At 63.5% G+C, this 55936-nt stretch carries 55 protein-coding genes and 1 pseudogene (2 of these 56 running past the window's edge); 26 read left to right on the top strand and 30 right to left on the bottom strand.

The genetic code is table 11. The features are described 5' to 3' along the window. From AC1DXN_RS23105 to AC1DXN_RS23095, 3 genes are all read left to right on the top strand, one after another. Positions 1 to 205, top strand: the end of a protein-coding gene (locus tag AC1DXN_RS23105) for a ribokinase (protein WP_477271355.1). Its footprint begins 704 nt before the window's first position; the window shows 205 of its 909 coding nt (coding positions 705-909); its start codon lies beyond the left edge, outside the window; the stop codon is at positions 203 to 205. A gap of 5 nt (positions 206 to 210) precedes the next feature. Further along, positions 211 to 1659 (top strand): amidase, encoded by a 1449-nt coding sequence (locus tag AC1DXN_RS23100; RefSeq protein WP_477271503.1) that lies wholly within the window; start codon positions 211 to 213, stop codon positions 1657 to 1659. Positions 1660 to 1769: 110 nt separating this feature from the next. Next, positions 1770 to 2384, top strand: a complete 615-nt coding sequence (locus AC1DXN_RS23095) for a LysE family translocator (RefSeq protein ID WP_477249190.1) — start codon at positions 1770 to 1772, stop codon at positions 2382 to 2384. A gap of 158 nt (positions 2385 to 2542) precedes the next feature. Here AC1DXN_RS23095 and AC1DXN_RS23090 read toward each other — a convergent pair whose 3' ends face one another. After that, complete coding sequence (locus tag AC1DXN_RS23090) at positions 2543 to 3484, bottom strand: nucleoside hydrolase (protein WP_477271353.1); 942 nt, start codon at positions 3482 to 3484, stop codon at positions 2543 to 2545. 144 nt (positions 3485 to 3628) lie between these two features. Here AC1DXN_RS23090 and AC1DXN_RS23085 point away from each other — a divergent pair, with 144 nt between their 5' ends. Beyond that, positions 3629 to 4054 carry an Hsp20 family protein gene (locus AC1DXN_RS23085; protein WP_352935401.1) on the top strand — a complete coding sequence of 142 codons (426 nt, stop codon included), beginning with the start codon at positions 3629 to 3631 and terminating at the stop codon, positions 4052 to 4054. 76 nt (positions 4055 to 4130) lie between these two features. Continuing rightward, positions 4131 to 4388 carry a BQ00720 family protein gene (locus AC1DXN_RS23080; RefSeq protein ID WP_477249194.1) on the top strand — a complete coding sequence of 86 codons (258 nt, stop codon included), beginning with the start codon at positions 4131 to 4133 and terminating at the stop codon, positions 4386 to 4388. Positions 4389 to 4529: 141 nt separating this feature from the next. Here the strand turns inward: AC1DXN_RS23080 and ptsN are convergent, their stop codons facing one another. From ptsN to lptC, 6 genes are all read right to left on the bottom strand, one after another. Next, the gene (gene ptsN / locus AC1DXN_RS23075; RefSeq protein WP_477249196.1) at positions 4530 to 4994 is read right to left on the bottom strand and encodes a PTS IIA-like nitrogen regulatory protein PtsN; all 465 of its coding nucleotides are present in this window, start codon (positions 4992 to 4994) and stop codon (positions 4530 to 4532) included. Between the two features lie 103 nt (positions 4995 to 5097). After that, on the bottom strand, positions 5098 to 5682 hold the full coding sequence (gene hpf / locus AC1DXN_RS23070; protein WP_477271351.1) for a ribosome hibernation-promoting factor, HPF/YfiA family: 585 nt from the start codon (positions 5680 to 5682) through the stop codon (positions 5098 to 5100). A 268-nt stretch (positions 5683 to 5950) separates the two neighbouring features. Then, positions 5951 to 7477: an RNA polymerase factor sigma-54 gene (gene rpoN / locus AC1DXN_RS23065; RefSeq protein WP_477271349.1), complete on the bottom strand. Its 1527-nt coding sequence runs from the start codon at positions 7475 to 7477 to the stop codon at positions 5951 to 5953. Between the two features lie 199 nt (positions 7478 to 7676). Next, on the bottom strand, positions 7677 to 8495 hold the full coding sequence (gene lptB, locus AC1DXN_RS23060) for an LPS export ABC transporter ATP-binding protein (protein WP_477249201.1): 819 nt from the start codon (positions 8493 to 8495) through the stop codon (positions 7677 to 7679). Next, positions 8495 to 9076, bottom strand: coding sequence for an LptA/OstA family protein (locus tag AC1DXN_RS23055; RefSeq protein WP_477271348.1), 582 nt, complete (start codon positions 9074 to 9076; stop codon positions 8495 to 8497). Before AC1DXN_RS23055 ends, lptB begins: the two co-directional genes overlap by 1 nt. Continuing rightward, positions 9063 to 9776 (bottom strand): LPS export ABC transporter periplasmic protein LptC, encoded by a 714-nt coding sequence (lptC, locus tag AC1DXN_RS23050; protein ID WP_477271346.1) that lies wholly within the window; start codon positions 9774 to 9776, stop codon positions 9063 to 9065. Before lptC ends, AC1DXN_RS23055 begins: the two co-directional genes overlap by 14 nt. Before the next feature lie 304 nt (positions 9777 to 10080). Between lptC and sppA the strand changes: the two genes are divergently transcribed. The 4 genes from sppA to lhpI all read left to right on the top strand — a co-directional run bounded on the left by sppA (position 10081) and on the right by lhpI (position 12823). Next, a complete protein-coding gene (sppA, locus tag AC1DXN_RS23045) occupies positions 10081 to 11037 on the top strand; it encodes a signal peptide peptidase SppA (protein WP_477271344.1) in 957 nt (318 codons plus the stop codon). Between the two features lie 82 nt (positions 11038 to 11119). Beyond that, positions 11120 to 11404, top strand: a complete 285-nt coding sequence (locus AC1DXN_RS23040; protein ID WP_006200394.1) for an integration host factor subunit beta — start codon at positions 11120 to 11122, stop codon at positions 11402 to 11404. Between the two features lie 62 nt (positions 11405 to 11466). Beyond that, the gene (locus tag AC1DXN_RS23035; protein WP_477271342.1) at positions 11467 to 11823 is read left to right on the top strand and encodes a DUF1049 domain-containing protein; all 357 of its coding nucleotides are present in this window, start codon (positions 11467 to 11469) and stop codon (positions 11821 to 11823) included. 34 nt (positions 11824 to 11857) lie between these two features. Further along, positions 11858 to 12823, top strand: a complete 966-nt coding sequence (gene lhpI, locus AC1DXN_RS23030; RefSeq protein ID WP_477271340.1) for a bifunctional Delta(1)-pyrroline-2-carboxylate/Delta(1)-piperideine-2-carboxylate reductase — start codon at positions 11858 to 11860, stop codon at positions 12821 to 12823. On the opposite strand, the gene AC1DXN_RS23025 is transcribed toward lhpI, so the two are convergent. From AC1DXN_RS23025 to AC1DXN_RS23015, 3 genes are all read right to left on the bottom strand, one after another. Then, positions 12813 to 13253, bottom strand: a complete 441-nt coding sequence (locus tag AC1DXN_RS23025; protein ID WP_477271338.1) for an EVE domain-containing protein — start codon at positions 13251 to 13253, stop codon at positions 12813 to 12815. The genes lhpI and AC1DXN_RS23025 overlap by 11 nt on opposite strands. Then, entirely contained in the window at positions 13250 to 13645 is a 396-nt protein-coding gene (locus tag AC1DXN_RS23020; RefSeq protein WP_477271336.1) for a VOC family protein, read from the bottom strand. Before AC1DXN_RS23020 ends, AC1DXN_RS23025 begins: the two co-directional genes overlap by 4 nt. 141 nt (positions 13646 to 13786) lie before the next feature. Next, on the bottom strand, positions 13787 to 14473 hold the full coding sequence (locus AC1DXN_RS23015; RefSeq protein WP_477271334.1) for a helix-turn-helix transcriptional regulator: 687 nt from the start codon (positions 14471 to 14473) through the stop codon (positions 13787 to 13789). A gap of 141 nt (positions 14474 to 14614) precedes the next feature. Here AC1DXN_RS23015 and AC1DXN_RS23010 point away from each other — a divergent pair, with 141 nt between their 5' ends. From AC1DXN_RS23010 to olsB, 6 genes are all read left to right on the top strand, one after another. After that, positions 14615 to 15676, top strand: a complete 1062-nt coding sequence (locus tag AC1DXN_RS23010; protein WP_477271332.1) for an RsmD family RNA methyltransferase — start codon at positions 14615 to 14617, stop codon at positions 15674 to 15676. Next, complete coding sequence (locus AC1DXN_RS23005) at positions 15676 to 16533, top strand: TrmH family RNA methyltransferase (protein WP_477249216.1); 858 nt, start codon at positions 15676 to 15678, stop codon at positions 16531 to 16533. Before AC1DXN_RS23010 ends, AC1DXN_RS23005 begins: the two co-directional genes overlap by 1 nt. Further along, positions 16530 to 17018: a signal peptidase II gene (gene lspA / locus AC1DXN_RS23000; RefSeq protein ID WP_477271330.1), complete on the top strand. Its 489-nt coding sequence runs from the start codon at positions 16530 to 16532 to the stop codon at positions 17016 to 17018. The genes AC1DXN_RS23005 and lspA overlap by 4 nt, the downstream gene beginning before the upstream one ends. Before the next feature lie 79 nt (positions 17019 to 17097). Further along, positions 17098 to 18087, top strand: coding sequence for an acrylyl-CoA reductase (NADPH) (acuI, locus tag AC1DXN_RS22995; RefSeq protein WP_477249219.1), 990 nt, complete (start codon positions 17098 to 17100; stop codon positions 18085 to 18087). A gap of 119 nt (positions 18088 to 18206) precedes the next feature. After that, complete coding sequence (locus AC1DXN_RS22990; protein WP_477271328.1) at positions 18207 to 20495, top strand: response regulator; 2289 nt, start codon at positions 18207 to 18209, stop codon at positions 20493 to 20495. A gap of 286 nt (positions 20496 to 20781) precedes the next feature. Then, the gene (gene olsB, locus AC1DXN_RS22985; RefSeq protein ID WP_477271326.1) at positions 20782 to 21663 is read left to right on the top strand and encodes a l-ornithine N(alpha)-acyltransferase; all 882 of its coding nucleotides are present in this window, start codon (positions 20782 to 20784) and stop codon (positions 21661 to 21663) included. Between the two features lie 108 nt (positions 21664 to 21771). On the opposite strand, the gene AC1DXN_RS22980 is transcribed toward olsB, so the two are convergent. After that, a complete protein-coding gene (locus tag AC1DXN_RS22980; RefSeq protein WP_477271324.1) occupies positions 21772 to 22404 on the bottom strand; it encodes a trimeric intracellular cation channel family protein in 633 nt (210 codons plus the stop codon). Between the two features lie 163 nt (positions 22405 to 22567). Next, positions 22568 to 23203 carry a nucleotide exchange factor GrpE gene (gene grpE / locus AC1DXN_RS22975; RefSeq protein WP_477249225.1) on the bottom strand — a complete coding sequence of 212 codons (636 nt, stop codon included), beginning with the start codon at positions 23201 to 23203 and terminating at the stop codon, positions 22568 to 22570. Between the two features lie 237 nt (positions 23204 to 23440). Between grpE and AC1DXN_RS22970 the strand changes: the two genes are divergently transcribed. The 3 genes from AC1DXN_RS22970 to AC1DXN_RS22960 all read left to right on the top strand — a co-directional run bounded on the left by AC1DXN_RS22970 (position 23441) and on the right by AC1DXN_RS22960 (position 25775). Further along, positions 23441 to 23644 (top strand): hypothetical protein, encoded by a 204-nt coding sequence (locus tag AC1DXN_RS22970; RefSeq protein WP_477249227.1) that lies wholly within the window; start codon positions 23441 to 23443, stop codon positions 23642 to 23644. A gap of 94 nt (positions 23645 to 23738) precedes the next feature. Further along, the gene (locus AC1DXN_RS22965; RefSeq protein WP_477249229.1) at positions 23739 to 24761 is read left to right on the top strand and encodes a fatty acid desaturase; all 1023 of its coding nucleotides are present in this window, start codon (positions 23739 to 23741) and stop codon (positions 24759 to 24761) included. Positions 24762 to 24824: 63 nt separating this feature from the next. Next, entirely contained in the window at positions 24825 to 25775 is a 951-nt protein-coding gene (locus AC1DXN_RS22960) for a phosphoribosylaminoimidazolesuccinocarboxamide synthase (RefSeq protein WP_477271322.1), read from the top strand. 95 nt (positions 25776 to 25870) lie between these two features. Here AC1DXN_RS22960 and AC1DXN_RS22955 read toward each other — a convergent pair whose 3' ends face one another. From AC1DXN_RS22955 to cysG, 7 genes and pseudogenes are all read right to left on the bottom strand, one after another. Next, on the bottom strand, positions 25871 to 26488 hold the full coding sequence (locus tag AC1DXN_RS22955; RefSeq protein ID WP_477249232.1) for a DJ-1/PfpI family protein: 618 nt from the start codon (positions 26486 to 26488) through the stop codon (positions 25871 to 25873). A gap of 196 nt (positions 26489 to 26684) precedes the next feature. Further along, a pseudogene (locus tag AC1DXN_RS22950) lies at positions 26685 to 28278 on the bottom strand (GMC family oxidoreductase). Between the two features lie 95 nt (positions 28279 to 28373). Further along, positions 28374 to 28907: a DUF934 domain-containing protein gene (locus AC1DXN_RS22945; protein WP_477271320.1), complete on the bottom strand. Its 534-nt coding sequence runs from the start codon at positions 28905 to 28907 to the stop codon at positions 28374 to 28376. Between the two features lie 112 nt (positions 28908 to 29019). Further along, the gene (locus tag AC1DXN_RS22940) at positions 29020 to 29784 is read right to left on the bottom strand and encodes a phosphoadenylyl-sulfate reductase (protein ID WP_477249238.1); all 765 of its coding nucleotides are present in this window, start codon (positions 29782 to 29784) and stop codon (positions 29020 to 29022) included. After that, a complete protein-coding gene (locus AC1DXN_RS22935) occupies positions 29759 to 31429 on the bottom strand; it encodes a nitrite/sulfite reductase (protein ID WP_477271318.1) in 1671 nt (556 codons plus the stop codon). Before AC1DXN_RS22935 ends, AC1DXN_RS22940 begins: the two co-directional genes overlap by 26 nt. A gap of 46 nt (positions 31430 to 31475) precedes the next feature. Next, the gene (locus AC1DXN_RS22930; RefSeq protein WP_477271316.1) at positions 31476 to 31781 is read right to left on the bottom strand and encodes a DUF2849 domain-containing protein; all 306 of its coding nucleotides are present in this window, start codon (positions 31779 to 31781) and stop codon (positions 31476 to 31478) included. Continuing rightward, the gene (gene cysG / locus AC1DXN_RS22925) at positions 31778 to 33229 is read right to left on the bottom strand and encodes a siroheme synthase CysG (RefSeq protein ID WP_477271315.1); all 1452 of its coding nucleotides are present in this window, start codon (positions 33227 to 33229) and stop codon (positions 31778 to 31780) included. The genes AC1DXN_RS22930 and cysG overlap by 4 nt, the downstream gene beginning before the upstream one ends. A 415-nt stretch (positions 33230 to 33644) precedes the next feature. Between cysG and AC1DXN_RS22920 the strand changes: the two genes are divergently transcribed. Beyond that, positions 33645 to 34094 carry a baeRF12 domain-containing protein gene (locus AC1DXN_RS22920; RefSeq protein ID WP_477271313.1) on the top strand — a complete coding sequence of 150 codons (450 nt, stop codon included), beginning with the start codon at positions 33645 to 33647 and terminating at the stop codon, positions 34092 to 34094. Positions 34095 to 34234: 140 nt separating this feature from the next. On the opposite strand, the gene AC1DXN_RS22915 is transcribed toward AC1DXN_RS22920, so the two are convergent. Continuing rightward, positions 34235 to 35044 carry an AraC family transcriptional regulator gene (locus AC1DXN_RS22915; protein WP_477271311.1) on the bottom strand — a complete coding sequence of 270 codons (810 nt, stop codon included), beginning with the start codon at positions 35042 to 35044 and terminating at the stop codon, positions 34235 to 34237. A gap of 105 nt (positions 35045 to 35149) precedes the next feature. Here AC1DXN_RS22915 and AC1DXN_RS22910 point away from each other — a divergent pair, with 105 nt between their 5' ends. After that, complete coding sequence (locus tag AC1DXN_RS22910; RefSeq protein ID WP_477271309.1) at positions 35150 to 36070, top strand: zinc-binding dehydrogenase; 921 nt, start codon at positions 35150 to 35152, stop codon at positions 36068 to 36070. Positions 36071 to 36096: 26 nt separating this feature from the next. Here the strand turns inward: AC1DXN_RS22910 and AC1DXN_RS22905 are convergent, their stop codons facing one another. The 9 genes from AC1DXN_RS22905 to AC1DXN_RS22865 form a co-directional block, all read right to left on the bottom strand. Beyond that, positions 36097 to 36849, bottom strand: coding sequence for an SDR family NAD(P)-dependent oxidoreductase (locus tag AC1DXN_RS22905; protein WP_477271307.1), 753 nt, complete (start codon positions 36847 to 36849; stop codon positions 36097 to 36099). A gap of 56 nt (positions 36850 to 36905) precedes the next feature. Further along, positions 36906 to 39185, bottom strand: a complete 2280-nt coding sequence (locus AC1DXN_RS22900; protein WP_477271305.1) for a transglycosylase domain-containing protein — start codon at positions 39183 to 39185, stop codon at positions 36906 to 36908. 374 nt (positions 39186 to 39559) lie between these two features. Further along, on the bottom strand, positions 39560 to 39940 hold the full coding sequence (locus AC1DXN_RS22895; protein WP_477271303.1) for a hypothetical protein: 381 nt from the start codon (positions 39938 to 39940) through the stop codon (positions 39560 to 39562). 327 nt (positions 39941 to 40267) lie between these two features. Continuing rightward, the gene (locus AC1DXN_RS22890; RefSeq protein WP_477271301.1) at positions 40268 to 41140 is read right to left on the bottom strand and encodes a hypothetical protein; all 873 of its coding nucleotides are present in this window, start codon (positions 41138 to 41140) and stop codon (positions 40268 to 40270) included. Between the two features lie 66 nt (positions 41141 to 41206). After that, positions 41207 to 41353, bottom strand: coding sequence for a hypothetical protein (locus AC1DXN_RS22885; RefSeq protein WP_477271299.1), 147 nt, complete (start codon positions 41351 to 41353; stop codon positions 41207 to 41209). Positions 41354 to 41378: 25 nt separating this feature from the next. Beyond that, positions 41379 to 41633, bottom strand: a complete 255-nt coding sequence (locus tag AC1DXN_RS22880; RefSeq protein ID WP_477271297.1) for a GlsB/YeaQ/YmgE family stress response membrane protein — start codon at positions 41631 to 41633, stop codon at positions 41379 to 41381. 194 nt (positions 41634 to 41827) lie between these two features. Beyond that, positions 41828 to 42031, bottom strand: coding sequence for a hypothetical protein (locus AC1DXN_RS22875; protein WP_477421670.1), 204 nt, complete (start codon positions 42029 to 42031; stop codon positions 41828 to 41830). Positions 42032 to 42093: 62 nt separating this feature from the next. Further along, the gene (locus AC1DXN_RS22870; protein ID WP_477271293.1) at positions 42094 to 42714 is read right to left on the bottom strand and encodes a ribonuclease D; all 621 of its coding nucleotides are present in this window, start codon (positions 42712 to 42714) and stop codon (positions 42094 to 42096) included. Between the two features lie 78 nt (positions 42715 to 42792). Further along, on the bottom strand, positions 42793 to 44178 hold the full coding sequence (locus tag AC1DXN_RS22865; RefSeq protein ID WP_477271291.1) for a M20/M25/M40 family metallo-hydrolase: 1386 nt from the start codon (positions 44176 to 44178) through the stop codon (positions 42793 to 42795). Positions 44179 to 44590: 412 nt separating this feature from the next. Between AC1DXN_RS22865 and polA the strand changes: the two genes are divergently transcribed. Beyond that, positions 44591 to 47551 carry a DNA polymerase I gene (gene polA / locus AC1DXN_RS22860; protein ID WP_477271289.1) on the top strand — a complete coding sequence of 987 codons (2961 nt, stop codon included), beginning with the start codon at positions 44591 to 44593 and terminating at the stop codon, positions 47549 to 47551. Positions 47552 to 47557: 6 nt separating this feature from the next. Here polA and AC1DXN_RS22855 read toward each other — a convergent pair whose 3' ends face one another. After that, positions 47558 to 47962, bottom strand: a complete 405-nt coding sequence (locus AC1DXN_RS22855) for a Fur family transcriptional regulator (protein WP_023675234.1) — start codon at positions 47960 to 47962, stop codon at positions 47558 to 47560. 243 nt (positions 47963 to 48205) lie between these two features. Between AC1DXN_RS22855 and AC1DXN_RS22850 the strand changes: the two genes are divergently transcribed. The 5 genes from AC1DXN_RS22850 to amrB all read left to right on the top strand — a co-directional run. Beyond that, complete coding sequence (locus tag AC1DXN_RS22850; RefSeq protein WP_477421668.1) at positions 48206 to 50425, top strand: caspase family protein; 2220 nt, start codon at positions 48206 to 48208, stop codon at positions 50423 to 50425. Between the two features lie 91 nt (positions 50426 to 50516). Continuing rightward, positions 50517 to 50906, top strand: a complete 390-nt coding sequence (locus AC1DXN_RS22845; protein ID WP_477271285.1) for a hypothetical protein — start codon at positions 50517 to 50519, stop codon at positions 50904 to 50906. Beyond that, complete coding sequence (locus tag AC1DXN_RS22840) at positions 50903 to 51613, top strand: DUF4760 domain-containing protein (protein WP_477271283.1); 711 nt, start codon at positions 50903 to 50905, stop codon at positions 51611 to 51613. Before AC1DXN_RS22845 ends, AC1DXN_RS22840 begins: the two co-directional genes overlap by 4 nt. A gap of 75 nt (positions 51614 to 51688) precedes the next feature. Then, positions 51689 to 54652 (top strand): caspase family protein, encoded by a 2964-nt coding sequence (locus AC1DXN_RS22835; protein WP_477271281.1) that lies wholly within the window; start codon positions 51689 to 51691, stop codon positions 54650 to 54652. Further along, positions 54649 to 55936, top strand: partial view of an AmmeMemoRadiSam system protein B gene (gene amrB, locus AC1DXN_RS22830; protein WP_477271279.1) — the 5' portion only. Its footprint extends 398 nt past the window's final position; 1288 of the gene's 1686 nt are visible here — the first part of the coding sequence; its start codon is at positions 54649 to 54651; its stop codon lies beyond the right edge, outside the window. The genes AC1DXN_RS22835 and amrB overlap by 4 nt, the downstream gene beginning before the upstream one ends.

Genomic DNA, 55936 nt, shown 5'->3' with positions numbered 1-55936 from the left:
GAAAATCACCCCGGTCGATACGGTCGGCGCCGGCGATACGTTTTGCGGCTATTTCGCCGCCGGCCTGTCATCCGGCCTGCCGCTCGAACAGGCGCTCGCCCGCGCCGCGGCCGCCGGTTCGCTTGCCTGCCTGAAACCCGGCGCCCAGCCGGCGATCCCGCTGGCGGCGGACGTCGATGCCGCTTTGCAGGCTGCCAAAGCGTGATCGCCATGCGTCCGGCCACCAAACACGCCGTGCCGCCCGCCGGCGATATCTGTCGCCTGTCGGCGGTGGCGCTCGCCGACGCGATCAGGCACCGCCGCCTGTCGGTGCGCGAGGTGGTCGCGGCGTTCCTCGACCGGATCGAAGCCGTGAACCCGCTGGTCAACGCCATCGTCTCGCTGCGCGACCGCGGCGACATTTTGCGCGAGGCCGACAAGGCTGACGCCCATCTGGCGAATGGAGGAGATGCCGGCCCCCTGTTCGGCCTGCCGATCGCGATAAAAGACCTCGCCATGACCAAGGGGCTGAGGACCAGTTTCGGCTCGCCGATCTTCGCCGATTTCGTGCCGCAGGAGGATGATTTCTTCGTCGAGCGCATCCGCAAGGCCGGCGCCATCATCATCGGCAAGACCAACGTTCCCGAATTCGGCCTCGGTTCCAACACCTACAACACCGTGTTCGGCCCGACGCTCAACGCTTTCGATCCGGCATTGACCGCCGGCGGCTCGAGCGGCGGTGCGGCTGTCGCGCTGGCGCTCGACATGGTTCCTGTCGCCGATGGCAGCGATTTTGGCGGCTCGCTGCGCAATCCGGCTGCCTGGAACAATGTCTACGGTTTTCGCCCCTCGCAGGGACTTGTTCCCGGCGGACCGGATCTTGAGGTCTTTCATGCCCAGATGGGCATCGACGGGCCGATGGGCCGCAACATCAGTGACATGGCGCTGCTGCTCGATGTGCAGGCGGGCTACCATCCGCAAGCGCCGCTGTCCTGGGAAAAGCCAGGCTCGTTCGTCGAAGGGCTCACGACGCTGGCAAGCGGCGGCCGCGTCGCCTGGCTTGGCGACCTCGGCGGTCATCTTCCGGTCGAGCCAGGCATCCTCGATCTGTGCGAGGCAGCACTCGTCCGGTTCGCGGAAGCGTCCTTCCTGACCGAACCGCTGCTGCCGGATTTCGATTTCGAAGCGCTGTGGCAGGCCTTCGTGACACTGCGCCAGGCGACCAGCGGCTCGGCGCTGAAGATCCACTATGACGACCCGCACAAGCGCACCCTGCTCAAGCCGGAGGCCGTCTGGGAGGTCGAGAACGCCATGCGGCTGACAGCGCCGCAGATCCGCGCAGCCTCGGTTGTGCGCACCTCTTGGCATAAAATGCTGCTGTCGCTGTTCGAGCGCTTCGACCTCATCGCGCTGCCGACCGCGCAGGTGTTTCCTTTCGACGTCGCCACGCACTGGCCAAGGGAAGTGGCAGGACGCGCCATGGACAGCTACCACCGCTGGATGCAGGTCTCGGCCTTTGCCACGCTGGGCGGCTGTCCGGCGGTCAACGTGCCGGTCGGTTTCGACGACCAGGGCCGGCCGATGGGCATGCAACTGATCGGGCGGCCGCGTGGCGATCTTGCCGTGCTGAGAGCAGCTGCGGCCTACGAAGCGACGCTGCCATGGCAGGCCGGCGCCTGAACAGGCCAGTATTGTCGGCGACATGTCCCGCCGGCTTGCACCGGCATCGCCGTCATGTTTTGATCGTGGCTCGCCGCATCGAAGAGCGGCACTCTGTCGAGGAATCCCCCATGTCGCTGGAACTCTACGCTGCCTACCTTCTCGCTTGCCTTGTGATCATCCTGGTGCCGGGACCGACGGTCACTTTGATCATCGCCAACAGCATCCGCCATGGCTCGCGCGCCGGCCTCGCCAACGTCGCCGGCACGCAGGCCGGGCTTGCCATCATGATCGCTATTGTCGGCATCGGCCTCAACACGCTGATCACCGGCATGGGCCACTGGTTCGAATGGGTGCGCCTGATCGGCGCCGCCTACCTGATCTGGATGGGCGTGCAGATGTTCCGCTCCAAGGGCACGCTGAATGCCGACGGATCGGCCAGGAAGCCGCGCGGCGGCTTCTTCCTGCAAGGCCTGCTGGTGGCGCTCAGCAACCCCAAGACGCTGGTCTTCTTCGGCGCCTTCTTCCCGCAGTTCATCGCCCCTCAGGGCAATTACACGCTGCAGATCGTGGTCATGGGCCTCACCGCCATGATCTTCGCCGCCGTCTCGGATTCGACCTATGCGCTCGCCTCCGCCCGCGCCGGCCGCCTGCTGTCGGCCAGCCGCATCAAGCTGATGTCCAGGATCAGCGGCAGCTTCCTGGTCGGCGGCGGCCTCTGGCTGGCCTTTTCAAAGGCGAAGTAAGCACCTCTTCCCTCACCCCGTTTACGTGGAGAGGGTGGTCGCGCAGCGACCGGGTGAGGGGCAGCGCCGGGGTTGCAGGCAAAAATATCAGCGTTTGCGCCGCCCCTCATCCCCCTGCGGGACCTTCTCCCCGTAAATGGGGAGAAGGAAAAGCGTCCCTAAAGCCGCCCCAACCTTTCCACCAACAGGGCGAAAAAGGCGTCATGGTCGATGTCGCGCATCACCATGGCGTTCTTCGGCCGCTTGGCGACGCCCCACCAGTCGATCACGGTCATGCCCATGGTAAGCTCCGAGGCTGTTTCCACCGTGACATTGCAGTTGCGGCCCTGGAACAGCTCCGGCTTCAGCAGATAGGCGATGACGCACGGGTCGTGCAGCGGCCCGCCATCGGTGCCGTATTTCTCCTCGTCGAAGCGTTCGAAGAATTCGAGCATGTCGGCGGTGGCATTGCCGACCCTGGTGCCGAGCGTGCGAAAGGCCTGCGTGCGCTTGGCCGTGGTCAGCGCCTTGTGGGTGACGTCGAGCGGCATCATGACGATCGGAATGCCGGATTTGAACACGATATCGGCGGCATGCGGGTCGACATAAATGTTGAATTCGGCGGTCGGGGTGACGTTGCCGCCTTCGAAGAAACCACCGCCCATCAGCACGATTTCCTTGATGCGCGGCGCGATCTTGGGCTCGCGGATCAGCGCCAGCGCAATGTTGGTGAGTGGCCCGAGGGCACATAGTGTGATCGTGCCGCTCGGTTCTTTCATCAGCGTCTCGACGATGAAATCGACCGCGTACTGGTCCTGCAGCTTCATTGTTGGTTCGGCCAGCTGCGGTCCGTTGAGGCCGGTCTTGCCATGCACTTCCTCGGCGGTGACGAGCTGACGTGCCAGCGGCCGGATGGCGCCGGCATAGACCTTGATGTCAGGCCGGCCTGCCAGTTCGCAGATCTTGCGCGCGTTCTTCTCGGTGAGCTTCAGCGGCACGTTGCCGGCAACAGCAGTGATGCCGACGATCTCCAGCTCAGTGCTGCCGAGTGCCAGCAATATGGCGACGGCATCGTCCTGGCCGGGATCCGTGTCGATGATGATCCTGTGGGTATGGGGCATTTCATTTCCTTGTCTGGGGAGTCTTTTTGGGCGGGGTTTTTTGACGGCTTGAACTTGGCCGCGGCGCGGACCATATCAAGACCATCGGGAAAAATGCCATCCGGGTTTTTCCACTTTATGTCGCTCCAAAGAGGACAGTGTAACATGAGCCGAATGACGCCCTTTTCCAGCCCGCTTCTCCTGGGCTTCGACGCCATGGAAAAGACCCTTGAGCGTCTGGCAAAATCGGGTGACAGCTATCCTCCTTACAACATCGAGCGCCTCAGCGGTGCCGACGGCAAGGCCGAAAGGCTGCGTATCACACTCGCTGTCGCCGGTTTCGCGGAAAGCGATCTCGATGTCACCACGGAGGAGAACCAGTTGGTCGTGCGCGGCCGTCAGAACGACGACACCGAGCGCGAATTCCTTCACCGCGGCATCGCCGCGCGCCAGTTCCAGCGCTGTTTCGTGCTGGCCGACGGCATGCGGGTGATCGCGGCGGAGCTGAAGAACGGTCTTTTGTCGATCGACCTCGATCGGCCGGAGTCCGAACGGCTGGTACGGAAAATAAATATATCGGTGAAAGACTGATCTTTACCGATGGCTCTCATGCGGGATGGCCTGTTGCCCCGGAAAAGGGCGGCGTCTCGCGCCAAGGAGGCTTGAAATGCCCAGAACTCACGAAAATATCGCCATGACCAGCGGCGAATTCGCCCATCTCGGCGAAGGCTCGGTCGCCTATCTCCGGAAAGTGTCGAGCGACGATTTGCTCGGTCGCTTCCCCGGCCTTGGTGAAATCGAACCCGGCATGGAGCTGTGGGCGCTGTTTGCCGCCAACGGCCAGCCGATCCTGCTTTCCGACGCGCGCGACCGCGCTTTGGCCGGCGCCATGGAAAACGATCTGACCACCGTCGCGATCCACTAAACCATGATCCCGAAAAGTGGGACCCGGTTTTCGGGAAAGATCATGGTCGAACAGGGCGAATAGGTTGGCTGAAACGGATAGGGCCGCTCAAGGCGGCCCCCGACAAACTTAATCCAAAAGCAGACTTAATCCGAAAAAACCTCAGGCTGCGTGCGAGGCCTGTGTATCTGAAAGCAGCGCGTGGATTGCCACGGCGTCGCGCGTGCCCCTGACCTTGGCCACCGTGTCGGCATCGCGCAACACCCGCGCGATGCGTGACAAGGCCTTGAGGTGGTCGGCACCCGCCCCTTCCGGGGCCAGCAGCAGGAACACAAGGTCGACCGGCTGGTCGTCCAGCGCCTCGAAATCGACCGGCGTCTCCAGCCGGGCAAACACCCCTGCAATACGCTTCACCCCGGCCAGCTTGCCGTGCGGAATGGCGATGCCGTTGCCGACGCCGGTGGAGCCCAGCCGTTCGCGCTGCAGGATCGTGTCGAACACCTCCCGCTCCGGAATACCCGAAATTGCCGCCGCCCTTTCGGAGAGCAATTGCAGCAGCTGCTTCTTCGAGTTCGCCTTCAACGCCGGCATGATCGCCGGAACGTTGATAAGATCGCTCAGATCCATGCTTGAAATTCCCTTGTTCGCCTGCCGTCGCCAGTCCTCGCCCCTCGCGCGGCTGGCTTCTATCTCTGTGCGACTATTGTCGTCACCTGCGCGACCATTGTCGTCACGCCTGTGCGACTTTGGTCGTGGACGGGTCGATCCAGCCGATATTTCCGTCTGGCCGGCGATAGACGATGTTGAGATGATCGTTTCCGGCGTTGCGGAAAACGAAGACCGGGGTGTCCTTGGTGTCGAGCTCGATCACGGCTGACGCCACCGACATGGTCTGCAGCGTCATGGTTGATTCGGCAACGATGGCCGGCGCGAAATTCTCCGGAAAGTCCTCGTCGTCATCGGCGAGCGGCGCCATCACCGTGTAGGCGATGTCGGTCGGCTCGCCATTGGAGGCCCCCGAATTGTGCGATTTCAGCCGGCGCTTGTAGCGTCGAAGGCGGGTTTCGAGTCGGTCGGCGGCGGCCTCGAAGGCAAGCGTCGGATCCTGGGCATCGCCCGTTGCCTGCAGCGAGGCGCCGGAATCCAGCCTGATCATGCAATCGGCCGAATAACGCGACCCCGATTTGATGACGGTGACATGCCCCGAGAAACCCCGATCGAAATATTTTCCGATCGCCTCGCCGACACGGTCGGTGATGCGCGTACGAAACGCATCGCCGATATCCATATGTTTTCCCGATATGCGCAGCTTCATCTGAAAACTGACCTTCCTTGCTCAGGCTTCAAACTGGCCAGAGTTTATACTCGTGGTCCGTGCGCACAAGCTTTGCGGCGTCACTCGCGCCGATTTTAAATCCGAACTTTCCGATTGATCACAAGCCGCCTCTTGGCCGTCCCGTGGCCTACGTCGTGACGGACCATCCGCATGCGGGCAATACAGCCCGTCTCATGCGGGCGGGCTTCTAGCCACTTCATTGCAGCTTGTCAATGAAGTGCGAAAACTGTGGAAATTCAGCCAGCGTTCAACGCCCGGCGCTGGCCAGCGCGCGTTTTTCGCGCCGCCGCTGCACCGAGGACGGAATGTTCATGCCCTCCCGGTACTTGGCGACCGTGCGCCGGGCGATATCGACGCCCTTTTCCCGCAACATATCCACAATCGCGTCGTCGGAAAGCACGTCGACGGGTTTCTCCTCGTCGATCAGCTGTTTGATGCGATCGCGCACCGCTTCCGACGAATGCGCATCGCCGCCGCCCGACGCAGCGATCGAGGCGGTGAAGAAATAGCGCAGTTCGAACACACCGCGCGGCGTCAGCATGTATTTGTTGGCCGTGACCCGGCTGACCGTCGACTCGTGCATGCCGATGGCGTCGGCCACCGTGCGCAGGTTGAGCGGCCTGAGGTGACGCACGCCATGCATGAGAAACGCATCCTGCTGGCGCACGATTTCCGAGGCGACCTTGAGGATGGTCTTGGCCCGCTGGTCGAGGCTGCGCGTCAGCCAGTTGGCATTTTGCAGGCACTCGGCCAGAAAATCCCGTTCCGTCTGGTTTTTTGCCTGCGGCGAAACCTGGGCGAAATAAATGTGGTCGACCAGCACGCGCGGCAGCGTTTCGGCGTTAAGTTCCACCGTCCAGCTGCCATCGTTTGCCGCCCGCACTTCGACATCGGCGACGATGGCGTCGCTGGTGCCGCCCGAAAACGCAGTGCCGGGTCGCGGATCGAGCGCCCGGATTTCGGCCAGCATGTCGAGAAGATCCTCCTCGTCGACGCCGCAAATCCGTTTCAGCGTCTGAAAATCGCGGCGCGCCAGCAGTTCCAGATTGGCGATCAGCGCTTTCATCGCCGGATCGAACCGATCGCGCACGACCAGCTGCAGCGACAGGCACTCGGCGAGGTCGCGAGCAAACAGGCCGACAGGCTCGAATGTCTGGCAGACCGCCAGCACCTTGGCCACCGTGGCAGCATCGGTGCCGAGACGGGCCGCGATCTCCTCCATATCGGCGCGCATGTAGCCGGCCTCGTCGAGGCCATCGGCCAACTCGCCGGCAATCAGCCGCTCCGCCGGATCGGCAAAGGCTAGGGCAATCTGCTCGCCGACATGCTCGCGCATGGTGATGGCGGCGGCAGCCATGTCGCCAACGTCGAAGCCTTCGCCCGAGGACGCGGAACTGTTGCCGGCGGCCGATTTCCATTGCGCCGTCAGGTCAGGCCCAAGCCGCTCGCTCGTGCCAGGATCGTCCTGAAACAGGTTTTCCAGCGAGGTATCGAGCTTGTCCGAGATCGCCTCGGCGCTCCATTGCGTCTCGTTCTCGAACCAGTCGCCCTCGGCCGCGGGTTCGGGCGCGGCGTCGGCCTTCTGCGCCTGGTCGCTGGCGGCGTCGTCCTGGGGTTCGGCGCGCTCCAGAAGCGGATTGCGCTCGATCTCATCGTCGATGAAGTGTTCAAGCTCGATATGGGTGAGCTGCAGCAGCCGAATCGACTGCATCAGCTGCGGCGTCATCACCAGCGACTGGGATTGTCGGAGCTGTAGTTTGGCAGCCAGCGCCATGGTTCGGTTTCAAACGCCTCGTTTACGCATCCGGAACTGTCGGGACCAATTTTCCCAGCCGGTCATAGAAACTGGCCCGGCTTTTGCTTGTCAAGGCAATTGCTAGCAAAAGCCGGTTACCCCGGCGTTAGCGTCGAGAAAAATCGCGAAAAACGATCGAAATTTCCTTGAAAAATCGAATTGGGCGGGGATTTCACGCTTAGAGCGTAAATCCCTCACCGAGATACAGGCGCCGCACATCCGCATTGGCGACCACTTCATCGGCCCGGCCATGCGTCAGCACCTGGCCGGCATGGATGATGTAGGCGCGGTCGATCAGGCCGAGCGTCTCGCGGACATTGTGATCGGTGATGAGCACGCCGATGCCGCGCGCCGTCAGATGGCGCACGAGCTGCTGGATATCGGCGACGGCGATCGGATCGATGCCGGCGAAAGGCTCGTCGAGCAGCATGTAGGCCGGCCGCGTCGCCAGCGCCCGCGCGATTTCAAGCCGCCGCCGCTCGCCGCCGGACAGCGACATCGACGGCGCCTTGCGCAAATGGCTGATGTGAAATTCCTCGAGCAGTTCGTCCAGCGCCCGCTCGCGCGCCTTGCGGTCCTTTTCGACCACTTCCAGCACGGCGCGGATGTTCTGCTCGACATTGAGGCCGCGGAAGATCGACGCTTCCTGGGGAAGGTAGCCGATGCCGAGGCGGGCGCGGCGATACATCGGCATCGAGGTGACGTCGAAGCCGTCGATCTCGATCGTGCCTTCGTCGACCGGCACCAGTCCGGTGACCATGTAGAAACAGGTCGTCTTGCCGGCGCCGTTGGGCCCGAGCAGACCGACCGCCTCGCCGGCGCGCACGCCGATGGTCACGCCGCTGACCACCTTGCGGCCCTTGTAGCTCTTGGTCAGGCCTTTCGCGATCAAGGTTCCCTTGAACTTTGCCGGATCGACGGTGACCGTGGCCGGTGCCGCAAGCTTGCTGGCGGCCCGCCCTGGAAGACGCGCCATCAGCGATGATACGTCGACCATTAGGGCTTCGCCGCTCCCGACTTCGGCGGCGGCGTGATCGACATGATGACGCGCCCGCCGCAAGCGTCGACCTGGGCCAGGCCGCTCTTCATCTGCACGGTAAGCTTGCAGCCTTTGAGCACGTTGTCGCCCTGAGACAGAACCACTTCCTTGCCGGACAGGACGAGCACTTCGGTTTTCATGTCGAAGGTGCCGCGGTCGCCGGTGGCGATCTGGTCGTTCGATTTGATATAGACCCGGTTGTCGACGTCCAAATGGTCGATGTTGGCCGAGCCGGTCATCGCCGAGGCATTGGCGGCGGCGCCCTTGGCGGCGTTCGGATCCTTGACATAGTAGACCGTCATCTTGCCGGCCTTGAGCATGGTCGGCCCCTGAATGACCGTGACATTGCCCGTGAACACCGCGAGGCTGTCCGCTTGGCGGACCTCCAGCTTGTCGCTTTCGATCTGGATCGGCTTGTCGCCGGACAATTGCAGCCCGGACACCTGGCTGGTGCTGGACTGGGCCAGCGATGGCGTCAGCCCAAACAGCAGCAGCGCTGAAGTTGCGGCCACAAGCCGTGTCGAACTACTGGGCCGCATTCGATTCTCCGCTCTTTGCCTCTGCCGCCTTCAGACTGGCGGGATCGATGTTGACGCGCACTCTGTTTTCGAAGACCAGGACCTTGCCATTGTCCTGGACCGACATCGAATCCGCCGTGATACGCGACCCGCCACGGCTGACGTCGACGGGATCATTCGTCTTCATAGAGCCTTTGCCCATGTCGAGAAAGACCGATTTGAATTTCGCCTCGACGCCATCGGTCGTGGTCACGGTGACATCGCTGGTCAGGTCCATCGTGTTGCCGGCGCGATTGTAGATGCCGCGTGTCGCATTGACCGTTGCCACATTGTCGGCCGTGAGCGGCACTTTGGCATTGATGCCTTCCAGATCGATGATGTCCTGCTTGCCGACGTCCTGGGTGGCGCGCAAGGCTGTCAGCGAATAGGGCAGCTTCTGCTTGGTGAATCCGTTGAGCTTGGGGTTGGCCATCACCAGCTTGCCGTCGGCATAGGCGCTGCCATCGGCCTGCACCGAGACGGAAATGGGGGCCGCAAAATAAGAGTACACTGGAAAGGCAATGGCGATCAGAGCGGCAACCAGCGGTACGACGAACTTCAAGACGCGGACACGGCGCGAATGGCGCTGCGCAAGGCCAAAGGCGTCGACCCGCGCAGTGCCAGGCACCGCAGGAGCCAATACCGTCTCGGCATTGGTCGGTTCATTCGGTCGCGCTAACATAACTGCTTTCTATTAACCCTTGCCCGCCAGACACCGCCCATAGGTGGGATGTCGACCTCCGCAAGCAAGCACAAGCGGAGGAAAATCGCAAAAATGTGACGGCTGCTGTTGTACAAACGAAAATGAAGTCAACACAACTGTCCGCACTTCATACCAGATACGGGCGCGCAGCGTTAATTTTTCATCAAATACCGCTTCGCCGGCGTTGACGATCCCGTGTTTGGCGCGCGCCCGTCAGGAAACGGTAGCCGGGCGCGGACGCTTGCTCTAAAAGCATCTCTTCCCACCCACCATGAGGCTGACCATGGCACTGAGAGCCGACGACCTGATCGACCGCCGCCGTTTGCGACGCAAGCTGACGTTCTGGCGTGTTGCGGCGTTTGCTGTGGTAGCGGCCGGGCTGATCGCCCTTTCAGCCTGGGTTTATGATGACGACTTCGCCGGCACAGGCGTTAGCCATATCGCCAAGGTCAGGATCGAAGGCACCATCACCGAGGACGAGGAACTCATCAAACGGCTGGAAACCATCCGCCAGTCCTCGACGGTGAAGGGCGTGATCCTGTCGATCGATTCGCCAGGCGGCACCACGGTCGGTGGCGAATCCATTTACGAGGAAGTGCGCAAGCTCGCCGCCGACAAGCCGGTGGTGGCCGAGGTCGGCACGCTCGCCGCGTCCGCCGGCTACATGATCGCAACCGCCACGGACCATATCGTTGCCCGCAAAACCTCGATCGTCGGCTCGATCGGCGTGCTGATCCAGTATCCCGATGTCAGCGGCCTCATGGACAAGCTCGGCATCAAGCTCGAAGAGGTGAAATCTTCACCGCTGAAAGCCTCGCCCTCGCCCTTCAAGCCGACCAATGACGACGAGCGCGCCATGGTCCGCAAACTCATCCTCGACAGCTACGATTGGTTCGTCGGCATCGTCGCCGAACGCCGCAAGATGACCCGCGAGCAGGCGCTGGCACTTGCCGACGGTTCGATCTTCACCGGCCGGCAGGGCGTCGCCAACCGGCTGATCGACGCCGTCGGCGGTGAACAAGAGGCGGTCGACTGGCTGGCGACCAAGGGTGTCGATGCCAAGCTCAAGGTGGTGGAATGGAAGAGCACTGAAAAGCGCGGTGGCTTCCTGTTCTCGAAAGCCATGGCGCAGAGCATCGGCAGCGCGCTCGGCCTGCCGGGCGCCAGCGGCGACGTCATTGAGGAACTTGGCGCCGACCGCTTGTTTCTTGACGGTCTCGTTTCCGTCTGGCACCCTTGATAAGCCTTCTGGGACGAGTGAAAAAAGCAAATAAAATCATCCTCATAATTTCGACCGCAGTGCTTTCACGGGGACCCCTCTCATGATCAAATCCGAACTTGTGCAAATTATTGCCACGCGCAACCCGCATCTTTTCCTGCGCGACGTTGAAAACATCGTCGGCGCTATTTTCGACGAGATCACCGACGCCCTTGCCGAAGGCAACCGGGTCGAACTGCGCGGCTTCGGCGCTTTTTCGGTGAAAAACCGCCCCGCCCGCACCGGGCGCAACCCACGCACCGGCGAATCCGTCGAGGTCGAGGAGAAATGGGTGCCGTTCTTCAAGACCGGCAAGGAGTTGCGCGAAAGGCTGAACGGCGGCAAATAGGCGCCGCGGGTTCATGGGCCATGCCGGCCGTCGGCATGGCCCGCCTTTCGACAGGAAATACTATGTTCAATCGCTTTGTTCTCATCGTGGTCTTCGTGCCTCTGGCCATCATCCTGATCGCGCTGGCCGTGGCCAATCGCGAATTGGTTGCCTTCACGCTCGACCCATTCCATCCCGGCAATCCGGCGCTGACGCTGACCTTGCCGCTGTTCATCTACCTGTTCCTCGCGCTCGCCGTCGGCATGATCGTCGGCAGCCTGGCGACCTGGGTCAGGCAGGGCCACTATCGCAAGCTGGCGCGCCAGCGCGGCGTCGAGGCCGAAAACCTGCGCCAGGCGGTCAGCCGTGCGCCGGCCGCGCCACAAGGCTCGGCCCAAGGGTCGGCCCAAGGGTCAGCCTTGCCGAAGCCGACGAATTGAAGCGCCAGATCGCGCTTTCTCCACGGAGTTTTTCATGCTGACCATTTCGGCCGCCGAGGTCGACCATGCGCTGACCTTTCCGGGACTGGTCGAGACATTGCGCGCGGCCTTTCGTGACGGCGCCGTGCAGCCGGTCCGGCATCACCACACGGTCGAGCGGCCCGACGGCGCGGCCTCGACCCTGCTTTTGATGCCGGCCTGGACCGACTTCAACGCCGCCGGAACCTCTGCCGGCGGCCATATCGGCGTCAAGATCGTCACGGTCTCCCCCGACAACAACTCAATCGGCAAGCCTGCTGTGATGGGGCTTTACCTCTTGCTCGACGGCGCCACCGGCGAGCCTGAAGCCTTGATCGACGGCCAACGGCTGACGCAGTGGCGCACCGCATGCGCCTCGGCGCTGGCCGCCTCCTATCTCGCCCGCAAGGACGCTTCGCGGCTGCTGGTGGTTGGCGCCGGCGCGCTATCGCCGTTTCTGGCAAAGGCGCATTCGGCGGTGCGGCCGATCAAATCCATCCGCATCTGGAACCGCACGCCGGCCAACGCCGAAAAAGTTGCGGCGGATCTGCGTGCCGAAGGCTTTGCCGCCGAAGCCGCGGGCGATCTCGACGCCGAACTCGGCCAGGCCGACATCATCTCCTCGGCAACCATCACCACGACGCCGCTGATCCGGGGCGCCCTGTTGCGGCCGGGAACCCATGTCGATCTCGTCGGCGGCTTCACGCCAACCATGCGCGAAAGCGACGACGATGCGATCGCGCAGGCCCGCGTCTATGTCGACACCCGCGCCGGCGCCACCAAGGAAGCCGGCGACATCGTCCAGCCGCTGGCCTCCGGCGTGCTGAAAGCGGAAGCCATCGTCGCCGACCTGCATGAATTGGCGCGTGGTGAGAAAGAAGGCCGGCAAAGCCCCGACGAGATCACCCTGTTCAAGTCGGTTGGTGCCGCCCTCGAAGACCTCGCCGCCGGCATTGCCGTCTACAAGGCGCTCAAGCGGTAGCATCCTGCTTGATTTCGACCCCCATCGCCTCGGCGATCAGCGAAAAATCACCCTCGCTGACCGCAAACAGGCCAAAGCGCAACTGGTAGCCCCAGTTCGACTTGCCGGCGGTGAATTCGAGCCTGTCGAGCAGCGGCTTGATCGGCGCCTCTTGCGACTTTGCCCATTCGACGTCACGGCGGTAGGGCGTGAAGCCGCCGCCCATGTCGCCCTGATAGGGCTCGCCTTCGCGCACCGTTCCGATGGCGGTGAACGACTGCAGGCCGTCCTTCTCGCCCAAAATGGTGGTCGGCGAATAGTAGACAATGCCATCGCCGGGTTTGATGCGGCGAAGCGGCGCTGCCTTGCCGTGGTTGACCTGCATAAAGCCGTCGCGTCGGCCGCGCCGCACATGCTCGGCCGAAGCGACCGCGATCCAGTGCCCGCTCATTTCTGTTCCCCATTGGCCTGTTCTCCATCGTTCAGCCAATAGACGCGCAGCCGATGATTGTCGGGATCGAGCGCGACGAAAGTGCGGCCGAAATCCATGTCGGTTGGCGTCTGCAGGATGTTCAGCCCACGCCCGGCCCAATCGGCATGGGTGGCATCGACCGCGTCCGGCGTTTGGAGAGCAAAGACGATCTCCGCACCGCCGCCCGCGGCCGCGGCGGCCGGCTCCACCGTATGGCGCGACCAGAGGCCGAGCTTGAAGCCGTTGTCGAGCACGAACAGCACGAAGGTCGGCGACGTCTCGACCGGCTGGCGGCCGAACAGCGCGCTGTAGAAGACGCCGCTCTGCTCGGGCTTGTCGACATAGAGGATGATGAAATTGGGAGTTGTCATTTTCTGCTCTCCAAGGGTTTCGATACGAAGACCATAGGAGATGCTGCTGTCAGATTCTGGCAGCAGCGATCACGGGCAGCTAGAGCATGATCCCGAAAAGTGGGAACCGGTTTTCGGAAAAGATCATGCTCAAACAAGAAGCTAGCGCCGTGGCGCGTCGAGCGTCGCCCGCCATTCCTTCAACAGCCATTGGCGGCGGCGCGGATAGCGCGTCTCGGTGACGTTGAGCCCGGAGATGCGATCGGCGCGAAAATGCCTGAAATCCTGCCGCGTCTCGCACCAGGCCACCACCACCCGCACCTTGTCGAAGAAGCCAAGCGCGAACGGCCAGACCATGCGCTGCGAAGCAGCACCGCCGGCATCGCGATAGAGAAAGCCGAGCTTGCGCTCGTTGCGGATGGCTTGCCGCACCTGACCGAGGTCGATGCCTTCGACGGCGTCGATGCGTGGGCCGACGAGGAGCGTCGTCGCGTCCAGATCTTCGCGCAGATCATCCGGCAGCACGGCGGCGATCTTGGCCAGCGCGTCGGTGGCAGCCGCCGAAAGCCGCTGGTCCGGCTGCTTGGCGACCCAGCGCGAGCCGAGCACGATGGCCTCGATCTCCTCATCGGTGAACATCAGCGGCGGCAGCATGAAGCCGGGCTTGAGCACGTAGCCCAGCCCCGCCTCGCCCTCGATCGGCGCGCCCTGTCCCTGCAGCGTGGCAATGTCGCGATAGAGCGTGCGGATCGAGATACCCATCTCGCCGGCGAGCGTGCGGCCGCTGACCGGCCGGCGATGCCGGCGCAGGATCTGGATCAGGTCGAGCAGGCGTTCGGAGCGGGACATGTTTTTCAGATTTGCCCGTTTCTTCCGGCGAGGTCCATTACCCCACGACAGAAACCGGCGCCGAACGCGTGCAGGACCATTTTGTTGCGAAGCAGGTGCCCCTATGTCAAAAGCGGCCACCCGCTCCGGAGATTTTCCTTCTTGAAATCCTTTCGCGACAGAAACCGCGACAACCGCCCGCGTCAGCCCGCAAAGGCTGAACAGTCGCGTCTACGCGAGACTGGCGCAGCGGCAAGGCCACAGACAAAACCGGACGACCGGTCCGACCCCAAATCCGCGCCGCGCGTCCTGTCGCGCCGCCCGGGCGCCCTGCCCTCCGAGCGGCTGCCGCTGATACTCGAAGTGGCGCCCAATCAGGATTATGCGCTGCTCGACAGTGGCGCCGGCCAAAAGCTCGAGCAATACGGTCCCTATCGCATCGTGCGGCCCGAGGGCCAGGCGATCTGGCAAAAGGCGCTGCCGGCAAGGGACTGGGACCGTGCCGACGCGATTTTCACCGGCGACACCGACGAAGAAGGCATCGGCCGCTGGCGCTTCCCCGGGACGCCACTCGGCGAGACCTGGCCGATGAAGCATGACGGCATCGACTATCTCGGCCGCTTCACCTCGTTTCGCCATGTCGGCGTCTTCCCCGAGCAGGCCTCGCATTGGGATCACATGGCCGCATTGATCGCGGCGGCAAAGCGGCCGGTCAAGGTGCTGAACCTGTTCGGCTACACTGGCCTTGCCTCGCTGGTGGCGGCTCGCGCCGGCGCCGAGGTCACCCATGTCGATGCCTCCAAGAAGGCGATCGGCTGGGCCCGCGAGAACCAGGAGATGGCCGGCCTCGGCAGCAAGCCGATCCGCTGGATCGTCGACGACGCCATGAAATTCGTCGAGCGCGAGGAGCGCCGCGGCAGCCGCTACGACATCATCCTGTTCGACCCGCCTGCCTATGGACGCGGCCCCAAGGGCGAGGTCTGGCAATTGTTCGAGGATCTGCCAGCGCTCACCGACCTCTGCCGCGCAATCCTGACGCCCAAGCCGCTGGCCGTGGTGCTGACCGCCTATTCGATCCGCGCCTCCTTCTTCGCCATCCATGCCTTGCTGCGCGACACCTTTGCCGGCATGGGCGGTACGGTCGAATCCGGCGAACTGATCATCCGCGAGAAGTCGGCCGGCCGCGCGCTGTCGACCTCGCTGTTCTCGCGCTGGGTGGCCTGATGAACGAGCGGCACGCAGGCGCACCGGGGCAGGTCAAGGAAGTCACCAGCCTCGCCAATCCGCTGATCAAGGACATCAAGGCGCTGGCGCAGAAGAAATTCCGCGACCAGCAGAACGCCTTCATGGCCGAAGGGCTGAAACTGGTCATCGACGCGCTCGACCTCGGCTGGTCGATCAAGACGCTGGTCTTCGCCAAGGCCGGGCGCGGCAATGCGGCCATCGAAAAAGTGGCGGCGCGCACGGTTGCCGCCGGCGGCACCGTGCTCGAAGTGTCGGAAAAGGTGCTGGTCGCCATCACCCGCCGCGACAATCCGCAAATGGTGGTTGGCGTCTTCTCGCAAAAATTCTTGGCGCTGAGGGACATCCGCGCCCACGACGGCGACGTCTGGGTGGCGCTCGACCGGGTGCGCGACCCCGGTAATCTCGGCACCGTCATCCGCACCGTCGATGCCGTCGGCGCCAAGGGCGTCATCCTGGTCGGTGAAACCACCGATCCTTTTTCCGTCGAAACCGTGCGCGCCACCATGGGTTCGATCTTCGCCGTGCCGGTGACCAAAGCCACGCCGGAAGCCTTTCTCGCCTGGCGCAACAGCTTTTCAGGCCTCGTCGCCGGCACGCATCTAAAAGGGGCGGTCGACTATCGTTCGGTCGATTTCTCCAGGGGCCCGGTGCTCTTGATGATGGGCAACGAGCAGCAGGGCCTGCCCGACAATCTGGCCGAAAGCTGCGACAGGCTGCTGCGCATTCCCCAAGCAGGCCGCGCCGATTCGCTCAACCTTGCGGTCGCCACCGGCATCATGCTGTTCGAGATCCGGCGCGGCGCGCTGAAGCTTGCCCCTGAGGATACCAAACCGTGAAATCATGGTCCCCTTACGTCCTGCTGACTGTGGCGGCAATCGCGCTTGACCAGTGGGTAAAACACCTGGTCGAGACCGGTCTCGCCTTCCAGGAAAAAATCGATCTGGTGCCGTTCCTGGCGCTATACCGCACCTACAACACCGGCATTGCCTTCTCGATGTTTTCATCTTTCGGTGACACCGGCCTGGTGGTGATTGCGGTTCTCGTCGTCGCTTTCGTGCTCTATCTCGCCACCCGTACGCCGCCCGGCCATGTGCTTGCCCGCACCGGTTTTGCGCTGATTGTCGGCGGCGCGCTCGGCAATCTCATCGACCGTGCCGTCTACGGCCACGTCATCGACTACATCCTGTTCCACACGCCGGTCTGGTCCTTCGCCATCTTCAACCTCGCCGATGCCTTCATTTCGGTCGGCGCCGCGCTGGTCGTCTTCGACGAACTCATCGGCTGGCGGCGCGAAGTGAAGCCGCAAGGCCCGGACGCTTGAACGTCCGGCTCTCTTGAACGATTGACCGCGCCGGGCTGTCGCCGCACAGTCCACGCACCGCCAGACCGAGGAGACAAAAGTGACCGAGACCTTCAAAGCCATCCTCGTTTCGCGTGACGCCGAGAAGAAGCAGTCGGTGGCCGTGACCGATCTCACCGAAGCCGATCTGATGGAAGGCGATGTCACCGTCGCGGTCGAAGCGACGACGGTCAACTACAAGGACGGGCTGGCCATCACCGGCAAGGCGCCGGTGATCCGCCGCTGGCCGTTGGTGCCGGGCATCGATTTCGCCGGCACCGTCATCTCGTCGTCCCATGACGACTGGCGCAAGGGCGACAAGGTGATCTTGAACGGCTGGGGCGTCGGCGAGACCCATTTCGGCGCCTATGCCGGACGCGCCCGCGTCAAGGGCGATTGGCTGGTGCCGCTGCCGGACGGCATGAGCGCGCATGACGCCATGGCGGTCGGCACGGCTGGCTATACGGCAATGCTCTGCGTCATCGCGCTGGAGCGGCACGGCATCGTGCCAGATCGCGGCCCGGTGGTGGTGACGGGCGCTGCCGGCGGCGTCGGCTCGGTCGCCGTCTCGATCCTGTCCAGCCTCGGCTATCATGTCATCGCCTCGACCGGCCGCAACGCCGAAAGCCCCTATCTGATCGACCTTGGCGCGGCGGAAGTAATCTCGCGCGACGAGCTCGCCCAACCGGCAAAGCCGCTGGCCAAGGAGCGCTGGGCCGGCGGCATCGATGCGGTCGGCAGCCATACGCTGGCCAATGTGCTGTCGATGACCTCCTATGGCGGCGCGGTCGCCGCCTGCGGCCTGGCCGGCGGCATGGATCTGCCGTCGAGCGTCGCCCCGTTCATCCTGCGCGGTGTTTCGCTGCTCGGCATCGATTCGGTGATGGCGCCGAAGGCGGTCCGCATCGAGGCGTGGCGCCGCATCGGCACCGATCTCGACCTTGAGAAACTCGCCAGCCTGTCCACAACCATTGGCTTCGACGGCATCATCGATGCCGCGCATGACATCGTCGACGGCAAGATCCGCGGTCGCGTCGTGGTGGATATGTAAGGCCCACAGGGGCATTCCAGGAAAAATGTGAAGCGGTTTTCCGTCCTGAATTGCCCGACCGCTAAAATTCGAACGATCCGCCGCAGTCTTCCATAATCTCTGTTTGATAGGGATTTCGCATGATCGCGGAATCCGGCATCAGGGAGACGGACAGTGCCGAAGGCATCGACGGGCTGAGCCCCGAGCTGCCGAAGCGGCGGATTCTCGTCGCGCCGCCGCTGGCGCCCGAACTGCCGCCCGCCACCCGCGAGGGCCTGCCCTTCCTGACGGTCGTCGCCATCGCCGTTCTGGCGGGACTGTCGCATCTGACCGGAGCGCCGATCTTCATCACCATCGGCTTGCTAGCGACCGGCATGGGCGGCCTCGTCATGCATCTGCGCGCCAGGCGCGCCGAGCGCCGGACAGTGGCCCTGCTCGACGAAGCCACGGCCCGCAGCCGCGCCGAGATCGAGACGCTGGCCGATCGCATGTGGGAGATGCAGGAGAGCGAGGAGCGTTTTCGCGGGCTCATCGATGCGCTGGGCGACCTCGTCGTCCATCGCGACCGCGACGGCCACATCGTCTATGCCAACAAGGTTTTCGCCGGCCTTGTCGAAATCGATCAGCGCGACCTTGCCGGCAAGACCCTGACCGAACTCGGCATCGACGTCGGCATTGTCCCCGATGCCGCCTTTTCGGATCACGAATGTTTGAGCTCCACCGACGTCGCCATCCGCACGCCGGCCGGGCCGCGCTGGTTCTCGTGGATCGAACTGTCGGTGCGCGAGAAGGACTCGGGCGCCGTCTCGCACCGGGCGATCGCCCGCGACATCACCGCCCGCAAGCGCGCGGAATCGTCACTGATCACCGCCCGCGAACGCGCCGAATATGCAAGCCAGGCCAAATCGCGCTTCCTCGCAACCGTCAGCCATGAAATCCGCACGCCGATGAACGGCATCATGGGCATGGCCAAGCTTCTGGCCGACACCCATCTTTCGCCTGAGCAGCGGACCTATGTCAGTGCCGTCTCGACCTCGGCCAGCGCACTGCTCGCCCTGATCGAGGACCTGCTCGACTATTCCAAGATCGAGGCAGGCCGCTTCGACCCGGAACCGCAGCCGACATCGCTGCGCGAAATCGCCGACAACATCATCGAACTGATGGCGGCGAAAGCCTTCGCCAAGAACATCGGCCTCGGCTGTCACGTCGAACCCGACGTGCCGCTGATGATCACAGCCGACCCCGGCAGGGTGAGGCAGGTGCTGCTCAACCTCATCGGCAATGCCGTCAAATTCACCGACAGCGGCGGCGTGCTGGTCAGCGTCGCACGGGCACGCACCGAGACGACCGACCGCATTTGCTTCATCGTTGCCGACACCGGCCCCGGACTGCGCGAGGACGACATGGAGCGCATCTTCGAGGAATTCGAACAATCCGACGGCACCTCGACCCGTGTGCATGGCGGCGCCGGCCTCGGTCTTGCCATCTCCAGGCGCCTGGTGACAGCCATGGGCGGCACCATCTCGGTGTCGAGCCGGCTCGGCGAAGGATCTGAATTCGTCTTCGAAATCCCGGCCATTGCGGCCACCGAGGCACCGCAAAACCGCCAGAGCATTCTATCGGGCCGGCACGCGGTGATCGTCTCGAAGAACGCCATCGAGGCCGATGCCATCGCCCGCACCATCCGTGCCCATGGCGGCGTCGTCAATCTGGCTGCTACCTCGGCCCAGGCGGCGCCTTTTGCCGCGGACTGCGACGTGCTTCTGATCGATGCAGCCATGGAAGACAGCGATGGACGGCTGCTCAAGCGCTTGCGCCAAAGCGGCTTTGCCGATTGCGAGGCCATCACGCTGATCGCGCCGACCGACCGCGGCATGCTTGGCGAATTCCGCGCCAGTGGCTACGCCACCTTCCTGGCAAGGCCGGTGCGCGGCGAGACGCTGTTGCGCGTACTTTTGACCAGCCATGCCCCGACGCTGCCCAAGCCGCAGCCGGAAAAACGCGGAGCCCCCTCCATTCGTACCCTCGGTGGTCGCCGGCAAGGCCTGTCGGTGCTGATCGCCGAGGACAACGACATCAACGCCATGCTCGCCCGCGCCACGCTTGTGAAGGCCGGGCATCGCGTGAAAGTGGTCGGCAACGGCAAGGCCGCGGTCGAGGCCGTCACCGATGCCGGGCTCAAACATCGTTTTGACGTGGTGCTGATGGACCTGCACATGCCCGTTATGGACGGGCTTGATGCGATCGCCGCCATCCGCCGTCACGAGGAGGAAATGGCGGTGCCGCCGGTGCCGATCATGGTGCTTTCCGCCGACAGCCAGGAAAAGACCCGCCACGCCGTGCTCGCCCATGGCGCCAGCGGCTTCGTCACCAAGCCGCTCGACCCCGACGCTTTGGTTCACGCCGTCGAGGGCCAGGTAGCCGCCTGAATTGGTATCCGCCCTTTCGCTGCCCATATAATGTAGCCGGCTGACAGCCTTGGAGCGCCGCGTGTCTTGTGGGACGCGCCCGGACGTTGCAGCGCTTTTGGCTCGGCACATCATCCCTTGCGGAACCGAAGGCGAGCACGGCAAAAACTGATTCCGCTTGCCGAAGTCGCGCGCTGGCCAGCCGGCGAAGTATTGCCCAGAGCGCTGTATCACGGTACTGTCACAATCCTGTTGCACCTACACCGTATCCCCGTGCCAAGAGGGATGGCTCGAAGGAGAATCACTCGTGCATACAGTTATGCCGGAATGTGACACTCGGCCGAACGCCAGCAGCGCACTGCTCGCCGGGCGTAGCGCCGATTCCGTCATAAAAGGCGCTTCGCTCGGCCGGATCGGCAACCTCGAAGTGCGGCTCGCCCGCAACGAGGCCGAGATCGCCGCTGCCCAGGAAGTGCGCTACCGGGTATTTTATGACGAGCTTGGCGCCAGGAAGGACCTGTTCCAGGATCACCGCGACGCCGATCGGTTCGATCCGCTCTGCGACCATCTGCTCGTCTTCGACACCACGCTCTCCGGCCCCGAGCACCGCCGCATCGTCGGCACCTACCGCCTTCTGCGGCAGGAAATCGCGGCCACCGCAGGCGGGTTTTATTCCGAGGGTGAATTCGAGCTGACCAAGCTCATCGCCCGCCATCCCGGCCAGCGTTTCCTCGAACTCGGCCGCTCCTGCGTTTTGCCGGAATACCGCTCGAAGCGCACCATCGAGGCGCTGTGGCAAGGCATATGGGCCTATATCAAGCACTATGAGATCGGCGTGATGACCGGCTGCGCCTCGTTCCACGGCACCGTGCCGGCGGCGCATGCCGAGGCGCTCACCTATCTTGCCCATCACTGCCGGACCAACTCGGCCTGGGATGTACGCGCGGTCACCGGGCGCTATTGCTCCATGGATTTGATGCCGATCGAGGCCGTCAACGCCAAGGCGGCCATCGCGGCGATGCCGCCGCTGGTCAAGGGCTATCTGCGCGTCGGCGCCCGCATCGGTGACGGCTGCGTCATCGACCGCGAATTCTCGACGGTCGACGTGTTCGTCGTGATGCCGGTCAAGGAAATCGGTGCGCGCTACGTCAACTACTATGGTGGGGAAGCCCAGCGCTTCGCCGCCTGACGCCAGCGAATAGCGAATAGCGAATAGCGAATAGCGAATAGCGAGAGCTACGCCGCAATCTTGCGGACTGCTATCCCCTATTCGCTACTCCCTATTCGCTACTCACTCTCAAGGAATATCCTCCGGCCGCCGTCCCGGCCGGCTCTTGTAGGACGGAAACGACCAGCCGAACTTGAGTGCCCCGCCGCGCACCAGGAAAGCCGCTGCGAAGCCGGCGAGGCCTGAGGCGAGTGGCGGCAGCCCAGCGAGATCGCCAAGCGTAAACAGCGTAGCTCCGGCAAGAGCGGCGGTGACATAGATTTCGGGTCTCAGCAGCACTGACGGCTCGCCGGCCAGAAGGTCGCGCAGAATGCCGCCAAAGGTCGCGGTGAGCACGCCGGTGATGACTGACACGACCGGAGAGCCGGTGATGGCCAGACCCTTGGCGGCGCCCATCACCGAGAACGCCGCGAGGCCGACAGCGTCGAGCCAGAGCAGCAATTTGTAGCGGGATTCGACACGGTGCGCGCTGAAGAAGACCAGCACCGCTACCACTGCGCAGATCAGCACATAATCGCGGTTGGCGACCCAGAACACCGGCAAATTGAGGATGACGTCGCGAAACGTGCCGCCGCCGATGCCGGTGACGCTGGCCAGGAACAGAAAACCGATAATGTCGAGCTGCTTGCGCGAGGCGGCAAGCGCACCTGTGGCCGCGAAGACGGCGACACCGGCATAGTCGAGGAGGTCGATGGGGTTCATGGGGCTACGGGAGTAGGGGAGTAGGGGAGTAGGGGAGTAGGGGAGTAGGGGAGTATGAATAGCACGAAGCCGCGCAATTGGTACGACTGCTCTTTTCTCCTACTGCCTTACTCCCCTACTCCCCTACTCCCTTATTCCCTTATTCCCCTACTCCCTTATTCCTTCAAGCGTCCCTCTCGGCCTCATCATTGACCGGCCCAGGTTCGACAGGCGTTTCGCTCGCCACATATTTGGGGCCGCCCTTGGCGACGCCGACCATGGCCGGCCGCAGCACGCGCTCGCCGATCGAATAGCCCGGCTGTACGATCTGGACGACGGTGTTGGCCGGCACGTCCGGATTGGGCACCTCGAACATCGCCTGATGGAAATTCGGATCGAACTTCTCGCCTTGCGGCTCGAGCTTCTTCACCCCGTGCCGCTCCAGCGCCGACAGCATGGCGCGCTCGGTGATCTCGACGCCGTCGATCAGCGCCTTGAACCCGGCATCGCCCGATGCCTTGGCCTCGGCCGGAATGGCGTCAAGCGCGCGGCGCAGATTGTCCGACACCGACAGCATGTCACGGGCAAAATTGGCCACCGCATAGGTCCGTGCGTCATGCACGTCGCGCGCGGTGCGGCGGCGCAGGTTTTCCATCTCGGCCGCGACGCGCAGCGCGCGGTCCTTCAGCTCTTCGTTTTCCTTCAGAAGCCGCACCAGCGCTTCATAGTCGCCGTCGATGCTGCCTTCGGCGCGCTCGCCAATGGCCTCGGCCGTTTCGATGTCCTCGGGCGCGCGTTCGTCTTTCGTCTGGTCGCTCATCGCCGTTTCCCGTCATTTCGAATGGTTCGGATTTGTGCCCGATATCGAGGTTTGGCAGCCAAAAATCAAGGGGTAAGCAGTATTGACGGCCACCTGTCGCGCCTTGCCGGTGCGTTGCGAAGGCGTTTCATTTTAATTCAAATTTTACTGTAATCACCGGCTTTGCTTGCCTGAATGTTGCGATGGGGGAACCATTCCCTTGCTGGAGGAGTTTCGGTCTCGACAAAGGATTTTGAGATGATGACCCGCAACAATGGCGACAGGCGCGAAAGTCTCGCTGCCGATATCAGGCGCCAGTTCACCACCGAGGCAACGACCCGCTTCCTGCGCACACTGCCGGCCTTCCGCACCGAGGCCGACATTCCCGACCATTTCAGGGACCTGCTCGACCGGCTGGACGGTGTGGAAGGCAGCCTGGCCGGCGGTGACCGCCGGCAATAGCGCCACGGACGTCTTGCATCGCGCGACATTTACGCACAGTAATTTGGCGTGATCTGCGCCTTGCGGCAGCGGCGGGCTGCGTCTATGCTTCCTGATGAACATGATTTCCCCCGAGGCTGCTGCCAACAGCAGGCGTGCCTGGTTGAAGATTCTAGCGCGCTACAAGAAGCCTGACAGGCGACGCAGCACCCTCGAACTTGCAATCACCCTCATCCCTTTCGTCACGTTATGGGCGCTGTCTTCGGCCGCCTATTCCTATGGCCATTGGTGGGGTTTGATCCTCATCGTCCCGGCGGCGGCCTTTCTGGTGCGGATTTTCATGATCCAGCACGATTGCGGCCACGGCTCCTTCTTCGCCAATCGCTATGCCGACGACTGGATCGGCCGCAGCCTGGGCGTGCTGACGCTGACGCCCTATGATTGCTGGCGCCGCGCCCACGCCACCCATCACGCCAGCGCCGGCAATCTCGACGAGCGCGGCATGGGCGACATCAGGACGCTGACCGTCGCCGAATACCGGCAGATGTCGTGGCGAGGCCGTCTTGGCTATCGTCTCTATCGCCATCCGCTGGTGATGTTCGGCCTTGGGCCGATATGGCTTTTCATTTTTGAGCAGCGGCTGCCGGTCGGCATGATGCGGGGTGGCCTGACGCCCTGGGTGTCATCGATGGCCACCAACCTCGCCATCGCGCTCGCCGCGGCAATCCTCATCTGGTTTGTCGGTCCCGGCGCGTTCCTGGTCGTCCATCTGCCCATCGTCATCCTCGCCGGTTCGGCCGGCGTCTGGCTGTTCTACGTCCAGCACCAATTCGAGGAGACAGAGTGGGCGAAGGATTCCGAATGGGAATTCCAGCATGCGGCGCTGCATGGATCGTCCTACTATGACCTGCCGCCGGTGCTGAACTGGTTCACCGGCAACATCGGCGTTCACCACGTCCATCACCTCTCCGCCAAGGTGCCGTGCTACCGGCTTCCGGAAGTGCTGCGCGACTATCCGGAACTGCGCAACATCGGCCGCGTCACGCTTCTCGACAGCCTGCGCTGCGTCAAGCTGGCGCTGTGGGACGAGAACCGCCGCAAGCTGGTGTCATTCCGCGAAGCGCGGATGGCGATTTAGCACCAATCGGATCGGGCGCAGCGCGAGCCGGATCTGTAACCCCACCGACAGACGATATCCTTCATGAGCGATCTCCGCGTTCTCACAGATGCTTTCATTCCCGAACTGCCGAACCGCTACAACGGCAAGGTACGGGACAATTACGACCTGCCGGACGGGCGACGCATCATTATCGCCACTGACCGCATCAGTGCCTTCGACACCATCCTGACCTCGATCCCGTTCAAGGGAGAAATCCTGACGCAGATCGCCCGGCACTGGTTCGAAGAGACCGCCGATATCTGCCCGAACCATGTGCTTGAATATCCCGACCCCAACGTTGTCGTGGGCACGCGGCTCGAAATCCTGCCGGTCGAAATTGTCGTGCGTGGCTATCTTGCAGGAACCACCAGCACGTCAATTCTGACCAAATACAAGAACGGCGAGCGGCATATGTATGGCACCGTCCTGCCGGACGGATTGCGCGCCCACGAAAAGCTTCGCCAAGCGATCATCACCCCGACCAGCAAGGCTTTTGACGGCGGTCATGATGAACCCCTGTCCGAAGCCGAAATCATCGAGCAAGGGCTTCTCACACCGGCGCAATGGCAGACCGTTTCAAGCTACGCCTTGCAGCTGTTCGCGCGAGGCCAGACGCGCGCTACCGAGCGTGGCCTGATCCTCGCCGACACGAAATACGAGTTCGGCGTCGACAAGGACGGAACGATCGTTCTTGCCGATGAAATTCACACGCCCGACAGCAGCCGCTACTGGATCGCGACGACCTACCAACAGGCGCTCCAGAACGGCACGCGGCCGGACAGTTTTGACAAGGATTTCATTCGGTCGTGGGTCTCGGCCCGCTGCGATCCTTACAAGGAACCGATCCCGAGGATTCCCGACGAGATCATCAACCAGACTTCACGGGTTTACGCGCAGGCCTATGAAGCGATCACCGGCAAGGAATTCGTGCCTGACCTCACTGGCGACACCGTGCTGGATCGCATCCGCGGCAATCTCAAGCGTTACTTCTGACGGATCCGATTTCCCGGCCGATGCGATAGAGCCTCGAAAGCAAAGGGCCGCCGCCGCACCCCATGCGGCGCGGCGGCATTGGCAAAAATCCCGGATCAGGCCGCCTTGCGCTCGTCGCGCAGGATCTCGCCATGGCGGATTTCGGTGCCTAGCACTTTCAGGCATTCGCGCATGAAGGCGGCCAGCCCGGGCCAGCCCTTGGCCGACACCAGATTGCCGTCGACATGGGCGCCGGTTGGCGCGACATCGATGTAGATGCCGCCGGCCAGCGTGACCTCCGGCTCGCAATACTGCAGTGCTGCCACTTGGCGGCCGCGCACGACGCCGTCGACCGCAATCAGGATCTGCACGCCGTGGCAGATGGTGAAGATCGGCTTGCCGGTTTCGTGGAAATGCCGCACCAGCGCCTGGACCCGCTTGTCGATGCGAATGTATTCCGGCCCGCGCCCGCCCGCCGCATAGACGGCATCGTATTCGGCCGGTTTCACCTCGGAAAAGGTCTTGTTGAGGATGTAATCGTGGCCGAGCTTTTCCGTATAGGTCTGGTGACCCTCGAAATCGTGCAGCGACGTCTTGAGGATGTCGCCCGCCTTCTTGTCGGGGCAGACGACATGCACGGTGTGGCCAACCGCATGCATGGCCTGTTCAAAGACGAAAATCTCGTATTCCTCGCTGAACTCACCAACGAGCATCAATATCCTCTTGCCTGCCATTCCGGTTCCTCCCTTGGTGGTCATTTATTTCGGATTACGAAATAATGGACCTATCCTAAGGGCAAGACGGCAAAAGGAAAAGCGTGATTCGCACAATTGGTCTGACCAGATTTTGCGCAATGCAGCTGATGCCGCACCAGAATTCTTCGCGATGGACAAAAGGGGCATGACTGGTTCGACCAGAGACAGGTGACGATCAGGCGGCCTTGATCATGTCGGCCGCCTTTTCGGCAATCATGATCGTCGGCGCATTGGTGTTGCCGCCGATTAAGGTCGGCATCACCGAGGCGTCGACAACACGCAGCCCTTGCAGCCCGCGCACCCTGAGCCACCGCCATCTCGTCGACGCCCATCTTGCAGGTGCCGACCGGGTGATAGATCGTGTCGGCGCGCGCGCGGATATGCGCCATCAGTTCGGCATCGCTGGCAGCGCCGGCGGTGTAGATTTCCTTGTGGCGATACTTCGCCAGCGCCGGCGCCTCCAGGATGCCGCGCATCATGCTGACCCCCTTGAGCAAAAGGTGGCCATCGCGTTCGTCGGAGAGAAAGCGCGGGTCGAGGCGCGGCGGCGCCAGGGGATCTGGCGTCGACAGCCCGACCGTGCCGCGCGAATGCGGCCTGAGCACGCAGACATGGCAGGAAAAGCCATAGCCCATATGCAGCTTGCGGCCGTGATCGTCGACGATAGCAATGCAGAAATGCAGTTGCAGGTCGGGCCGGTCGATCGCCGGATCGGATTTGAGGAAGGCGCCACCTTCCGCATAGGGCGTGGCGATCATGCCGCTGCCGTCCTTGCGCCAGCGCAGCATGTGCCGCAGCAGGCCAGGTGTGCCGCGCAGGCCGATGCCCATCAGGTCGGTCTCCCTGGACGTCCAGGCCAGGATGAAATCGAGATGGTCCTGCAGGTTCTGTCCGACACCGGGCAGTTCGTGGACGAGCGGAACCCCGTGCATGGCAAGTTCGGCCGCCGGGCCGATGCCGGACAACAGCAAAAGCTGCGGCGATCCGAAAGCGCCGCCGCACAGGATCACCTCGCGCCTGGCTTCCGCCACGGCCTCGCTTTTACCCGCGCGGTAGCGCACGCCGGTGGCGCGCTTGCCATCAAGGACGACGCCGGTGGCATGTGCACCGGTGATGACGGTGAGGTTCGGCCGGCTCATCGCCGGATGCAAGTAAGCGGCAGCAGCCGAGCAACGTTCGCCGGCGCGAGCCTCGCCCCAGAACTGCGTGACCTGATAAAGCCCTGCCCCCTCCTGCTCCGGCCCGTTGAAATCATCGTTGCGGCGGATCTGGTTTTCGCCGCAGGCCTCGACAAAGGCCTTGGCGATCGGGCGCGGCTCCTGCTGCTCGCCGACGCGCAACGGCCCGTCGCCGCCATGCAAGGCGTCGGCGCCGCGCTGATTGCCTTCGGCGCGCCGGAAATAGGGCAGCACCTCGTCCCACGACCAGCCGTCGCAGCCGAGACCGGCCCATTCGTCATAGTCGCCGCGATGCCCGCGCGTGTAGAGCATGGCATTGATGGCGCTGGAGCCGCCGAGCGCCTTGCCGCGCGGCTGGTAGCCCTTGCGCCCGCCCAAGCCCTCCTGCGGCACCGTCTGGAAGGCCCAGTTGTTGATCTTCGGCCGGCCCGGCAGCAACGCGATGATGCCTGCCGGCGCGCGGATGAGCAGATCCTTGCCCTCGCCGCCAGCCTCGATGAGGCAGACCGTTTTCGAGGCATCTTCGGAGAGCCTTGCGGCAAGCGTGCAGCCGGCCGAACCGCCACCGGCGATGACGTAATCGTAGCGCATGGTCTCCTCCCTGGCGCCCGGCGGATGTTTCCGTCCGGACGGTCAGAGAAGGCCTGATCGCAGCCGATGTAAAGTCGTGTGGGATTACCGCAACGTCAGCCGGCGCGTTCGCGCCGCCAGGAGTACTTTGGTCCCTTGGGCTCCGGCTCGGCGGTTGGCTGATAGTACAGCGACAGGCCGCCGGTGCGGCCTTCCTCGAGCCGCTTCAAAAGCACCGGATGCGAGACCTCGAACTCGTCGAAGCCGAGCCGCAGCATGTGCGGCAGCTGATCGACGAGAACCTGGCCGAAGGCGCGCACCGCGCCCTCGAAATGGTAGCGGCTGCGCAGCAACTCGCCCTTGGAGAAGGAGCGGCCGTCGCTGAACGCCGGGAAGGCCAGCGCCACCAGCGACAGCTGGTCAAGCAGGTCGGCAATCTTTTCCAGCGGGTCGCCGGGCTGAAGCAGCACCCCGATGCGCTCCTTCGCCGACCGGCGCACCTCCGGATCAAGGCTGAGAAACGCCTGCAGCGGCAGGATGAAGCGACCGTTGCCGGACAGCGCCTCAGCGCTTTCGGCATGCGCCCACTCGTCCTCGCGAAAACCCGTCGGGGTCCAGAGGCGGGTCTCCGGTGTCGTCTGTTCGGTCATCAAATTCCTAAAGCCCCAAAGAATCGAAAGTTTGCTGAAAGTCAGTCCAGACCAAGCCGGCGGCTTCAGGGTGGGGACCGCCGTTTGCAGGCCGGCTGAATACCAACATACCCTAAAGGGAGGCGTCGGTCAGCGACTTCTCCAGCCCCGACAAATGGATGCCGCACTCGGTCTTGGCATGCCCGGCCCAACGGCCGCTGCGCGCATCATCGCCCGGCTGCACCGGCTGAGTGCATGGGAAGCAACCGATCGACAGATAGCCATAGGCGACCAGCGGATTCTCGCGCAGCGCATGCGCGCGCATGTAGTCGGCCTGGTCGGACGTCGTCCAGCGCGCCAGCGGATTGATGCGAATGCGCGAACCGACCGCCTCGAAGATGGGAAGCGATGCCCGTGTCGCTGCCTGGAAGCGCTTGCGGCCGGTGAACCAGGCGCGGAACGGCTCAACGCCGCGCGCCAGCGGCTCGACCTTGCGCACATCGCAGCAGGCGTCGGTGTCGGTTTGGTTCAGATTGCCGGTCGGATCGATACGCGAAAGCGCCGCCTCGTCGGGGGTGATCACGCGGATGTCGGTCAGGCCGAAATCGGCGACGAGCGCGTCGCGGTAACCGAGCGTCTCCTCGAAATGCTTGCCGGTGTCGAGAAAGATCACCGGCAGCGTGCGGTCGATCTTGGCGATCATGTGCAGCAGCACGGCCGAATCGGCGCCGAACGATGAAACGGCGGCGATCTCACCGTGAAAAAGTTCTCTGGCCGACCGCTCGATGATCTCGAGCGGGGTCAGATGACCATAGAGCGCGTCGAGCCCCGCTGCCTGCGCAGCGATGCCTTGCTCGACGTCGACGATCCGGTCAAGCGGCCTTGGTTTCGCCAGCATAGAGCGCCTCCTTGAACGGCGCGGGACCGACACGGCGGTAGGCGTCGATGAATTTTTCTGTGCGATCGAGCCGAAGGCCGAGATAGGTTTCGACGATCTGCTCGATGGCGTCGGTGATTTCTTCCGAACTGAAGCCGCGGCCGATGATCTCGCCGACCGAAGTGTTTTCGTCAGCCGAGCCGCCAAGCGTCACCTGATAGAGCTCGGCGCCCTTCTTCTCCACCCCCAGAATGCCGATATGGCCGACATGGTGGTGGCCGCAGGCATTGATGCAGCCGGAAATCTTCAGCTTCAGTTCGCCGATGTCGCGCTGCCGTTCCAGCGAGGCGAAGCGCAGCGAGATTTCCTGCGCGATCGGGATCGAGCGCGCCGTCGCCAGTGCGCAATAGTCGAGGCCGGGGCAGGAGATGATGTCGGTGATCAGGTTGGAGTTGGCGGTCGCCAGTCCGATATCGACCAGCGCGTCGTAGACCGCCTTGAGGTCGGCGCGCGCCACATGCGGCAGGATCAGGTTCTGCTCATGGCTGACGCGAAGCTCGTCGAAGGAATATTTTTCGGCGATATCGGCGACCGCTTCCATCTGGCTGTCGGAGGCGTCGCCCGGCGCTTCGCCGATGCCCTTGAGCGAGATCGTCACCGCGGCATAATCGGGATGGCGGTGGGTCACCACGTTCTGGTCGAGCCATTCCGAAAAACTCTTGGAGTCGAGCCGGGCCAGCCTGACCGAAGCGTCGCCCTCCGGCCGGTCGCTCAGTGCCGGTGGCGCGAAATAGGCATCGATGGCGCGGATATCGGCTTCGGGCAGCTTCAGCTCGGCGTCCTTCAGCTCCAGCCACTCGGCCTCGACCTGGCGGGTGATTTCCTCGACGCCGGTCTCGTGGACGAGGATCTTGATGCGCGCCTTGTACTTGTTGTCGCGGCGGCCATAGAGGTTGTAAACGCGCAGGATCGCCGTGCAGTAGGACAGAAGGTCCGCCTCAGGCAGAAAATCGCGGATTTTCTTGGCCACCATCGGCGTGCGGCCCTGGCCGCCGCCGACATAGACGGCAAAGCCGAGTTCGCCGGCCGCGTTCTTCTTCAGATGCAGGCCGATATCATGCGTCTGGATAGCGGCGCGGTCGCGCTCCGCACCCGTAACCGCGATCTTGAACTTGCGCGGCAGGAACGAGAATTCCGGATGCACCGACGACCATTGGCGCAGGATTTCCGCATAAGGGCGCGGATCGGCGACCTCGTCGGCGGCAGCACCGGCGAAATGGTCGGCGGTGACATTGCGGATGCAGTTGCCGCTGGTCTGGATGGCGTGCATCTCGACGCTCGCCAGATCGGCCAGGATCGCCGGAATGTCCGACAGCGCCGGCCAGTTGAACTGGATGTTCTGCCGCGTGGTGAAATGGCCGTAGCCCTTGTCGTATTTGCGGGCGATGTGGCCAAGCATGCGCAGCTGTTTGCCGCTCAGCGTGCCGTAGGGCACCGCGATGCGCAGCATGTAGGCGTGCAGTTGCAGGTAGACGCCGTTCATCAGCCGCAGCGGCCGGAACTGGTCCTCGGTGATCTCACCGGCAAGCCGGCGCTCGACCTGGTCGCTGAACTCGGCGACGCGGGCCTGGACAAAATCGTGGTCGAACTCATCGTAACGGTACATGCTTCGTCTTTCCGGGCGCGTCCGCCCGCCTAAATCAATGCTGCGTCTATGCCGCCCGGACGGCTTCCGGACGGGCCTGCTTGCCCAGATCGTTGCGGTTGGTGGGGCCGGCGGCGCGGATCTTTTCGCGCAGCCGTAGCGCCTCGACGATACCGTCCACGACGGTCACGTCGATCAGATTGACGTCGACCACTTCATTGTTGGCATAGGCCGCAGCACCGATCGCCTCCAGCCGGTCCTCGGCCGCCTTGTCATGGGCGAGATCGGCACTGTCGATCGTCTCCGCCCAGCCGCCATTGGCGTACCAGACGGCAATGCCATCGGTGAGGCGGTTTGCGGTCAGAACCTTCATTGTTCAACTCCTTCGCGCGGCACGACATCCGCGCGTTCGTGCCTGTGTGCCGCCAGCGGCTCGGAACGTTCAAAGTTTGCCCCGGCGACCGCGTCGCCGATGATGGTCATCACCGGTCCGGTCAGGTCGGCGCGCGCCTCCAGCGACGGCAGGTCGGCGAGCGTGCCGTGGAAGCGGCGGCGATTTTGCAGGCTGGCATTCTCGACCACGGCAACTGCCGTATCCGGCGACAGACCGGCTTCGATCAGCCGTTCCGCTACCTCGGCAGCGACTGAGCGGCCCATATAGACGGCGACGGTGGCGCCGGAAATGGCGAGCTTGGCCCAATCGGGCAGCGAATTGCCCTTGAGGTCGTGGCCGGTGGTGAACACCATCGACGACGACACGCCACGCAGCGTCAACGGCAGTTCGAAATCGGCGGCGGCGGCGAAGGCCGCGGTGACGCCCGGGACCACATCATAGGCGATGCCGGCATCGCGCAACGCCGCCATCTCCTCGCCGGCGCGGCCGAACACCAGCGGATCGCCCGACTTCAGCCGCACCACTCGCTTGCCGTCGCGGCCGAGTTCGACCAGCAGCGCATTGATTTCTTCCTGGCTCTTGGAATGGCATCCCTTGCGCTTGCCGACAGGCAGGCGCTCGGCGTCGCGGCGGCCCATGGCGACGATCGCCTCCGGCACCAGCGCGTCATAGACGATGACGTCGGCTTCCATCAGCAGACGATGGGCGCGCAGGGTCAGCAGGTCCTCCGCACCGGGACCGGCGCCAACCAGAGCGATATGGCCCGAGGCGGGTGCGTTCGAAAGCAGCAGGCCGACCGCAGCATCATGCGCCTGCGAAAGCTCACCGGCCTCCACAGCACGCGCCGGCGCGCCAGCGAAGAAATCGCCCCAGAAGCGGCGGCGGGCATTGCCTCTCGGCAGCAGCTTTTCGGCAGCACCGCGGAACGAGGCGGCCAAATTTGCCAGCGGTCCGAGCGAGGGCGACAGCATGCGGTCGATGCGGCTGCGCAGCATTTGCGCCAGCACCGGGCCTGCACCCTCGGTGCCGATGGCAATGGCAACCGGCGCGCGGTTGACCAGCGCCGGGGTGAAGAAGTCGCAAAGCTCCGGCCGATCGACGGCGTTGACTGGAATACCCAGCCGACGCGCGTCCTCGGCGATGCGGCGGTCGAGCACCTCATCGCCGCTGGCGGCGAACACCATGACCGCGTCGTCGAGATGCGCGGCATCGTAGGCGGCGGCAATGTGGATCGCGCCGCTTTGTGCGATGAAGGTCAGCAGCTCCGGTTCGGCGTTTTCCGCGATGATCCTTAGCACCGCGCTCGACTGGCCGAGCAGCCGCGCCTTGGCCAGCGCCTCTTCGCCGCCGCCGACGATGGCTACAGCTTCGCCTTCGACCCGCATGAAAACGGGGAAGGCATTGAGCTTGGGCGTTGCCTGCGGCATGACGAGCAGATTCCTGAACAGTTTGGCAGTTTTACGCGCGGGCGTGAAAAACCAGAAGGAACGCACTCGCGCATCGCTTCGCGGGAAGCAATCGCTTTTCTGCAAGGGTCACAGCCAAGAGAAAAATATTCCACATCCGCACGCAGAGCGGATTCAAGCCGCTGTTGCAGGCCTTGTTCTGCGGCGCTTTTAGCGACAAACGGGCCGTGCCACAAAACAGATTTTTCTAAATTCTACCAATTTGGTAGATTAAAGCCGCCGGCCCTAACGCTGCCCGCGAAAGCAGTCAAATCGCTTTGAGATGGGCTGCCGCCGCTTCAGCCTCGCCAGTGGAACATTCCCGCTCCGCCACGCGTTGGGCTTTACCGCAACAATAATCTTCGGCGGCATTTGAACCTTCGAGAAGGAGCGCGCGATGAGCAAGATCAACCTGAAACCTGGCCTTTGGGTCATGGTGGCCGATGGCGAAAAAGCGCTGTTCCTCAAGAACGAGGGCGATGGCCTCTATCCGAACCTGCGGCTCGTGCAGGAGATGAAGCAAGACAATACGGCGACGCGCGAGCAAGGCGGTGACAGTCCCGGCCGCCACAACGATGGCGCTTCAGCGCAGCGCAGCGCCGGCGAGGACACCGACTGGCAGCGGCTGGGCAAGGAACGCTTCGCCGACGAGATTGCCGACCGGCTCTACAAGCTCGCCCACCACGGCATCTTTGACGAGATCGTATTGATCGCGCCGCCCCTGATGCTCGGCACCATGCGCAAGAAGCTGCACAAGGAAGTCAGCGACAAGGTGCAGGCCGAAATTTCCAAGACATTGACCAATCATGCCGTGATCGACATCGAAACCATGCTGCAGGCAGCCTGAAATCCAGTCTGGCTCCGACATTCACCCGTTCGGCGCGTGCAGCGATTGTGCTGCGCGCGCCTTTCGCTTTCAGCGTCACGCGCCACCAAACTCCGCCCTGCGGTTTGCGTCGCCGACACGCTCTCCCCAGATCGAGTTGATCATGCCACGAATGCAGAGCCGCCATTTTGCGCCACACTGCTGAGATACTTTGCCGGCGGCTTGCCGAGCGCCTTCTTGAACATGGTGATGAAGGCCGTGACGGAGTCATAGCCGAGATCGCCTGAAACCTGCTGCACGCTCGCACCGGAGGCCAACTCCCGTATGGCGACGATCAGGTGCAGTTGCTGGCGCCAGCGGCCAAAACTCAAGCCGGTCTCCTTCACCACGAGACGGGCGAGACTGCTTTCGCTGAGCGCGACGCGGTCGGCCCATTCGGCCAGAGTGCTGCGGTCGGCAGGATCTTGCGCCAACGCTTCGGCGATCCGCCGCAAGCGCGGCTCGGGCGAGATCGGCAGATGTAGCTGTTGGACAGGCATGCGCGGCAGTTCGGTGAGCAGGACCCTGGTCAACAGCTCTCCCCTCGCCTCTTCATCCTCCACGCGATCGGACAGTTCGATGATCAGTTCGCGCAGCAGCGGCGAGATCGAAAGCGTGCAGCACCGGTCCGGCAGATCGGCGGCTCCCGGTTCGATGTAGACGAAGAAAATCCGGGCATTGGCGGTCGCGATATTGCTGTGCTCCATGCCGCCGGGAATCCACACCCCACAATGCGGCGGCACCATCCACCAGCCACTGGGAACGCGACAGGTTACCCCGCCGCCCAGCGCGAAGACCAGTTGGCCTTTGCGGTGCCAATGGTCGGGCACCTCCGCTCTGGTCTCGGGAACATCAACGCGCACGGCAATCGCAGGGGCGGAATGGTCATCGACATCGAAGTCGAGCCAAGGATAGCGGAGCGGTTGTTTCATGACTGACTGTTTTTAGCGACTATTCGCCATGATAGCTAAATTTTTTAATCGGGGAAGTCGATAGGATCCGGTGCGTCCACAAACCGGCAGGAAGGAACGACAACCATGCTCGCCCTCGTCATGTCTTCGGACAGCACCACCGGACTGAGGCTCGCCGAAGTCGAGGAGCCTCAACCCCTCGCGAGCGAAGCGCTTGTTTCGGTCCACGCAACCTCGTTGAATCGCGGTGAACTGCGCCTCCTCGCCATCCGCCCGGACGGCTGGTTACCCGGCCAGGACATCGCTGGGATTGTCGAACGGGCAGCAGCCGATGGCTCCGGGCCAGCGGTCGGTGCCCGGGTTGTGGCTTTGGTCGACGAGGCCGGTTGGGCCGAACGGGTCGCCGTTCCAACCGATCGTCTCGCCGTCCTGCCGGATGAGGTTAGCTATGCCTCCGCAGCCACGCTCCCCGTGGCGGGCACGACCGCACTGAGGACTTTGCGCCATGGCGGCGATCTCGCGGGACAGCAGGTGCTGGTCACGGGCGCCAGCGGTGCGGTCGGCCGCCTCCAGATCCAGATCGCCCGCGAGCAAGGCGCCTCGGTGACGGCAATAGCCGCCGCCCGGCATGCCGAGGATTTGCGCAACCTTGGGGCCGGCCAGGTTGTCGGGTCGATCGAGCTGGCCAGTGGGCCATTCTCGCTGATCACCGAGTCGGTTGGCGGCCAAAGCCTCGCACACGCGATCGAGCGCGTCGCACCTGGCGGGACCATAGTCATGTTCGGTTCGAGCAGCGGCGAACTCACGCCCGTCGGGTTCCGCCAGTTCGTTCCCGGTCACGAGGGAGCGAGGCTTCAGACCTTCGCCTACTACACGTCCGGTTCCGGCATTGGCGCGGACATCGCCTCGCTGCTCGCTCTGGTCGCGGCGGGTCGGCTGGACACCCGCCTGTCCCTAACCCTGCCGTGGACAGACATCGCTCAGGCCCTGGGCGCACTGCGACAACGCAGCTTCAGCGGCAAGGCTGTTCTCACCATAGGCGGATGAGCAGTCCTTAGCCTGAAGTCAGCCGCTCACACGTGCTGGCCGCCATTGATGTGGATTTCCGAACCCGTCACATAGGACGCTTGCTGCGAGCACAGGAAGAAGATGATGTCGGCGACTTCGGCCGTGGTGCCCAGCCGTCGCAGCGGGATCGTCTCGACGATCTTGTCGGTGCCCGGCGACAGGATCGCGGTATCGATTTCGCCCGGTGCTATGGCGTTGACGCGGATGCCGTGCGGGCCAAAATCATGCGCCATTTCGCGCGTCAGCGAGCCGAGTGCTGCCTTCGAGGTCGCATAGGCCGTGCCGGCGAAGGGATGCACACGGGTGCCGGCGATCGAGGTGACGTTGACGATTGATCCTTTCGCTGCGGCAAGCTCCTTGAAGAGGCCACGCGCGAGCATGATCGGCGCAAAAAAATTCACCTGGAACACGTCGCGCCAGACATGCATCGGCGTGTCGATCGAGTTCATGCGGCTGTTGCCGTCCTTGAGCTTCGGCGAAATGCCGGCATTGTTGACCAGCGCATGCAGTTGGCCGCCATGCGCTTCCAGCCGGCGGCGGATTTCCGAGACGGCGATGCCGACATCCTCCTGATCGGCGAGATCGACCTTGATATGGTCTTCCGGACCGGCCGGCCACGGACAATCCTCGGCAAAGGCCTGGCGCGAACAGGTGATGACCCGCCAGCCCTCGCGCGAAAAGCGCTTGACCGTGGCATGGCCGATGCCGCGGCTGGCGCCGGTCAGCACGATGGTTTTTCTGGTGTCGGTCTCGGCCATGTCGCTGTCTCCAGCCGGACATGTAGCGGAAGGCGATTGCGGTGGCGAGGGGTCGCTTAGCCGCCGCCGAGAATGTCGAGGATGGAGGTCTTCCGCTTCTTGGTCGGGCCGCCGACGCTGCCGGGCGGCACCGGGTGCTTGATCGAGGCGGTGGTGCCGCCGTCGCCGGGCATGTCGAAGCCGTCGGCATCGACCGTTTCGGCAGGCCGCGGCGCGCGCGTCGGCGCTGGCGCCTGGGCGACAGGCACAGCCGCCCGTGGCGCCGGTGCTGACTGGCCGACGGACGCCGGCGGCACCGGTGCCGGCTGTGCCGTACCCGATGACGGTATTTCGTCCTGCACGATCGTGTCGGCCGGCGTCGACTTCCAGGTTCCGGGCAACGGCCGCACCGGCACGCCCTCGTGTGCTGCGACCATGAACTCATGCCAGGCCTGCGCCGGCAGCGCGCCGCCGGTGACCTTCTTCATCGGGCTGCCGTCATCATTGCCGAACCACACACCGGTGGTGAGATTGGCGGTGTAGCCGACGAACCAGGCGTCGCGCGAATTCTGGCTGGTGCCGGTCTTGCCGGCGGCCGGCCAGGCAAAAGCCGCCTTCTTGGCCGTGCCGGTCTCGACCGTGCCGGTCATCATCGAATTCATCATGCCGACGATCTCGGTCTTGACGACGCGAGGTGCGCTGCCGCCATTGTCGTCAAACAGCACCTTGCCGTCGGTGGTCGTCACTCGCCGGATGAAATGGATGTCCGGTCTGTAGCCGCCATTGGCGAAGGGAACATAGGCTGAGGTCAATTCCAGCGGCGTCACCTCGGAGGTGCCGAGCGCAATCGAGGTGTTGGCAATCAGGTCGGACTGGATGCCCATGCGGTGCGCCGCCTCGACCACCGCGTCGGGCCCGACCTCCATGGTCAGCTGTGCCGCGACCGAGTTCAGCGATTTCGCCAAAGCGGTCGCCAGCGTCACCTTGCCGAAATACTTGCCGCCGTAATTGTCCGGCGTCCACTTGCCGATCTTGATCGGCGCGTCGTTGCGCATGCTGTCTGGCGTGCGTCCAGCTTCCAGGGCCGCCATGTAGACGAACGGCTTGAAGGCCGAGCCTGGCTGGCGACGGGCTTCCGAGGCGCGGTCGAACTGGCTGGTCGAATAATCATAGCCGCCGACCATGGCGCGCACGGCGCCGGAATTGTCGATCGACACCAGCGCGCCCTGGCTGACATTGAGTTTCTTGCCGCTCTCGTCGATCAGCCGGCGGATCGATTGTTCGGCGAGCTTCTGCAGGTTCAGGTCGACGGTGGTGTTGACGACGATGTCGCCCCGCACGTCGCCGATCAGGTCGGGCAATTCTTCCATGATGGTGTCGGCGACATAGTTTTCCGAACCGGTCCAGTAGGACGGCGAACGCGTCGCCGGCGCGCTCATCGCAAAGGCCAGTTCCTTGGCGCTGATCTTGCCCTCGTCGCGCATGGCGGCCAGCACCAGCTGCGAGCGCTCCTCGGCCGCCTTCGGGTCACGCGCCGGCGACAGCCGCGACGGCGCCTTCAACAGGCCGGCCAGAAGCGCTGCTTCCGACAGCGTGACATCGCGCGCGCTCTTGCCGAAATAGCGGCGCGAAGCCGCCTCGACGCCATAGGCGCCGGAACCGAAATAGACCCGGTTGAGGTACATTTCGAGAATCTGGTCCTTGGTGTGCTTGTGCTCCAGCCACAGCGCCAAAAGCACTTCCTGCACCTTGCGTTCCAGCGTGCGATCCGGCTTCAGGAACAGGTTCTTGGCCAGCTGCTGGGTCAGCGTCGAGCCGCCCTGCGAAAAATGCCGGCCGAGAACATTGGTCACCATGGCGCGCGAAAGACCGATCGGGTCGATGCCGAAATGCGAATAGAAACGGCGGTCCTCGATGGCGATGACGGCCTCGGGGATGTAGGGCGACATTTCGTGCAGGCCGACGGCCTCGCCGCCGCTCATGCCGCGATTGGCGAGCAACTGGCCATCAACGGAAACGATCTTGATGTTGGGGGCACGGTCGGGGATCGACCAGGTGGTGGCCGCGGGCATTTTGGCGCCGTAATAGACGACGATGCCGGCCACCGCGATGCCACCCCAGATGGCCATCACGAAGCACCAGTAGAACAATCGGGCAAGCACCCCGAACAGGCCGCGCCGGCTTCTGCCGCGACCCCGGCGCGACGATTTCGCCCTGGCCGACTTGCGTCCTGAGGAGGACTTGCGATTGCTCGGCACGACGCGATCCTCCTCGCTCACCGAAAAACCGGCCGGAGATTTCGCCCGTGGCGTTCCCTCGAAGCTGGGTTCGATGCGGCTGTCTTTGCGGTTCGCCATGCCCTGCGCTGTCTGTCCCGATGCCTATGGCGTTCGGGTTGAAGAGTAGATGCGGCAGTTTAAAGGCGCGTTAAGTCGGAAAATTCAAAGCGTTTGATAATCAAATGCTTGGCAGACTACCCCGTTGCCGCTCTGTTCGAGGCACCTGATTTTGGCGCCAGCGAACGGTCGTAGGCTCAAGACAGAACAAATCAGAAGCCGTAGCATTTTGTCCGGGCGCAAAGCCCTCGACCACTGCCAGCCGCCGCGCGGACTTTGGCAGGCAGTCGCAAGTATGGCCCTCGTTAGAGCGTGATCAGCAGACTGTTGCCTGCCGTGCATTCGACCGCGCTCTAACCATCTCGTCACCAAGCAATCACTTGGTGGAACATGCATCAGCCAATCGCCGCACGAACGGAAAGCGCTGCCCTGGAGGATTGCATTACCTCGCCGACATGGCAGTAGCAGACAATCTCGTGCAGTTGGTGGTCGGTCAGCTCGAAGAAGCGCTTGGCTTCGCCATAATTGTCGTCTTTCAGACCCTCATCGTGCAAAATGGGGTCCGTGAAGGCAACCGATATCGGCGAGCCGTCGCCTCGCATGACATCGCGCTCGGGCGGCGCACGGTATTCGGTCCCGGCGAGCGCGGTCAGGAGCCGGCTGGGCTCACGTTCAAGAAGCTCGGCCCAACGCACGAGACGCTGGGTTCGGCTCATTACCGGCTGTGTGTTGACCTCGGCCACTGCATGCAGTTGGTCCAGTGTTTGGTACTTCATGGCAACCTCCTGATAGTTAGGTTGGTTGGCCCCAAACGCCCTATGCCGGTATCATAACGCCGAAGCGTCGATCCGTCATTCTGATTCCATGCCGGGTTGGCCTTTCTTCCGGCGCTACGACGATGCAATGGCCCTGCCTTGCCGGCAATTTTCAACTTCACCGAGTGCCACGCTGCCAGCATTGTGAGTGGCCGCGCGAGCGGGAGCAATGGCGTCAGACGGTCGGCCGGGCACAAGCCGGCTAGTCGCACTGGCTGATGGTTTTACAATCGAACCGTAACCCATTGAAATCAAACAAGCGCGTTTTGCGGGCCTGGCCGAACAGCATCAGATCGGCTCGAACGCCACATCCGGCGCATCGGCGCCACTCGCCTGCCGCAACAGGGCGCCGAGCGGTTCGCGCCTGTCGACCTGCGGCTGCTTCCACCGCGAAGCGTTGCCCACATGCAGCCAACCGTCGATCTCCTTGAAGAAGCCATCATAGAGGCTGCGGCCGGCTCCGAAGCGGTGCCATTTCCTTTTCGCAAAGCGGACCTGGCCCGGATCGGCCGGGCGATAGAGCAGCGGCCAGTTGCCGCCGCCGGCATCCATGTGGAATTTGCCGCTTGGCGCGAAATCCAGGCGCTGCCGCAGCACGCTCCCGTCAAAGAAACAGAAGCCCGGCCACAGAAACCAACCGCCCGGCGTCGGCGTATCGCGGCGCGGATAGCCGTAGAGGATTTTGCCCTGCATCCGCTCGCGAATGGAGAACGCCTCGGTGGGAAAGATATCGTGGTCGATGAAGCCGAACCGCAGCGGCCTGACCTTTCTCACGAAATTGCGCATGATCCAGTTCAGCGCCAGGCCATGCGAGGCGCTGACATACAGTTTGTTTCTGGGCAGGCCGACATAGGGGACACGCTGTCGCTGGCATAGATCGGCGATCGCGAGCCTGGCCTCGTCATTGCTGCTGTTGTCGAAAACGATGTAGCCGTCGCGCTCGGCCAGGTGCCGGCGCGCCAGATAGATCTGCCATTCGATCACGTCTGGCCGGTTGAACGCCACCGTGGCGACCATGGTATCCGCGAATGAGGCCTCACGGTCATGCAGTGCGCTGGACGCTGGCGGCTTTCTCAAGAAACGAAACACCCGCAGCCGGTCGCGAATGGCGTTCATGAACCTGGGCTGAGGGTTGAACCTCAGCCATTCCTCGACGGACATCTTGATCTCGTCGTCGTCCGGCCCTGTCTCGTCGTCGAGGATCAGATCACGCTCCGCAGCATGCGCTCAGTTCTGCTGGATCGAAATGCCCTTGTCGTCGATCTTGAGTTCCACGCCTTTTGGCTTGGTTTCCTCGCGATAGACGTAGATGCCGAGGGCAATGACCACGACAACGAGCGCGCCAATGAGGAGATAGAGTGTGTTCTGTTTCATGGCGCGCTCCCTGCGATATCGAGCCTCACGCTCGTTTCAAGATCTTGACCAGCAGTAGCAGGATGACGGCACCGATCGTGGCGTTGATGATGGAGCCGAGAATGCCGCCGCCGATGGCGAAGCCGAGCCTTGGGAAAAGCCAGCCGGCGATGAACGCACCGACGATGCCGACGATGATGTTGCCGATCAGGCCGAAACCGAAGCCCGAGACGATGAGGCCGGCGAGCCAGCCGGCAATGGCGCCGATGATGATGAAGACGAGAAGGCTTTCGATACCCATAGCGAGGTCCTCCGCAAGGATGAGGCGACGACGGAGCGGAAGGCCCCGAATCGGCCCCGATTCAACGGCTTCAGGCTAGAGCAATTCCAGGAAAAGTGTGAAACGGTTTTCCCGGGAAAAACGCGCAGCGTTTTCCCTTGCGGAATTGCGTCAAAATAAAAAGATAAAAGCGGCTGGTCCCGCCAGCGGCGGCGTCACTCGTCGTCATCGTCACCAGTGGCAGGCCGCCAGCTGGTCGGCTCGACCTTCTTCTGCGTATGGCTGTCGACATAGACCCACCAGCCATCGTCGCGATATTGCGCGGGAGATTCGTTGATCACGCCGTCGCTGTCTTTCCATTGGACAGTGATCTTGGAGCCGTCCATTGGCGCGGTGKAGATCGGTTTGCGGTCAGCCATGTCCATCCCCTCATTGAGCCGAAAGAACGCAGCTTGAAGCGTCCTGGTTCCCGCCAAAGCCATCAGCTATGGGCGAAAATGTCTTCCTCGCCCCAGCCCAGCAGGTCGAGCTTGGCACGCGTCGGCAGGAAGCGGAAGCAGGCGTCGGCTTCCTTGGTCCGGTTCTCGCGCGCCAGCCGCCCGGCCAGCACATCGCGCAGCCGGTGCAGATAGAGCACGTCGGATGCGGCATATTCGAGCTGTTCGGGTGACAGTGTCTCGGCCGCCCAATCCGACGATTGTTGCACCTTGGACAGGCTGACGCCCAACAGTTCGTTGCAGATATCCTTCAGCCCGTGCCGATCGGTGTAGGTGCGGGTCAGCCGCGAGGCGATCTTGGTGCAGAACACCGGTTCGGCCATGACGCCGAAGGCGTTGTAGAGCACGGCGATGTCGAAACGGCCGAAATGGAACAGCTTGGTGATGCCGCGATTCCTGAGCAGGCTGACAAGGTTCGGCGCCTTCTTCTGGCCGGGTGCGATCTGGATGACGTCGGCCGTGCCGTCACCGGGCGAGATCTGCACCACGCAGAGCCGGTCGCGATGCGGGTTCAGCCCCAGCGTCTCGGTGTCGATGGCCACCGCCCCGACATTGTAGTGCGAGAGGTCGGGCAGGTCGTTTTTATGAAAGCGGATATCGCTCATCGTCTTCTCCGGTCACGGCGCTACCCGTCCTCGCCGCGATGCAATGAAAAATCAACAGAAACTTGTCCGTTGGCCCGTTCAGCGCGTCAGCGCATCGAGAATGCGCGCCCAGGAACGCTGCCCCTTGTGGAAGGAGGTCAGCTCATATTTCTCGTTGGGCGAATGGATACGGTCGTCATCGAGACCGAAGCCGACCAGCAGGGATTCGATACCGAGATAGGTCTGGAAATCGCCGACCACCGGGATCGAACCGCCGCTGCCCGTCGTCACCGCCGGCTTTGGCCATTCATCCGACAGCGCATTCTTGGCCTTGGCCAGGAACGACGAGTCGTAGGAAAGCTGGATAGCCGGCGAGCCGCCATGCGGGTGGAATTCGACCGAGCAGTCCCCAGGAATGCGCTCCTCTACGAATTTCTGGAAAGCGGCGCGGATCTTCTGGGGATCCTGCTTGTGGACAAGGCGGAACGACACTTTCGCCGAGGCTTCAGCCGCGATCACTGTCTTGAAGCCCTTGCCGGTATAGCCGCCTATGATGCCGTTGAACTCGGCCGTTGGCCGCGCCCAGGTCAGTTCCAGCACCGAGCGGCCCTTTTCGCCCGACGGGATCGACAGGCCAATGGGCCCAAGGAAGGTTTCGGCCGTCTCGCCCAGCGTCTCCCAGGATTTCAGTATCTGCGAAGGGGTTTCTTCGACGCCGTCATAGAAACCCGGAATGGTGATGTGGCCATCCTTGTCGTGGATGTCGGCCAGGATTTTCGCCAGGATGCGGATCGGATTGGCAGCGGCACCGCCGTAGAGCCCGGAATGCAGGTCGCGATCGGCGGCCTTGACGGTGATCTCCTCGCCGACCAGCCCGCGCAGCGCCACGCAGATCGACGGCGTCTCGCGGTCCCACATGCCGGTGTCGCAGACCAGCGCGAAATCAGCCTTGAGTTCGGCGGCGTTGGCTTCGAGGAACGGCTTCAGCGACGGCGAACCGGACTCCTCCTCACCCTCGAACAGGATGGTGATGCGGCAAGGCAGGCCGCCATGCTCCTGTTTCCAGGCGCGACAGGCCTCGACGAAGGTCATCAACTGCCCCTTGTCATCGGCCGAGCCGCGGCCGGTGATCACCTTGTGGCCGGGTGCGACCTCTTTCACCGCGGGTGCGAACGGATCGTTTTCCCAGAGCTCGATCGGGTCGACCGGCTGCACGTCGTAATGCCCATAAAACAGCACATGCGGGGCGCCGGCTGGCCCGTCATGATGCGCAACCACCATCGGATGGCCGGGCGTGTCGCGCACGCTGGCGTCGAAGCCGATCAGCTTGAGCTCGGCCACCAGCCATTCCGCCGCCTTGCGGCAGTCGGCGGCATAGGCCGGATCGGTGGAGATCGACTTGATCCTGAGCAGGCCGAACAGGCGCTCCAGGCTCTGGTCGAAATTGCTGTCGAGACGGTCGAGGACGGGGGAAACTGCGGACATCGGGTCAAGCCTTTCGATTCTGAGCGGCAACCCTAACGGCGCGGCTCCAGAACGAAAAGCCCGCGATCATTGGACCACGGGCCACCAATAGCTGTCGCAAGGCAAAAAAATGCCGCCGTGGTGGAGGGGGAACCACGGCGGCGTTTTACTCGAAACGATGCGGCAGCCCGGAGAGGGGGGATAGGCTGCCGCAAGTGTCCGGGATAGGCGGGGGACGGGCCTTGCTCCGGACTCGGCGAAAACTGCCGATGCGCTTTATTTGTGTCTTCGAACGTGGCGTTTCAAGGGCGCCAAAATTACACTTTTGTAACATGTGCGTGAGCCGACCACTCTGTCAGGGTGTTGCTGGAACCAGTGGTTGAAGCCGCCTTTGCCATGGACCGCAGCATCATGCCGCGCTATCCCTGCCGGCATGAAAAAAGGCGATCATCTCTTCCTTATCGATGGCTCCGGCTACATTTTCCGCGCCTATCACGCGCTGCCGCCGCTGACCCGCAAATCCGACGGTCTGCCGGTCGGGGCCGTTTCCGGCTTCTGCAACATGCTGTGGAAGCTGATGCTGGATGCTCGCAACACCGATGTCGGCATCGTGCCGACGCATTTCGCGGTCATTTTCGACTATTCGTCGAAAACCTTTCGCAATGAGCTCTACCCGGAATACAAGGCCAACCGCTCGGCGCCGCCCGAAGACCTGATCCCGCAATTCGGCCTGATCCGCCAGGCGACAAAGGCCTTCAACCTGCCCTGCATCGAGATGGAAGGCTTCGAGGCCGACGATCTCATCGCCACCTATTGCCGGCTGGCCAGCGAAGCCGGCGGCGACGCCACCATCATCTCCTCCGACAAGGATCTGATGCAGCTGGTCGGCCCCACGGTCGGCATGTACGACCCGATGAAGGACCGCCAGATCGGCGTCCCGGAAGTCATCGAGAAATGGGGCGTACCGCCGGACAAGATGATCGACCTGCAGGCGCTGACCGGGGATTCGGTCGACAATGTGCCTGGCGTGCCGGGCATCGGGCCGAAAACGGCGGCGCAATTGCTCGAACAGTTCGGCGATCTCGACGCGCTGCTCGCCCGCGCCGGCGAGATCAAGCAGGACAAAAGGCGCGAATCCATCATCGCCAATGCCGACAAGGCGCGCATTTCGCGCCAGCTGGTGACGCTGAAGAACGACGTGCCGGTAATCGACGGGCTTGACGATTTCGTGCTGCATGAGCCCGACGGACCCAAGCTGATCGGCTTCCTCAAGACCATGGAATTTACATCGCTGACCCGCCGTGTCGCGGAAGCGACCGCAACCGAGGCCGGCGATGTCCAGGCTGTCACGGTCACCGTCGAGCGTGCCGATACGGCGCATGGTCCCGATGTCGGGTCGGGGGCGCCGATCGCCAAAAGCACGACGGACAGTTTGGCAGGGACAGGGGACGCAGCGGCAGGCACGCCCAGGGCGGAAGCGGCCAGGCAAGGCGACACCCCTTCCCTGCTCTCGGCACTTCGCCTGGAAGCTGCCGGCGCGGGCAAGATCGACACCAGTGCCTACGTCGCCATCCGCGACACCGCCACGCTGAAGGCCTGGATATCAGAGGCGGTTGCCGCCGGCGTCGTCGCCTTCGAGACCGAGACCACCTCGCCCGATCCGATGCAGGCCGAACTCATCGGCCTGGCAATCGCCACCGCGCCCGGTCGCGCCGCCTATCTGCCGCTGACCCACAAGAGCGGCAACGGCGACCTGCTCGGCGGCGGCGCGCTCGACAACCAGATCCCGGTCCGCGAGGCGCTGGCGCTGCTGAAGCCGCTGCTGGAAGACAAGTCCGTTCTCAAGATCGCGCAGGAGCTGAAATCCGGCCTCGTCGTCATGAGCCGCCACGGTATCGATGTCACGCCCTTCGACGACACCATGCTGATCTCCTACGTGCTCGACGCCGGCACCGGCCACCACACCCTAGCCGCTCTTTCTGAGAAATGGCTTGGCCATTCGACGACGCCGCTCAAGGAGCTGGCCGGTTCGGGGAAAAGCTTCGTCGGCTTCGACCAGGTCGATATCGACAAGGCGACGGCCTATGCCGCAGGCCACGCCGATGTGACGCTCAGGCTCTGGCAGGTGCTGAAGCCACGGCTGGCGGCCAAGGGCCTGGTCTCGGTCTATGAGCGGCTGGAGCGGCCGCTGGTGCCGGTGCTGGCCAGAATGGAACAGCGCGGCATCTCCGTCGACCGGCAGATCCTGTCGCGACTGTCAGGCGAACTGGCGCAAGGCGCTGCCCGGCTGGAGGAGGAAATCTACCAGCTCATCGGCGAGCGCATCAACATCGGTTCGCCCAAGCAGCTCGGCGACATTTTGTTCGGACGCATGGGGCTGCCCGGCGGTTCGAAGACCAAGACCGGGCAATGGTCGACCTCGGCGCAGCTTCTGGAAGACCTCGCCGCCGAGGGCCACGAACTGCCGCGCAAGATCGTCGACTGGCGCCAGCTCACCAAGCTGAAATCGACCTATACCGATGCGCTGCCCGGCTTCATCCATCCCGACAGCAAGCGCGTCCACACCTCCTACGCGCTAGCCGCGACGACGACCGGCCGGCTGTCGTCCTCCGATCCCAATTTGCAGAACATCCCGGTGCGCACGGCCGAAGGCCGCAAGATCAGGACCGCTTTCATCGCCGACAAAGGCAACAAGCTGGTCTCGGCCGACTACAGCCAGATCGAATTGCGTGTGCTCGCCCATGTCGCCGAGATCCCGCAGCTCAAGCAGGCCTTCGCCGATGGCGCCGACATCCACGCCATCACCGCGTCGGAAATGTTCAACGTGCCGGTCGAAGGCATGCCCGGCGAGATCCGCCGCCGCGCCAAGGCGATCAATTTCGGCATCATCTACGGCATTTCCGCCTTCGGCCTCGCCAACCAGCTGTCGATCCCGCGCGACGAGGCCGGCGCCTACATCAAGAAATATTTCGAGCGCTTCCCCGGCATTCGCGACTACATCGAAGCGACCAAGGCCTATGCCCGCGAACACGGCTTCGTCGAAACCATCTTTGGCCGCCGCATTCATTATCCGGAGATCAGATCGTCAAATCCCTCGATCCGCGCCTTCAACGAACGCGCCTCGATCAACGCGCGCCTGCAAGGCACCGCCGCCGACATCATCCGTCGCGCCATGGTGCACATGGAGGATGCGCTGGACAAGGCCGGGCTCTCCGCCCGCATGCTGCTGCAGGTGCATGATGAGCTGATCTTCGAAACGGTGGAGGCGGAAGTCGAGGCGACGATCCCTGTCGTCCGCGGCGTGATGGAGAATGCGCCGATGCCGGCGGTTTCGATGTCGGTGCCGCTGCATGTCGATGCCCGGGCCGCCAACAACTGGGACGAGGCGCACTAAGCCAGTTCAGGCGGCCTCGGCCAGGCACTTGGCGCAGGTGCCGCGGAACTCGATCACCGCCTTCTTGGCGGCAAAGCCGGTGGACCGTACCCATTCGTCCAGCCGGTGGCCGACATCATGGTCGGAGAATTCCGTCACCTGCCCGCATGTGTCGCAAATGGCGAAGGCGGTCATCGAATGGCTGTGGTCGTGCGGCTCGGCGCAGGCGACGAAGGAGTTGAGGCTTTCTAGCCTGTGCACAAAGCCGGACTTCACCAGCGTGTCGAGCGCGCGGTAGACCTGCAGCGGCGCGCGAAAGCCGCGTTCGCGCAATTGGTCGAGCAATGTATAGGCACTGAGCGGCCCGCTGGCCGCCTCGAGCTTTTCGAGCACGCACAGCTGGTTCTTCGTCAGCACATCCCTAGCGGCCATGATCTCGTTCCAACCCGTCTGCGCCGTTGGCAGTCTATTTCTGCATGCGAATGGTTCCTGAGCCATTCAGATAGCGACGAACCGTCATTTTTGCTACTGTTTCTGGCTGACAAAGACGACATCGGCGCCTTCTCGGCGGGAAAGTCCGATTGCGAGACGGATCGCCGCACGACATTCAAAATACTGACAAAATCCTCGGCGAAGGGTTGCGGCACTGGAAATTCGATCGGGCTTGGGGAAGCAATGATGATCAAATTGACACGACGGACGCTGCTCGTCGGCGCGTCCGCGCTGACGGCTGCCGGCACGCTATCGTTCCGCGCCTTCGCCGCCGCGCGCACCTACCATGCACTGCTGGTCGCTTGCACCGACTACCCGAACCTGCCGCAGAAGAACTGGCTGATCGGTCCCAAGAACGATGCCGGTCTGGTGCGCGACTATCTGTTGAAGAACACGCCGGCTCCGGTGAAATTTGCCGCCGAAAACGTCACGCTGCTCGCCAAGGATGTCGAAGGCGCCAACGGCCTGCCGACGCACGCGGCGATCAAGGCAGCACTTGCCGATCTCGCCGCCAAGGTCCAACGCGACGATTTCGTCTATCTGCATTTGTCCGGTCACGGCGCTCAACAGCCGCAAGCCAAGGCGGGCGACGAGACCGACGGTCTCGACGAGATTTTCCTGCCCGTCGACATCGACAAATGGGTCAAGCGCGAAGAGGGCGTGCCGAATGCGCTGGTCGACAACGAGGTTGGCGCGGCACTCGACGCCATCCGCGACAAGGGCGCCTTCGTCTGGGTCGTGTTCGACTGCTGCCACTCCGGGACGGCGACGCGCGCCGCCGAAGTCGACGACGAGATGGAGCGCAAGGTCGAGTTCGCCGATCTGGTCGGTGGCGACGCGGCGGCGAAGGCCGCTGCCGTCAAGAGCTATGACGACATAGCCGCCGGCGCATCGCGCGGCTTCGACGAGAACGGCGGCCGCAAGCCTGCCTTCAACCTGACCCCAACCGGCGGCGAGCCGATCACCAGGGGCAAGCTGGTCGCCTTCTATGCCGCGCAGACGGTCGAAACGACGCCTGAGATGCCGTTGCCCAAGGGCACTGCCGATGCGCCGCGCTTCGGCCTGTTCACCTTCACCATCCTGTCGAAACTGGCCGAGAGCCCTGATGTCACCTACCGCCAGCTCGGCCAGGCCGTGCTGCAGCAATATTCGGCCGACAGCCGCACGCGGCCGACGCCGCTGTTCGAAGGCGAACTCGACGCACGCGTCTTCGGCACCGACAAGACCGATGCGGTCATGCAATGGCCTGTTGTGATCAAGGATGACGAGGCGACGATCGGCGCCGGGCTGCTGCATCGCCTCACCCCGGGCAGCAAGCTCGCCATCCTGCCCTCAGCGCTGTCGCAGCTCTCCGAAGCGCTCGGCTATCTGGAAGTCGAGTCGGCGAAAAACCTGGAAAGCCGCGTCAAGCCGGTCGAGTTCGACAACAAGCCGGCGCTGAAGCTGGCAGACATTCCTGCCAACGCCTATGCGCGGCTGGCCGAACTCGCCGTCGACTACAAGCTCGTGGTGGCGCGGCCGGCGGCGACCGCAGGGCTCGAGACGGAAACCACCCTCATCAATGCGGTTCTCGACGAACTGGCCGCCAGGGAGAACTCAGGCTTCCACATCGCGCTGGTCGAGCCCGGCAAGAGCGCCGACCTGCGGCTCGCGGTGCTGCGCGAAAACGCCATCGCCGGCGCCGCCAAGGATGCCACCGACAAGCCGGCGCTGTGGTTCCTGACCGCCTCGGGCGACGTGTCGCTGAAGGACGGCAGCAAGCCGCCGCTGATCATCATTCATCCCGATGACCGCGACAAGCTGGTCGACGCGACGGCCAAGAACCTGACGACGATCTTCCGCGCCACCGGCCTGTCGCGGCTCGCCGCCGCGTCCGACTATCGGCCGGACGAGGTCAGCGTCGAATTCCAGATCAAACGCAAGGACAGCGACGCGCTGGAGCCGCTGCAGGCTTCGACCGTGCCGCGCGTATCCCCCGGCGACCAGGTGCATGTCCTGGCTCGCAATGAATCCGACGCCTATGTCGACATCAATGTGCTCTATGTCGGCAGCGACTATTCGATCACCCATATCGTCGCCGAGCGGCTGGCCCCTGCCAACGGATCGCCGGACGCCGGCTTGAAGGAAGGCCTGCTCGCCTTCACCGACACCAGCTTCGGCATGGAGCGAATGATCGCCGTGCTGACCGAGGCGCCGCCGCAGAGCGAGAAAGAGGATCTGAGCTTCCTGGCGCAGGACGGCGTTCCCTCGGCGACACGCGCGGTCGGCGGGCAAGGCTTTTCCGCCATGCTGACCGATATCGGCATGGCGCCGGCGACGCGCTCGGTGATGAAGCTTGCCGACAAGAGCGGTCCGAAGGGCGCGGTGATGATCTTCCCGATGGAGACGGTGCCGCGCAGCTGAGCTGAGCCAGACTGGCATTGCCGTGACGGCCCTTGCGCGGGCATGATATGTGAACATTCGCGGCCCTGGCGACGGGGGCCGGATGAAACAGATGAGGACATTCGTGACTATCTCAGTGTTTTCCTGGCGCGCAACAGCCATCGGCCTCATGGCCGGGCTGTCGGTCGCCAATGCTTCGGCGGATGAGGCCTGCGGCCTGTGCGCCAAGCAGATCATCACCAATTCCGAGCTGGCGAGCTGCTTTCTCGACCAGTACGACCAGATCGCCAAAACCGGCAACGGCGCCGTCGTGGTCGATTTGAGCAACTGTGCCTCGCGCGGCGTGGTCGAGCCCTTGCCATCACCGAACAAGGCGCCGGCAGAGCCGGACGTGCAGTTCATGATTTCACGCACGCAGCTCGATTGCCTGAAGAAGAAACTCGAGGCGCCCGGCGTCGTGCTGGACCCGACCGCCACCATCGAACTGGACAGCTGCGGATGAAAAAGCCGGGGGGCAACGCAACACAACAGGCGCTGGCGGCGCAAGCGCCGGCAGCGAACAAGAAGCCGGAGACTTTGCCGGAAACCACCGAAGGCTTTCCGTGGCCGAGCGCCCACGAGATCAAGAAGGAGGCGAACCCCTTCACCGATCGCGACTGGCGCATGCTCGTCTATGCCTGGGCGGGGCTGGCCGTGCGTCTGGCGATCATCTTCACCCTGGCCTTTTCGGTCTATCAGTTTCTCGCCAACCAGGACCAGAAGCGCGTCGAGCAGACGATGTCGCTGGTCGAGCTTTGGGAAAGCAAGGACTTCCATGAGGCGCAGCGGGCGCTCAAGGAGCGGCTGGCGGCGCTGAATGCCAAATACGACAATCTGCTCAGCGCCAACCCGACGCCGACCGAGGAGCAGGTGTTCAGGCAGCGCATCGGCATCGAGGCAATGACGGCAACTGGCGGCACCATGCCGCTTGCCGATTTCAGCGATAATTTTGATCGCGTCGTCTATTTCCTCAACCGCCTCTCCATCTGCGTCGACGGCAAATTGTGCTCGCGCGAAGTGGCCGACGCCTATTTCCGCGACTATGCGGTTTCCTTCTGGAGCTATTTTGCCGGCTATATCGACAAGGAACGCAAGGCCGGTTCTTCCAACTTTGCCTCGGCGATCGAGACCTATGTGCACGAAGGGCCGCCTCCGGCTCAGTCCAAATAGCGGCCGCACCTCATGCCGGGCCGCTCACCCCTTATGCGCGCTCTCCGCTGGCTGGCCGTAGCCGGCGCCTTTGTCATGGCGTCAGCCGTCCACGCCGAAGACGCGCTGGATTTCCATCTCGATCTCAACACCGGCGGCCACAGCGCGCAGGTGAACGACCTTGCCTTCACGCCGGACGGCCAGGAACTGGTCTCCGCATCGAACGACAAGACCATCCGCATCTGGGACTGGCAAAGCGGGGTGAGCCTGCGCACCATTCGCGGCTATCTCGGGCAAGGCAGCGACGGCAAGATCTTTGCGGTCGCGGTGTCGCCGGACGGCAAGACCATCGCCGCCGGCGGCTATTTCGGCGCCAGCCTCGGCGACAAGCCGCCCTATGGCGATATCAGGCTGTTCGATTTCTCGACCGGCAAGATCAAGGCGGTGCTGAAGGCTGCCGACTATGCGATCTATGACCTTACCTTCTCTGCCGATGGAAGGACCCTGGCAGCCGGCGGCGCTGACGGCTTCGTCTATCTGTGGCGGCCGGATGAGGCATCAGCGACCGGCTGGACACTGGGCAGCAAACTCGACGCCGATTCCTGGCATATCGACAAGCTCGCCTTCGCCGCCTCGGGAACCCGTCTGGCAGCGACAACCACCGACAACGGCATCCGGCTCTGGGATGTCGCCAAGGGCGAGGAGATCGCTCTGCCCGCCGAGGCCGAGGCGTTGCGGGACGTCAGCGTCGCCGCGCTCGCCGTGTCGCAGGACGGCAGCCTGTTTGCCACTGGCGACAAGGACGGGCTGGTGCAGCTCTGGCGCGCCGCGGACGGCAGGCTCGTTCGCGCCATGCCGAAGCAGGATTTCTTCATCGGTTCGCTGACCTTTGCTTCGGGGGCGCGGCTGGTCGCGTCCTGCGGCTATCGTTGTGCCGACAAGCATCGCTCCATCGTCTGGAACACCGACAGCGGCGCGGTCGAGCGCGACTACGGCGGCCATGACGGCACCGTCTTTGCCAGCGCCGCCAATGCCGACGGCTCGCTGGTGGCGACCGCCGGCGGCACCCGCAACGCCATCCAGGTCTGGGACCCCGCCACCGGCGAGCGCAAGGCGCTGCTGCAGGGCGCCGGCGAACCGGTGACCGCGGTCGGCATCGACGCGGCGAACGGCGTCGTCGCCTGGGGCAATGCCAATCCCTGCCCTGAACGCGTCTCCTGTCCGGAACGGCAAGGCGGGCTCGACAAGATGCTGGCATTGCCGACGGCGGAGCGTTTCTTCGACAACCCGCAGCCGGCGGCCGAACAGGGCGCCTATGCGCGGGCGGCTCTGGATGACGGCCAATGGTCGCTTCGTACCGCACCGGGCGGCAAGGACGCACTCGAAAACGCCGTGCTGGAAATCGTCAATGGCGGCAAGGTGGTGCGCAGCATCGAAAACGACGCTACCAACGGCTTCGTCCATTCGGCCTACACGCTGATCGACAATGGGCTTGGCCTGATCACCGGCGGCAATGACGGAACGCTGCTTGAATACAGAACCGCGACCGCCAAGATCTCCGGCGAATTCACCGGCCATACCGGCGAGATCAACGCCATGGCCGTCTCGGAGGACGCCGGCCTGCTGGTCACCGGCAGCGCCGACCAGACCTTGCGGCTGTGGAACCTGAAGACGCACAGGCTGATCGTGTCGATGTTCTTTGCCGGCTCAGAGTGGATCGCCTGGATGCCGCAGGGTTATTACTATTCGTCGGACGAGGGTGACAAGCTTGTGGGATGGCAGGTCAATCAGGGCCGCGACCATGAAGGCCGCTTCATCAGTGCCGGCCAATTGAAGAAATATCTGTGGAGCCCGGAAATGGTGCGCCGCGCGATCATCCTGCGCAGCGCCGAACAGGCGGCCGAGGAGATGCGGCCGGGCGTCGATCACGAGCTGCAGAAGCTGCTGCAGCGCAAGCCGCCGGAATTTGGCCTCAAGCTCGCCGCCGATCAGAGCAACGTCCGCGACGGCTATGTCGCTGTCGAGATCACCGGCGCCAGTGAAGCCGGCGCAAATGTCGCCGGTTTCTCGATCCTGTCGAACAGCCGCAATGTTGGCGACGTCACCGCGCGTTCGGTCGACGGCGGCAAAAACACCATCATCGAAGTGCCGGTCGAGAACGGCGAAAACACCATTCGCATCACCGGCACCAACGAATTCGGCTACCTCACGGAGCGCAGCGTGACGGCGCTGGCCAAGAAGACCGAGAAGATTGCCAACAAGGGCAAGCTCTATGTGGCCGTGATCGGCGTCGACAAATATCCTTTCCTCACCGAGGCCTGTGCCGGCCACGCATGCGATCTGCGCTACCCCGTCGACGACGCGACGGAATTCCTCAACGTGATCGCGCAGAAATCGGCGCCTTTGTTTTCGTCGATGGAGACGCTGGTGCTGGTCAACCGCGAAGCCCTGGACGAGACGCCCGACGGCGGCACGGAAGTGTTCAGGGTCGCAAGCGCCGACAGCGTCCTGGAGCCCGACGCGGACACGATCGACGACCAGCTCGCCGATTTCCTCGACAAGCCAGGCGAGAACGACACCACCATCATCTTCGTCGCCGGCCACGGCATCAACATCGACGAGGACTACTATTTCATCCCGACCGACGGCCGCAAACAGGACGCCGAGCGCTGGAAGCGGTCTTCCCTGGTCGACTGGTCGGACATCCAGAAGTCGGTCGAGCGGGCTAAGGGCATGCGCTTCATGCTGCTCGACACCTGCCATGCCGCCAATGCCTTCAACCCGCGCCTGGAAAAGGACGCGCAGGACGCGCGCATCGTCGTCTTCTCGGCCACCGCCGCCAACAACACCGCCGCCGAACTGCCCGAGCTCGGCCACGGCGTCTTCACCTATTCGGTTCTCGAAGGCCTGCGCGGCAAAGCCAAAACTTCCGACGGCGGCGTGACGCTATTCGGCCTCGCCGACTACATCTCGCGCGAGGTGGTGCGGCTGACCGCCTCGCGGCAGAAGCCGTTCTATTATGTCGGCGGCGTGGAGAACATCATCCTGGCCGAGCCATGACGGTTCGCCTGCTGGCGCTGGCCATCCTGTCCCTGACTACGCTTGCAGCGGCCTTGGCCGCACCAGTCGCCTGCCCGCCGGGCAACGAAAACTTTTCTCGCTTCTACGACGACCCCACACTCTTCACGGACGCCATCGCCAAGGTCGCCGATTTCGAACCCTCCAACCAGCGGCTGACCGGTATCACCGTGCCGCATCATCTCCTGACCGCCGATCTTGTCGCCCTCGGATTCCGCGCAGCGTCCGGCTTCCGCTACAAGCGCATCGTCATCCTGTCGCCGGACCATTTCCACAAGACGCGGAAACTGTTTGCCACCACGACGCGCGGCTTCGACACCGTGCTTGGCGAGGTCACCACCGATGCCGATGCAGCGCGTCGGCTGGAGACCAATAGCGACATGGTGGAGGACTCCTGCCTGTTCGCCCAGGAGCATGGAGTGCTGGCCATGCTGCCCTTCCTGCATCACTATTTTCCCGAAGCGAAAATTGTTCCGGTGGCAATGTCGGTCAAGGCGCACCGTGGCGACTGGGATCGGCTGGCGGAAGCTCTGAAAGCGATCGTCGATGACGATACGCTGATCGTCGAATCGACCGACTTCTCCCATTATTTGCCGCAGCACGACGCCCGCCGCTTCGACCAGCAGACGCTGAACATCCTGGCCGCCGGCTCGCTCGACGGCATCGCGGCCCTGCGCCAGCCGGATCACGCCGATTCCGTCGGTGCGCTCTATATCCAGACCAAGCTGCAGCGGACGCTGTTCGGCGCCGGGCCGCTGGTCATCGCCAATGAGAATTCGCAAGCGCACACGAGCGACTATGTCGAGCGAACCACCAGCTATGTCGTGGCGCTGTTCGGCGCCTTCGGCCCCGGTTTCAACAACCCGGCCCGGGCGAAAGACAAGATCTTTTACTTTGCCGGCGACGTGAATTTCGGCCGCGCCATGCGCAAGATCTTGGTCCGCGACGGCGTCACTGAGCGGATCGTTGACAACGTCCTGGCATTGACCAGGTCGCGGCCGCTCATCGTCAACCTCGAAGGCGTCGTGCTGCCCAATGTGCCGGAGGCCATCGACGACATGACGCTGGCGATGCCCGAGGGGCTGGTTGTCGACATGTTGAAGAGATTGCATGTCGCCGCTGTCGGCCTCGCCAACAACCACGCCTTCGATCTTGGCCCGTCCGGCTATGCCGAGACGCTGCGCGCGCTCGATGCAGCGGGCATTGCGCATTTCGGCCAGGGCGAGACGCAGGCGCTTGCCGATCTCGATCTCGTCGGCCTGACCG

The sequence above is a fragment of the Mesorhizobium sp. P2_H9 genome (assembly GCF_056403215.1).
This window is presented reverse-complemented; position numbering and strand designations above follow the sequence as displayed.

Coding starts and splice junctions, on each gene's coding strand:
- AC1DXN_RS23100 (WP_477271503.1), top strand. CDS start 211: ATGCGTCCGGCCACCAAACACGCCGTGCCGCCCGCCGGCGATATCTGT.
- AC1DXN_RS23095 (WP_477249190.1), top strand. CDS start 1,770: ATGTCGCTGGAACTCTACGCTGCCTACCTTCTCGCTTGCCTTGTGATC.
- AC1DXN_RS23090 (WP_477271353.1), bottom strand. CDS start 3,484: ATGCCCCATACCCACAGGATCATCATCGACACGGATCCCGGCCAGGAC.
- AC1DXN_RS23085 (WP_352935401.1), top strand. CDS start 3,629: ATGAGCCGAATGACGCCCTTTTCCAGCCCGCTTCTCCTGGGCTTCGAC.
- AC1DXN_RS23080 (WP_477249194.1), top strand. CDS start 4,131: ATGCCCAGAACTCACGAAAATATCGCCATGACCAGCGGCGAATTCGCC.
- ptsN (WP_477249196.1), bottom strand. CDS start 4,994: ATGGATCTGAGCGATCTTATCAACGTTCCGGCGATCATGCCGGCGTTG.
- hpf (WP_477271351.1), bottom strand. CDS start 5,682: ATGAAGCTGCGCATATCGGGAAAACATATGGATATCGGCGATGCGTTT.
- rpoN (WP_477271349.1), bottom strand. CDS start 7,477: ATGGCGCTGGCTGCCAAACTACAGCTCCGACAATCCCAGTCGCTGGTG.
- lptB (WP_477249201.1), bottom strand. CDS start 8,495: ATGGTCGACGTATCATCGCTGATGGCGCGTCTTCCAGGGCGGGCCGCC.
- AC1DXN_RS23055 (WP_477271348.1), bottom strand. CDS start 9,076: ATGCGGCCCAGTAGTTCGACACGGCTTGTGGCCGCAACTTCAGCGCTG.
- lptC (WP_477271346.1), bottom strand. CDS start 9,776: ATGTTAGCGCGACCGAATGAACCGACCAATGCCGAGACGGTATTGGCT.
- sppA (WP_477271344.1), top strand. CDS start 10,081: ATGGCACTGAGAGCCGACGACCTGATCGACCGCCGCCGTTTGCGACGC.
- AC1DXN_RS23040 (WP_006200394.1), top strand. CDS start 11,120: ATGATCAAATCCGAACTTGTGCAAATTATTGCCACGCGCAACCCGCAT.
- AC1DXN_RS23035 (WP_477271342.1), top strand. CDS start 11,467: ATGTTCAATCGCTTTGTTCTCATCGTGGTCTTCGTGCCTCTGGCCATC.
- lhpI (WP_477271340.1), top strand. CDS start 11,858: ATGCTGACCATTTCGGCCGCCGAGGTCGACCATGCGCTGACCTTTCCG.
- AC1DXN_RS23025 (WP_477271338.1), bottom strand. CDS start 13,253: ATGAGCGGGCACTGGATCGCGGTCGCTTCGGCCGAGCATGTGCGGCGC.
- AC1DXN_RS23020 (WP_477271336.1), bottom strand. CDS start 13,645: ATGACAACTCCCAATTTCATCATCCTCTATGTCGACAAGCCCGAGCAG.
- AC1DXN_RS23015 (WP_477271334.1), bottom strand. CDS start 14,473: ATGTCCCGCTCCGAACGCCTGCTCGACCTGATCCAGATCCTGCGCCGG.
- AC1DXN_RS23005 (WP_477249216.1), top strand. CDS start 15,676: ATGAACGAGCGGCACGCAGGCGCACCGGGGCAGGTCAAGGAAGTCACC.
- AC1DXN_RS22990 (WP_477271328.1), top strand. CDS start 18,207: ATGATCGCGGAATCCGGCATCAGGGAGACGGACAGTGCCGAAGGCATC.
- AC1DXN_RS22980 (WP_477271324.1), bottom strand. CDS start 22,404: ATGAACCCCATCGACCTCCTCGACTATGCCGGTGTCGCCGTCTTCGCG.
- grpE (WP_477249225.1), bottom strand. CDS start 23,203: ATGAGCGACCAGACGAAAGACGAACGCGCGCCCGAGGACATCGAAACG.
- AC1DXN_RS22970 (WP_477249227.1), top strand. CDS start 23,441: ATGATGACCCGCAACAATGGCGACAGGCGCGAAAGTCTCGCTGCCGAT.
- AC1DXN_RS22965 (WP_477249229.1), top strand. CDS start 23,739: ATGAACATGATTTCCCCCGAGGCTGCTGCCAACAGCAGGCGTGCCTGG.
- AC1DXN_RS22960 (WP_477271322.1), top strand. CDS start 24,825: ATGAGCGATCTCCGCGTTCTCACAGATGCTTTCATTCCCGAACTGCCG.
- AC1DXN_RS22955 (WP_477249232.1), bottom strand. CDS start 26,488: ATGGCAGGCAAGAGGATATTGATGCTCGTTGGTGAGTTCAGCGAGGAA.
- AC1DXN_RS22945 (WP_477271320.1), bottom strand. CDS start 28,907: ATGACCGAACAGACGACACCGGAGACCCGCCTCTGGACCCCGACGGGT.
- AC1DXN_RS22940 (WP_477249238.1), bottom strand. CDS start 29,784: ATGCTGGCGAAACCAAGGCCGCTTGACCGGATCGTCGACGTCGAGCAA.
- AC1DXN_RS22935 (WP_477271318.1), bottom strand. CDS start 31,429: ATGTACCGTTACGATGAGTTCGACCACGATTTTGTCCAGGCCCGCGTC.
- AC1DXN_RS22930 (WP_477271316.1), bottom strand. CDS start 31,781: ATGAAGGTTCTGACCGCAAACCGCCTCACCGATGGCATTGCCGTCTGG.
- cysG (WP_477271315.1), bottom strand. CDS start 33,229: ATGCCGCAGGCAACGCCCAAGCTCAATGCCTTCCCCGTTTTCATGCGG.
- AC1DXN_RS22920 (WP_477271313.1), top strand. CDS start 33,645: ATGAGCAAGATCAACCTGAAACCTGGCCTTTGGGTCATGGTGGCCGAT.
- AC1DXN_RS22915 (WP_477271311.1), bottom strand. CDS start 35,044: ATGAAACAACCGCTCCGCTATCCTTGGCTCGACTTCGATGTCGATGAC.
- AC1DXN_RS22910 (WP_477271309.1), top strand. CDS start 35,150: ATGCTCGCCCTCGTCATGTCTTCGGACAGCACCACCGGACTGAGGCTC.
- AC1DXN_RS22905 (WP_477271307.1), bottom strand. CDS start 36,849: ATGGCCGAGACCGACACCAGAAAAACCATCGTGCTGACCGGCGCCAGC.
- AC1DXN_RS22900 (WP_477271305.1), bottom strand. CDS start 39,185: ATGGCGAACCGCAAAGACAGCCGCATCGAACCCAGCTTCGAGGGAACG.
- AC1DXN_RS22895 (WP_477271303.1), bottom strand. CDS start 39,940: ATGAAGTACCAAACACTGGACCAACTGCATGCAGTGGCCGAGGTCAAC.
- AC1DXN_RS22890 (WP_477271301.1), bottom strand. CDS start 41,140: ATGTCCGTCGAGGAATGGCTGAGGTTCAACCCTCAGCCCAGGTTCATG.
- AC1DXN_RS22885 (WP_477271299.1), bottom strand. CDS start 41,353: ATGAAACAGAACACACTCTATCTCCTCATTGGCGCGCTCGTTGTCGTG.
- AC1DXN_RS22880 (WP_477271297.1), bottom strand. CDS start 41,633: ATGGGTATCGAAAGCCTTCTCGTCTTCATCATCATCGGCGCCATTGCC.
- AC1DXN_RS22870 (WP_477271293.1), bottom strand. CDS start 42,714: ATGAGCGATATCCGCTTTCATAAAAACGACCTGCCCGACCTCTCGCAC.
- AC1DXN_RS22865 (WP_477271291.1), bottom strand. CDS start 44,178: ATGTCCGCAGTTTCCCCCGTCCTCGACCGTCTCGACAGCAATTTCGAC.
- polA (WP_477271289.1), top strand. CDS start 44,591: ATGAAAAAAGGCGATCATCTCTTCCTTATCGATGGCTCCGGCTACATT.
- AC1DXN_RS22855 (WP_023675234.1), bottom strand. CDS start 47,962: ATGGCCGCTAGGGATGTGCTGACGAAGAACCAGCTGTGCGTGCTCGAA.
- AC1DXN_RS22850 (WP_477421668.1), top strand. CDS start 48,206: ATGATGATCAAATTGACACGACGGACGCTGCTCGTCGGCGCGTCCGCG.
- AC1DXN_RS22845 (WP_477271285.1), top strand. CDS start 50,517: ATGAGGACATTCGTGACTATCTCAGTGTTTTCCTGGCGCGCAACAGCC.
- AC1DXN_RS22840 (WP_477271283.1), top strand. CDS start 50,903: ATGAAAAAGCCGGGGGGCAACGCAACACAACAGGCGCTGGCGGCGCAA.
- AC1DXN_RS22835 (WP_477271281.1), top strand. CDS start 51,689: ATGGCGTCAGCCGTCCACGCCGAAGACGCGCTGGATTTCCATCTCGAT.